Genomic DNA, 46,707 nt, shown 5'->3' on the forward strand with positions numbered 1-46,707 from the left:
GTGCTCTTTGGGTTGTTCCCTCCCCCCGCCGCTCGTCCGTCTGGCTGGCCCCCCCCCCCCCCCCCCCCCGACGCCCGGTACATCTCGCTGCGCGCCTCGGCGCACGACGACCGGGGCGGCTCGGTGCGCCAGGAGATCATCAGGGCGGTGGGGGTGCGGTAGTGCCGGTCCGGCCATTCCCGTCGTCGGCCGGGACCGGACGGGAACGGTCAGACGGGGCCCGGCCCCTTCGCGCTCACGATGCCGCGGACGACCCCCAGGGCGACCAGGTCCTGGGGGCGTACGCGGAGCTGGCCGGCCGTCGCGCGCACCTGGTCCGGGGGGCGCTTGAGGATCGCGGCGGCCAGTTCCGGGGCGATGACCGAGAAGTAACTGTCGGGCGCCGCCCACGTGTTGCCGGGCGCCGCCAGGGCGAGAGCGCCTCCGGAGCCGCCCTCGCCGACGACGACGGTGGTGACCGGGGTGCGGGCGCCGGCGACCGCGGCGAAGACGTCGGCGATCGCGGCCCCCGCGCCCTGCCGTTCGGCCTCCGCGTCGTTCGCGGCGCCCGGCGTGTCCACCAGCGTCAGGACGGGGATGCCGAGCCGGCCCGCGAGGCGGATCAGCCGGGCGGCGGTGCGGTACCCGGCGGGACGGGTCGCCGTCCCGCACTGGGCGGCGTACGCGACGGTCCGTCCCCCGTGCTCGCCGAACCCGCACCGCATCCCGTCGTCGGTGCCGCCGCACCGGTCGCCGCCGAGCGCCGCGCGCCGGGTGAAATAGGCGTCCAAGTAGGCCTCGGCGCGCGGCCGTTCGGGGGAACGGGCGCGCAGGACGGCGTCCCAGCCGGTGGCGGGGAGTTCGCCGGGTGCGGCCGGGGACGGCGCCGGCGGGGCGGGCTCCTTCGACGGCGAGGTCAGCAGCGAGAGCCACGTGGCCAGCGTCCCGCTCAGGTCCTCGGGCCGTACGACGGCGTCGACCGCGCCCGCCGCCAGCTGGGCCTCGGCCGTGTACGCCGCCGGATCCGCGTCCGGCGGACGCACCCGGGAGCCCGCGAACCCCACCTGGGCGCCGGGCAGCGCGAGGATCACGTCGGCGCCGGCCCCCAGCGTCGCCCAGCCGCCGCCCGTCGTCGGATCCCGTACCACCGCCAGCTGCGGCAGCCCGGCGTCCCGGGTGAGCGCCGACTGCCGTGCCACCCGCTGGAGCTGGGTGAGGGCGAGCATGCCCTCCTGCATCCGGCTGCCGCCGGTCGCGACGAGCGAGACGACCGGAAGACCGTGCGCGCGGGCGTGGACGTGCGCCGCCTCCAGCCGGCCGCCGGTGCGCTCGCCCAGCGAGCCGCCGAGGAACCCGAACTCGAAGGAGACGAACACGGCGTCGGTGCCGCCGACGCTCGCGTGCCCGACGACGACGGACTCCGTCTCGCCGGTGCGCTCGGCGGCCCGGGCGCGTGCGGCGCCGTAACCCTGCCACTCCAGCGGGCCGTCGGGCGCGAACTCCCCCTCGGGGACGTCGAGTTCGGTGAAGGCGGCGCCGCCGGTGGCCAGGGCGAGGGCCTCGCGGGCCGAGGGGCGGTCAGTCACGCGTCAGCGCCCGCTTCATGATCTTGCCCATGTCGTTGCGGGGCAGCGAGTCCAGGAAGCGCACGGCGCGCGGGCGCTTGTGCGGGGCGAGCCGGCCGGCCACGTGGTCCGCCAGCTCGGTTTCCAGGGCGGGCCCCGCGGGCCCTTCGGGCACGACCCAGGCCACGATCCGCTCGCCCAGGTCGGCGTCGGGCTCGCCGGTGACCGCGGCCTCGCGTACGGCCGGGTGTTCCAGCAGCGCGTTCTCGATCTCGCCCGCGCCGATCTTGTAACCGCCGCTCTTGATCAGGTCGGTGGCCTTGCGGCCGACGATGCGGACGTAGCCGTCGGGGTCGCGCACCGCCATGTCGCCGGTGCGGAACCAGCCGTCCTCGGTGAACGCGGCGGCGTGCGCGTCGGGCCGGTTCAGGTACGCGGAGAACAGGTTGGGCCCCCGCACCTGGATCTCGCCGATCCGCTCCCCGTCCGTCGAGCCGACGGGCGTCCCGTCGCTGTCGTAGCCGCCGATGACGGTGCCGTCCTCCTCGACGAGCCGCACGTCGACGCCGGGCAGCGGCACCCCGACCGTGCCCGCCCGGGCCTCTCCGTCCGCCCGCACACTCGTGATCATCAGGGTCTCCGTCATTCCGTACCGCTCGATCACCCGGCGCCCGGTGGCGGCCGCGATGCGTTCGTGGTCGTGCACGGGCAGCGCGGCGGAGCCGGACACCAGCAGCCGGGCCCGGCCGAGCGCCCCGGCGAGCGCGCGGTCGCCGGGAAGCGCCTCCGCGATCCGGTGGTACATCGTCGGCACCCCGAACAGCATCGTCGCGCCGTCACCCAGCTCGCGCGCCACGCCCTCCGTGCTGAAACGGCCCAGGTGGCGCACGGAACCACCGCGGCGCAGCGGACCGAGGACGCCCAGGACCAGCCCGTGCACATGGAAGAGCGGCAGCCCGTGCACCAGTACGTCGTCGCCGGTCCACTTCCAGGCGTCGGCCAGCGCGTCCAGCGTCGAGGCGACCGCGCGGCGCGGGATCACGGCGCCCTTGGGCGGGCCGGTGGTGCCCGAGGTGTAGACGACGAGGGCGGGCGCCGCGGGATCCGCGTCCACGGGCGGCCCGGCCGCGCCGGTGCCCGACACGCCGACGTCCACCCGCGCCAGGGCGCCCAGCGCGGGCGGCAGCCGGTCGCCGCCGGCGGCCAGCACCGCCGACGGGGCGCTGTCGGCCAGGATGTGCCCCAGCTCGCCCTCCCCGGACTTCGGGTTGAGCGGCACGACGGGCACACCGGCCTGGAGGGCGGCCACGACGGCGACCGCGGTCTCCAGGGCCGGCGTCGCCCACACGGCGACCCGGCCGGCGTCACGGATCCGCGGGGCCAGGGCGCCCGCCGCGGCGGCGAGCTGCGCGTACGTCAGGGCACGGTCGCCGAAGCGCAGCGCGGGCCGTGCGGCGGCCGAGCCGCCCGTCAGGGCCGGAAAGAGGGAGGACACGCGGCGTACTCCTAGGTCGCAGGGGCTCGTCTTCGTGCTCGTTCCTACACCAGGGCCAGCGAGATCCGCCGCAGTACCAGGTTGATGCCGACGATCTCGACGCTGAGTTCGTCGCCCGCGCGGGGCGGTCCGGGCAGGCCGGCGAGCGCGTCGTTGTGCACCAGTCCGCGCAGGCCGTCGGCGACCTCGACGAACACCCCGAACGGGGCGACCTGGGTGACGGTCCCGCGCACCACCCGCCCGAGCCCGTCCCGGCCGAGCGCGGCCATCGGGTCCGGCTGGAGCGCCTTGAGGGAGAGCTGCACCTGCTGCCGCTCCGCGTCGATGTCCAGCACCTGGGCGGTCACCTCCTGCCCGACCCGGACCACCTCGTCGACGGAGTCGATGTGCCGCCAGGTCAGTTCGGGGATGCGGACGAACCCCTCGATGCCGTCGAGGTCGACGAACACGCCGAAGCGGGGGGTGTGCGTGACGACGCCCCGGCAGATCTGGCCGCGTTCCAGCGCGTGCAGCCGGTCGGCGGCCGGCGGTCTGCGGGTGCCGATTACCGTGCACAGGTCCTCGGCCAGCCGGACCTCCGTGGCGTGCAGCAGCGGGTGGTTCAGCCAGTGCAGCCGGGCCCGGTCGAGGACGCCGTGGTGCAGGGGCGGCCAGCTGGTGGCCGGTGTGAAGTCGTCGACGACGATCGTGCCGCCGGGGGACAGGAGGGGGAACAGGCCCGCCGTGCCGTCGTCGTGCTTCTTGCCGTGCCCGCCGCCGTCCAGGACCAGCAGGTCGTACGGGCCGTGCTCACCGATCCGCTGCCACCGGCCGTGGACGATCCGCACCTCGGGCCGGCCGGCGAAGACCTCGGCGGCGACCCGGGCCCGCTGGGCGTCCCGTTCCACGCTGAACAGCTCGACCCCCGCCCGCGCCCCCGACGCCAGCCACGCCATGCCCACCCCGCAGCCCGTGCCCGTCTCCCCGATGCGGCTCCGGGCGCCGCTCGCCAGCAGCTGGAGCAGCCGCCCCTGTTCGGGCCGGCAGGAGTGCGTGAAGCCATGGCGCCGCGCGGCGGCGACGGCCCGCCCGACGAGCGGGGGCAGGGGCTCAGCGAAGTGGTCGTACGCGTCCGTTCCTGAGATCGCCATGGAGACGATCGTGCCCCTTCGGAGGCCGTCCCGCCTCGCCCGGGAGAGCGATCGCGCCACCCGCCGAGGACCGTCCCGGCCCCTTTCACCGCGGTGGGCCGCCGGAGACCGGGTGCGTCCGCCGGGGCGGCACGTGCCCGTTCCGGCCATGTCCGGCACGTGATCGTCCCGGGAAACGTGGCGCGGGCCGGACGGTGCCCGTAGTCTCGGCGTTCAACGACACTTGACGGGTCAACTGCCGGGAGCCCATGAGTGAGTGAGTCCCTGCCGTCCCCTCCCGGGACGCCGGAGCGCCACGGCGTGCCCGGACGGGCGGCCGTCCCCGGGCCCGACGGGACGCCGAGCCGTGAGGTGGGGGCGACGGTGAGACTCCCCCGCGGGCGAAGGGAGTTCGCCGCCCGGGTCCGCAGGGCGGCGGGCGCGGTCACCGCGCTGTTCCCGCCCAGGGCCGACTCCGAGATGCGCGCCCTGGCGGCGGAGCTCACCCGTGCGCTGCGCGGCCGGCTCCAACCGCCGGTCGACGTGCGGGAGCTGGCCCGCGCCCTGTGCGCGGAGATGAGCCGGCGGCGGGACGGGCGCCCCGTCGAGCTGCGCTTCGAGCGTTTTCCGGACGAGATCGAGGTCACCGGACTCTGGCTGCAGTTCCAGGACTTCGACCTCGTGATCGTCGAGGAGCGCGCCGAGACGGTGCAGCAACTGGTGATTTTGGGCCATGAGTTGTGGCATCTGAAGGAGGGGCACCACGACCACCACGTGGTCGGCGCCGCCGCCGCGGCACGTGCCCTGTCCGGCGAACCCGGCCGGATCGTATCCCCCGGGACGCCCGGCCGTCCCGACGGGCCCGCGTCGCCCGGCCGTTCCGGCGAACCCGCGTCGCCCGGCCGTTCCGGGGGACCCGCGTCGCCCGGGGCCGACGGCACCCCCCGCGTGCGGGCCGTGCCAGGCACCCCCGGCTGGCCGGGGATCGCCCTCACCGTCGCCGCCCGCAACGGCTCCCACGAGGCCGAGGAGGCGGAGGCCGAGGAGTTCGGTCTGCACCTGGCCAGCGCCTTCCGGTCCTGGGTGACCCGCCCCGGCACCACAGGACCCGCGGCCGGCAGCCCCATCCAGGCGTCCCTGGGCTACCGCGACCCGAGGACCGAGCAGCGATGAACCCGGCCGGCTTCTTCGACGGGATGTACATCTCGTTCTGGATCCCGCTGGCCGTCCTGGCCGTCACGCTCGCCATCAGGCTGCCCAGCATCATCAAGCTCTGGCAGGACCCGCTGCTGCGGGCCGTCGGCGGCCTGCTCCTGCTCGCCTGCGCGGTCTTCGTCTTCGCCGCGCCGCCGACCATCGCCTGGACCAACCGCGTCACCGGCGTACCGAACATCTCGGCGCCCCTGGTCTACACCCTGCTCACCGCGTTCTGCGGCTCCTGCCTGCTGCTGACCCTGGCCTGGCGCAACGGCCTGTCCGGGCACTCACCGACGACCCGGCGGACCACCGGACGCGTCGTCAGCGTCTACACGGCCGTGATCGTCGCGCTGTGGGCGCTGTTCGCGCTCGCCGACGTCCCCGTCGAGCGGGTGCGGGACCTCGACACCTACTACGCCACCACGGCCTTCATGCGCGAGGAGATCCTGCTCTACCTGCTCGCGCACACCGCCGCCTGCCTCATCACCTACCGGGTGATCCGGAACTGGATCCGCGCCGGCGGACTCGACGGATGGCTGCGCGCCGGCCTGCGGTTCATGGGCGTCGGCTACGCCATGAACCTGCTCTACGACGGCGCGAAGCTGTCCGCCGTGCTCGCCCGGTGGACCGGCCGCGACCTGGACTGGCTGAGCACGGACCTGGCACCCCCCGTCGCCTGCGTCTCCGCGGTCCTGATCGCGGCGGGCTTCGTGCTGCCCCACAGCGGCCAGTACCTCCAGCGCCGCACGCGCACCCGGCTCAGCCACTGGCGCCTGCGGCCCCTGTACCGGCTGCTGCGGACCGTCACCGGCGGGCGCGTCGCGTTCAAGCTGCGGGCGACGCCCGAGCTGCGCCTGACGCGCCGCGAGACGTTCATCCGGGACGCGCTGCTCCACCTCGCCCGGTACCTGGACGAGGACCTGCGCCGCCGCGCCCACGACGCGGCTCTCGACCAGGGGTTCGGGGCGGCCGAGGCGCGGCTGCTCGCCCATGTCGTGACGGTCCAGGACGCCGTCGGGGCCAGAAGGAGCGCGCGTGCCGACGACGTCGGGCGCTCCCTCGGCAGCCCCGACGTCGAGGACCTGCTGGCGGAGATCGAGGCCGTGTCCCGGACCCTGCGCAGGACGGACGACGTCCGGGCGGTCCGCGAGCGCGCGAACGGCGCGACGGCGGGTGTGCCGGCCTCCTGACCGGAGGGCACCCGGGGGTGGCTTCCTGAGCGCAGGGCCCAGGGGTGGCTTCCTGACCGGAGGGCACCCGGTGGCGGAGCGACAACCGCCGGTTTCCGCTGGCGGGGACCTTGTTAGCCTGCGGCTCGACCGCCGGAACCCTCGAGGATGGAGCCGCCGTGGCCCGCACCACAGTCCGTGCCCGTGTCGCACTCGTCACCTACCGGCTCGGCGAGGTGGCCATCGTCGACCGGGACCTGCCCGCGCTCCAGGAGGCCCTGGAGGACGCCGGGGCGCAGGCCGTCGTCGCGTACTGGGACGACCCGGAGGTCGACTGGGCCGCCTTCGACCTCGTCCTGATCCGGTCCACCTGGGACTACAGCCGGCGCGTGGCGGAGTTCGTGGCGTGGGCCGAGCTGTGCGGGAAGCTGACGCGGCTCGCCAACCCGGCGGACGTCGTGCGCTGGAACACCGACAAGCGCTACCTCGGGGACCTGGCCGCGGCCGGCGTCCCGGTGGTCCCGACCCGCTACGTCGCCCCCGGCGACACCGTCGAACTCCCCGGCGACCACGAGTTCGTGGTGAAGCCCACCACCGGCGCGGGCGCCCGCCTCGCCGCCCGCTACACCCCCGGCGAGCGGGAGACGGCCGAGCGGCAGCTCGCCCGGATGCACGCGGAGGGGCTGACCGCGATGGTGCAGCCCTACCTGCGCAACGTCGACGTCACCGGGGAGCGGGCGCTGCAGTTCTTCGGGGGGCGCTTCCTGCACGCCAGCCGCAAGGGCGCCGTCCTCGAACCCGGGGCGCCGTACGACGGAACAAAGGTGTCGCACCCCCGGCTCCAGGACTGGGAGGTGACCCCCGCCGAACTCGTCGTGGCCGAGCGGGCGCTGGCCGCCGTCCCGGACGCGGTGGCGGCGGCGGGCGGCTCCGGCGACCCCGGCCTGCTGTACGCCCGGGTCGACCTCGTCGACGGCGACGACGGAGAGCCGCGCGTCATGGAACTGGAACTGGTCGAGCCCAACCTGTTCCTCTGGCTGCACCCGCAGTCGCTGCACGTGGTCGCCGAGGCGGTCATCCGGGCCGCTCGCTGACGGCCACCCGCTGGAGCAGCCCCCAGGTGAACTCGGCGGCGCACGGCCGCGGTACGCCCGATCCGTCCGGGGCGGTGAACGCGAGCCCCCAGCGGGTCGGCGCGCTGCCCTCCAGCGGGCGGGCCGGGGCGAAGGCGCGGACCGCCTCGTCGACCGTGCAGGACCAGGGGCGCAGGTCGTCCAGCGTGCGCAGCTCGGGACCGGCGGCGCCGGGCGCCCGGACCAGCCACTCGTTCCAGGCCACGCCTTTCGGGGCGAGCAGCACCTCGAAACGCAGGTCCGGCCAGAGCGGGACGGGCCACAGCAGGGCCTCGCAGTCGAGGTCGCCGATCCGGCGCTCCTCGATGGACTCCGGGGCACCGAGGACGGAGCGGTACCGGGCGGCGGCGCCCCGGGAGCGCGGGGAGCGCAGCATCGCCTGCCAGCGGCGGTTCGCCTCGCGCAGGTCGGCGGGGGAGGCGCCCAGCTCGTGCCGGGCGTCCTCGACCAGGTCAGGGTTGTGGTCGGCCATGCGGCGCAGCAGGACCAGCTGGAAGTCGACGGGGGTGAACGGGGTCACGGGGCGGTTGGCCGGCATGCGGTCCATCGTCGCGTACGCGGTCGCCGTCCGGACGCCGGCCGTCGGGGAGGAACAGCACCGAGTTGACGTATCGGGGCCCGCGCCACGGCAGCACCCGGCGCAGCAGGCCGTGGGAGACCACGTGCGCGGTGCGGGCCTGGTGCTCCTCCAGCGGGAAGCCGGCGAGCGGGCGCCAGGTGTCACCGGGCAGCACCCAGCCCTCGTACCCCCGCTCGGCGAGGTGGGCGACGACCGGGGCGACCGGCTGGATGCGGGCCTCCAGCTCGACGAAGAGGGCCGGCCGGTCGCGGGCCAGCAGTGTGTCCGCGCCCCGCAGCACCGCCAGTTCGCTGCCGTCCACGTCGATCTTCACGAAGCCGACGCCGCGCAGCTCCAGGCTGTCCAGGGTGACGCAGGGGACCTCCACGGCGCGGGCGTGGATGTCCCTGCGGACCAGCGAGGACACGCCCCGGTCGCCGGCGTCGCCCGCGGGCAGCCACAGCCGGGCGGTGCCCGGCCGGTCGGCGGCGGCGGCCGTGATCACGCGGACGTTCCGGTAGCCGGCCGCGGACACCAGCCTGGCCAGGTGCGGGACCGGCTCCACGGTCACCACCCGGCGGGCCCGGCGGGACAGCCGCCGGGTCCAGGGCCCGTACCAGCCGCCGACGTCCACCGCCGTGTCGCAGTCCGCAGGACACAGCTCGGCCAGACGGGCCAGCTCGGGCTCGAAGCGGGGATAGACCAGCCGGGCGGCCGCGGCGACCAGCCGCACCGGCAGGAACGGAGCGAGCCGGGCGGCGAGCGTGGTCATCGGACCATCCGCTTGAGGAGATCCTCGTGCTCGTCCTCCGTGACCTGCTCCCCGGAGGACGGAAGCAGTTGCGGGATGCCGTCGACGATCGGGTAGCGGCGGCGCAGACGCGGGTTGTAGAGCGCCTCGTCCGTCGCCGGGGCCGCCGACTCGTCCGCGGCGAGCAGATGCAGCGGGCCCTTGTCGAGCGGGCACGCCAGGATCCTCAGCAGCGGGTCGTCCGGGTTCATGGGGTCAACTCCTGGGCGTCGGATACGGGTTGGGGAGCGGTGTCGTGCTTGGGCATGACCAGCAGGACGCAGACCGCGAGCGCCGTGCCCGCCAGCCGCAGCGCGAGCCGCACCGGTTCGTGCGGCAGCGCCTCGCCGAACGCCAGCGTGCCGAGCACCGCGGTGAACAGGCTGGTCACGGTCGTGCACACCGGCACGATCAGCGAGGCGCGGCAGCGCTGGAGCGCCGCCTGCGACATGATCAGGCCGAACACGCCGGTGAACAGCAGGAGATAGGGGTACGGCGAGCGCAGCAGGCCCAGGGCCGCCGAGCCGAGCCCGCGCGTGGTCAGGTAGTTCGACACGCCCTTGATCGCGAGCGAGCTGACGCCGTACAGCAGGCCGACCGCGACGCCGTACTCGACCCCGGTGCTCGGCATCCGGTGCCGGTGGCGGCTGCGCCGTTCGGCGGCGCCGTACAGCCAGATCCCCGCGGCCAGCGACGGCACGCAGACCAGCAGGATCAGCGGGGCCGGCGCGCTGCGGCCGACGGTGTCCGAGTCCTCGCTCAGCGACAGCACGACCATCAGCAGCGCGGCGAGGATCGCGCCGAGCGCGTACCGCTCCCGGCCGGTCGTCTCCTCCCCGAGCAGCCGGGCCGAGAGCAGCACCAGCAGCACGAGACCGGAGACGAAGATGCCCTGCGCGGCGGCGATCGGCAGCGTGCGGTAGACGGCCAGCTGCGCGCCGAACCCGGCGGCCAGGGACAGCGAGCCGCCGATCCACAGCGGGCTGCCGACGACCAGGCGCAGCAGGCGGGCGGGGCGGCGGACGTTCACCTCCGGCAGGGCCGCCAGTGCCCGTTTCTCCAGGACGAATCCGGTGCTGTAGAGGACGTTCGCCAGCAGGGCCGCGGCCACTCCCCACCACATCGGCTATGTCCTTCGTGCGTGCAGCAGGAGGATCGAGGACGCCGAGGGGACCGCGCAGGCGAGCCGGTCAAGCGGCCGCAGCGGACGGGGTACGCCGTGGAAGGGCGCACCCCGCAGCGCCACGACGTCGAAGCCCGACGCGGCCACGAACTCCCGCAGCGCCCGCGCCGTGTACAGCCGCAGATGGCCGACGACCTCCCGGCCGGGGCGGCCGTGGACCGCCCGCAGGCTCACCTCCGAGAACACGGGCTGCACGCCCGCCAGGAGCAGGGCGCGGTTGTACCAGGCGGCGAGGTTCGGGGTGGAGAGCATCAGGTGTCCGCCGGGGCGCAGCACCCGGCGGATCTCGTCGAGCGCGGCGTCCGGGTCGACGAGGTGCTCGATCACCTCGCTGAACAGGACCGCGTCGGCCGACCCGGCGGCGAACGGCAGCCCCCCGTCGGTGAGTTCGCCGCGCACGGCGTACGGCAGCCGGGCGTGGGCGCGCCGGAGGGCGTCCTGGGACCAGTCGACGCCGACGAGCCGGTGGCCGGCGAGGAGGGGCGCGGCGGTGGCCGCGGCGGTGCCGTCGCCGCAGCCGATGTCGAGGACGGTGCGCGCGCCCCCGGTGGCCGGCCCGAGCGCGGCGGCCAGCATGCGGGCCTGGCGCAGGCTGCGGGGGGTGCCGGAGGCGACGGGGACGGCCGGGTCCTCGTAGAAGTCCCGCAGGCCGCCGCGGGCGGGGGCGGTGGTCGTCATGTGCCCTCCTGCGTCGCGTGCAGGTAGTGCTCGAAGAGGTCGCGCAGGTGGGCGCCGTCGTCGTGGCCGAGCAGGGAGCGGGACCAGCGCAGGGCGACGTGGAGGCGGCCCGTGGTGGACGCGGTCGTGACGGTCAGGCCGCGGGGCATCCGGGCCGGCGCCGAGAACCACACGGCGTGGGCTCGGCCGGCCTCCTCCCCGAAGTCCAGGGAGTACGGGATGCGGCCGATGTTGCTCAGGAGGGTGGTCGACGTCCAGGGGGCGGCCGCCCTGCGCAGCCCCCGGGTGACGGCGGCCCGCCAGGCGACGGGCACCACGGGAGCGGTCAGCAGGGCGGCGCCGTGGCCGAGTTGGGGGCGGGGGAGGGACTTGAGGGCGCGGGTGCGGTCCGCGGTGCGGCCGAGCAGCTCGCGCATCCGGCCCGGGTCCAGCTCCTGCGGCGCGAACGGCACCTCCACCAGCCGGGTGCCGTTCCCGATCGGCATGTCCGTGCCGCGCGGGCGGTCGTCGACCGGCATGGTGAGGCGCATCGGGCGGGGGCGGGCGCCGTGCTCCCGGTTCCAGTGGGCGATCATCAGGGCGGTGGCGGCCATCAGCTGGTCGTTCACCGTGTAGGCGGCGCCCCGGGGCCGGCGCGGGACGCCGAGTTCGGTGACGAGCAGGCCGTTGCCGGGCTCGGGCTCGGGGGAGCCGGGGGCGACCCTGGCGGGCGGGGCCCAGCCGGAGGGAGCCTCCTGGCGGCCGGCGGGCGAGGCGTCGGGAGCGCGCACCGGCGGCGCGGCGGGGGCGTTGTCCCGGCCGCCGTACAGCTCCGCCGCGGTGGCGAGGATGCGCAGGCAGGCGGGGCCGTCCAGTGCCGTGTGGTTGATGGTGAGGAAGAGAACGGTGCCGGTGCCGGTGCCGGTGCTCGCGGTGCCGTCGTTCACCTCGACGGCCTCGAGGCGGACGGGGGGAGAGGCCGACAGGGGCGGGGCGCTGCCGAGGGCCCGGTCGCGGGCGCGCGTGAGGGCGTTCCGGTCCGGCGGCGGGAAGGCCACCGCCTCGACGTCCGGGTCGGCGGTCAGCTCCCACTCGTAGCGGCGCCGGTACCAGGGGCCCGCCGCCTCGCGCATCAGGCTCCGCGGGTGCCGGCGCAGGGCCTCGGTGAACGCCGCCGTGAGACGGGCCCTTTCGAGCCGGCCGGGGAGGTGGACCTCGATGTGGACGGTCTCCGGCTCCTCCTCCTGATGGCAGTGCCGGGCGACCTCGTCCACCACCGGGAAGGGCACGCGTACGGGAGGCCGCCGCGGGCCGTTCGTGCCGTCCCGTGCCGGATGCTCCACGGCTGTCATGTGGCCTCGCCCTTCCCCGGGTCGTCCTGGCGGCCCGCGTCCTCGGCCGGCGTGTCCCGCGACCGCGGCTTGCGGAACCCGACGGGCGCGGTGGGCGGATCGGACTCCGCCTGCCCGGGTCCCCGCGCGGAATCGGCCTGCCCGGGTCCCCGCGCGGAATCGGCCTGCCCGGGTCCCCGCGCGGAGTCGGCCGCCCCGGGTCCCCGCGCTGACACGGTCGGCCCGGCTACCGGCGGGTCGGCCGGGGCCCACGGTGCGGGCGGCGGCGGCGGGTCACCGTCGGTGCGCCGGGCCCCGGGGTCCCTTCCCGGGCCGGCGTTCTCGCCCTTCCGGCGTCGGGGGAGCGGTGCCGTGGGGGCCTCCGACGCCGGTGGCGCCTCCCCGTGCAGGGCCGGCCCCGCAGCCCCCGGCGTGGACTCCCGCACGCTCACCAGCGCCGCGAACAGGCCTATCAGCGCCAGCAGTTGGGCCACGGGATGGAACGCGCCCCCGTCCGCACCGGGCGGCGCCCCGGCATCCGTGGCCGCGGTGATCCCGGCCCCCGCGAGGGCGAGGAAGGCGACCGGCACGAGCAGGGCGCGCCGCTTCACCGCGAGCAGCGCCAGCAGCGGGACCAGGAGTGCGAAGAACCCGGCGATCACGATGCCCACCAGCGTGAGCGCCACCAGGCCCAGCCAGGGCCCCGGGTTCGGCGGCACGGGCTGCGGCTCGTCCGGGTTGGGTGCGCTCCGGCGCCACAGGACGAGCCCGGCGAGCAGCGCCACGGCGGCCCCGCCGCCGATCAGCCCGGCCTCGTAGACCGTCGAGGGCCCGTACGACAGCTGGACGGTGCCGCCCGCGCCGGACGGGATCCGCCAGCCCTGCTGCCAGCCGTCGAGCCGTACCGGCGTGAGTTCCCGGCCGTCCAGCGTCGCCTTCCAGCCGTCGTTGAAGTTCTCGTACGTCGTCAGGTACGAGGCCGCGCCGGAGCCGACGCGCACCTCGCGGCGGTCGCCGAGCCAGTCGCTGACACGCAGCCGGCGGCCGGCGGTGGACGCCTCCGCGACCGTCCCGTGGGTCAGCGTCACGTCCGTCACGGTGAGCGGCCCGGCGTCCCCGGCCTCCACCCGGTGGGCGCCGCCGCCCAGTCGCAGCGCCGGATCCGCGTCACCCTCCCGGCAGAGCGTCAGCTCGACCGGGCGGCGCTCGGTCAGATCCCGTACCGTGCCCTTCGCGCCCGTCTCGTACAGCTTGCCGTCGACCGCGAGCACCGGCCCCTTCCCGCAGGGGAGCGAGAACGTCCGGGACGGTGCGGGCTGCCGGGTGCGGTACCGGTCGAGCGCCGGGACGTACGCCTCCGTGAGGCCGACCGGCAGTTGCAGGTCGTCGTCCGCGACCGGGTTGTGGACGGTGAGCGGCGCGGTCTCCGTGACGGTGATGTCGAGCCGGTCGGTGGTGATCGGGTCGAAGCGGGCCCAGCCGTTCTCGTCGACGCCGACCGTCGCCGCGCCGTCCGGCGAGCTGATGCTGATCTTCGTGGGCCGGGTGGACAGACCGCCGGCCGGGGCCAGCACGATCGAGCCGACCGCCTGCTTCCCGGGCCAGCTCAGGTGGATGACGGGGCGCTCGCCCGCGATCCACGCCGTCGTCAGGTCGCCGTCGGTCAGGTTGCGCGCCGACAGGCCCGCACCGAGCCGGGCCGTCGAGTCCGCCGTGGCGGTGATCCGGCTCCGCTGCCCGGGTGCCACCTCGTAGAGCAGCCTGTCGAGTTCCTCGCCGGGCACCGGGACCGCGCTCGCCCGTACCTCGTACGTGCCCGCGGCCGAGGTCGTGAAGCGCCGGTGCAGGCCCGCCTCGGTGCCCGTCGGGGACAGCCCGGCCGGGTCGGACGTGCGGTGCAGCGAGACGATCCCGGCGGCGGCGTCCGAGCCGGCCGCGTCCGTCGGGAGCCGCAGCAGCCGGGTCACCTGCACCTCGGGCAGGTCGATCTCGGAGAAGCCGGCGCCGGTGAGCCCGGAGTGCCGCCGGGTGGAGTCGACGATCGTGATCTTCAGCCAGCGCGTGGCCCCGGCGCGGGCCCTGACGCGCTGGGTGGTGCCGTCGGGTTCGAGGAAACTGGTGCGTGACCCCTGCTCCGTCTCCACCCGCACCCGGGTCGCCGCCGACCGCACCCCGTCCTGCGGCAGCGGGGTCACCCCGAAGGACGACGGCACGTCGACGGAGCCGGTGAAGCCGATCCGCAGCCACTGCCCGTCGGCCGAGCCCGCCGCTCCCTCCGCCCAGGCGGTGTCCGGATTGCCGTCGAAGGCGTTGACGGGGTCGTACTGGGGGAGGTGGAACAGCCAGTTGCCGCTCGACGAGGCGGTCACCGAGCGGGCGCCGCGCAGTTCGGCCACCGTCTGGTGGTCCAGGCCCCGCGTCGGCAGGATCTGGTGCGGTTCCTCACCCGCGTCCTGCGCGCTGTCGCTGTCGTTGCGCTGGTCGCGGGTGTACGTGTACGAGGTGTTGGAGCCGACCAGGCCGAACCGGGTGTCGGCCCGCCGCAGCCCGTCGCCGGTGACCTGCACCGGCGGGGTGCCGAGACCGGGGTGGTTGTCACCGGTCAGCACGGTGGCCCGGTTGCGCATCGCGGGGTCGGCGGACAGCGGCAGCAGCGCCTCGGGGCCGCCGGAGACGACGGCGGTGTCGGCGACCGCCCTGAGTCCGGCCTGCCCGGGCCGCGGCACGTCCCGGTCGGCCGGCTCGTAGATCTCCACGGCGCGCTGGCGCGGATACAGGCCCTCGACCTGCAACGGGGTGTTCTCCGCGATCCGGCCGCCGGTCATCACGGGTCCCAGCCCGGTGACCTTCCGGTACCCGGACTGCTCCAGGGTCCGCTTGACCGTCGCGGTGGGGACGTAGCCGAGCTGGTCGGGGTCGAGGTCGTTGCGGACGACGACGTAGTGCAGCCCGGCCCGGCTCAGGAAGTCGGCGAGGCCCGGGACTTCGGCGCCCGTCGCCAGGGACTGCTCGACCGCGTCCATGGCGCGCCGGTTGCCCGGGGTGCCGAAGGGGACGTAGTCCCGCTGCGCCCAGCGGGAGCCGGCGAGGACGTCGAGCGGCTGGTCGATGGGGGAGCCCCAGGTGTAGATGCCGTGCGCGGTGGCCGGGACGACGAGGGCGCGGGAGTCCGGGGAGTACTTCTCCAGCCAGTCGGCGGTGCTCTGCCAGTACCGGGGCAGTTCCCGGAACGAACCCGGGTTCAGGATCGACCCGTTGAGATACGGCAGGACGAGCCCCGGCAGCACCAGGACCGCCGCGGCCAGCGGGGCGAGACGGCGTCCGCGCACCCGCCGGGCCCCGTGTTCCGAGGAGGCGACGCCCGCCAGATGGGCCAGCCCGAGGACGAGCGCGAGCGCGAGCCCCGTCTGGAACTTGTAGATGTTGCGGAAGGGGACGAGCCCGCCGTTCAGCCAGTCCTGGACGACGCCGTGGAAGGGCGCGCCGAACGAACCGCCGTACCCGGCCAGCGTGATGAGGGCGACCGTCAGCACGGTCAGCACCAGCCACCGGCGCTCGGGCATGTCCCGTCGCGCGAGTCCGGCGAGGCCGAGACCCGCCGCGAGGGCCGAGCAGAGCACCACGAGCACCGAGGAGACGACACTCCAGCCGGCCGGCAGCCAGGCCTCGCCGAAGTGCAGATAGGCGACCCAGTTCCCGGCGCCGCGCAGGGTCTCGGTCGCGGACATGGTGGCGGTCGTGGTCTGCGAAGTCTCCACGTAGGGGAGGAAGTTCTCGCCGTAGAGGCCGAGCAGCAGCAGCGGCACCACCCACCAGGCCGTCGCCAGGAGCACCCCCGGCACCCACCAGGCGATCAGCCCGCGCCGCCGCGGCCCGCGCGGGCGCGAGAGGAGATACAGGCCGACGGGCAGCAGGGAGGCGAGCGTCGCCGCCGCGTTCACCCCGCCCATGAACGGGATGACCAGCGCCGAGCGCAGAGCGGCGACCCGGGCCGCGTACCGCTCGTCGGCCAGCGGCAGCAGCACCCACGGCAGGAAGGCGCCGGGGAGCGCGGCGGCCGAGGTGGAGCCGACGACGATGGTGAAGACCGGCCACAGCGCGTACGCCGTCGCGGCGAGCAGCCGGGACGCGGGCGTGCCGACGCGCAGCCGCTCGGCGAGGCGCAGCGCGCCCCAGAACGCGACGGACACCACGACGGACAGCCACAGCCGCTCGGCCAGCCACACCGGGAGGTGGACCAGTTCGCACAGGCCGTAGAACGGCAGCATCGGCCAGGCGTAGCCGACGTACTGGTCCTGGAGGCCGCCGAAGCCGCCCCGGTCGTGCCACAGCTGACCCAGGTCGGAGAGGAACTGCCAGGGGTCGAGTGCGACTCCGAGCTTGGTGTCGAAGGTCGTCCGGCCGGGGTGCACGGCCAGGAACAGCACGAACACCACGGCCCAGAACCCCAGCAGCCACCGCCGCGACCGCGGGCCCCGCGGGGGGCCCGCCGCGGTGGTGGCGGGGCGGACGTCCGCCGGGGGTGGAGCCTGGACCGTGCTCGTCATGGTGGACACCGCCGGAGGATGAGGAGAAGGTTCCAGGTGGCGAACTCACGCAGTCCCGGCGCCTTCGCGACGGCGGACGCGAGGAACGGCCAGTAGCGGGAGCGCGCCGAGACGACGGTGACGTCGTCGCGGGCGCGGACCTGCCGCAGGGTGGATCCGATGTGCACGGCGAAGAGGTTCTCGCCGAGGGTGTGCTTGGGCGCCTTCCCGGTACGGCGGCGGTAGCGGGCACGCGCCCGTTCGGCGCCGAGGTAGTGCCAGGGCGCCCACTCGTGACCGCCCCACGGGGAGTACCAGTTGGTGAAGGACACGTAGATCAGCCCGCCGGGCCGGGTGACCCGCACCAGCTCGCTGAGGAAGGTCTGCGGGTCGGCCACGTGCTCCAGGACGTTGGACGAGAAGCAGACGTCGGCGATCCCGTCGGCCAGCGGCAGCAGATACCCGTCGGCGACGACGGCGCCCTCCGGCGGCTTCTCGCCCAGTTCCGCGGCGTCGGGCTCGAAGAGGTACGCCTGGGCGCCGCGCCGCCGGAACTCCGCGGTGAAGTAGCCGCCCCCGCCGCCGACGTCCACGACGGTACGGCCCTGGAGGGCGCCGTACGCCTCGACCTGGTCGGCGGCGTCGCGGGCGAGCAGCGAGTAGCAGGCGGCGGGGTCGTCCTGCTCGTGCAGGAAGGCCCGGAAGAGGGCGAGGGAGCGGCGTACGGAGGGGTCCTTGAGGCCTGTACCGCTGCGGGTGCCGGTGCCGGTGCCGGTGCCGGTACCTGTACCGCTGCCGGCGCCGGCGCCGGTGCCAGTGCCCGTACCGCTGCCGGCGCCGACGCCGGTGCCAGTGCCAGTGCCCGTACCGCTGCCGGCGCCGACGCCGGTGCCAGTGCCAGTACCGCTGCCAGTGCCCGTACCGTTGCCGCTGCCGGTACCGGTGCTCCGTCCGCCGGTACGGCGCGCTGCTCCGCCGGAGGCTCTCATGGCGTCCAGCCCCTCACCGCCTCCGCGGCCACCGCTCCGAACCGGCGCACCGTGTGGTTCCAGCGGTACCGGGCGGCGTGGTCGCGGGCGGCCCCGCCCATCAGGGCGCGCCGGTCGCCGCTGAGCGCGAGCGTGCACCAGGCGGCGGCGAAGGAGGACTCGCCGCGGGCCAGCACGCCCGTCTCGCCGTCCACCACGGAGTCGCGCAGACCCGGTACGTCGAAGGCGATCGCCGGGGTCTGCCGGGTCGCCGCCTCGGTGACCACCAGGCCCCAGCCCTCGACCGCGGAGGGGTGCAGCAGCAGCCACGCCGCGCACAGCAGCCGGTGCTTCTCGGCCTCGGAGACCCGCCCGGCGAACTCGACGCCCGGCCCGGCGAGCCGTTCCAGCCCCTCCCGCTCCGGGCCCTCGCCGACGATCACCAGCCGGCCGCCGGTGACCGGGCGCACCCGTTCCCACAGCCGCAGCAGCAGGTCGATGCGCTTGTACTCGACGAGGCGGCCCATCGCCAGGAACAGCGGCTCGGGCGAGCGGGGGGCCGGCGGTCCCGGCTCCTCGACCCCGTTGTGCACGACCCGGATCCGGGCCCGCTCGACGCCGATCGCACGCAGCGCCTGTGCCGTCGACGGGGAGACGGCGACCACCAGGTTGCGGCGCTGCGCGCCGGTCAGCGCCCAGTGCTCGAGTCGTCGGCCGAGCCGTGCGGCCGGTGCCAGCGCCCCGCCGAACCGCATCCGCCACAGATCGGTGTGGACGTGGTTGACGAGGCACAGCGTGGGGCCGCGGTGCCACAGCGGGGCCAGGTACGGCATTCCGTTGCACACCTCCACCAGCAGGTCGCAGTCACCGACCTGACGCCGGAAGGCGGAGCGGGCGTGCAGATAGTGGCCGAGGTCGCCGCCCGCCGAGACGACCCGGTAGCCGCGGTAGGGGACCCCACCCGCTCGGGCGGAGCCGGGAGCGGGGGAGGCGGGGCCTCCGCACAGCAGCGTGACCTGGTGGCCGAGCCGGGTGAGTCCCTCGGCCAGCCGGTCGACGAGGAGTTCGGAGCCGCCGGCCGCGGGATTCCCGAGGTCGCGATGGGCGAGGAAGACGATGCGGCGCGGGTGTGGGGGGAGCGCCGGAGGGTACTGCGCGGAACGCGGGAACGCGTCGCGCAGCGAGGAAGGTACGTGCTGGGGCATGGGTGCTCCAACTCGTCTCAGGGTGCGGAACTCAGCGTGGGGGGAGCTGGGTGGAGCGGGTGCCTGTCTCGGTTCTGCGGGTCGGGCTCTGGCGTTCGGCCGGGTTCGTGGGGGATTGCGGGGGCGGTCCGTGGTGGGGTGTGAGCGGGCTGTGTTCGGGTGGGGTGGACAGTTTTCGCCTGACGGTTCGATGCTGCTACTCACCGACGTGACAATTTCCGGGGTTTGTGGAGCCGGCGGCACATCACTTCGTGAGGGTCGAAGGGGAGGAGCCGGGCGAATCGGGACGTGCTCGCCCGCGCAGCACCAAAACGGCACCCGTGGCGGCGAGCAGGAGGCCCAGTACCGCGGAACCCGCCGGCAGCGTCCGCCCCAGCATGCGCAGTTGGCCGCTCTCGTCCTTCGCCTGCCGCACCTGCTCCCGCTGGGTCCTCGGGGTGAACGCGAGCTTCTCGCTGTCCAGGAGCACCGCCGCGTCCTTCGCGGCGCCGGGGGCGCGCAGCGTCTTGCGCGGGCCGACCTGCGCGTAGAGCACGCGGCCGGTGCTCTGGTCCACGACGAGTTCGACGAGGTGGTTGGCGTACCACTCCTCGGCGAGGACCTGGCTGCGCCCGGGCAGGCCCACGACGGCGCCCGGCACGAGGCGGGTCCCGGTCCGGGTCGCGGGCACGGTGCCGGTGAAGCGGTAACCCTCGTACCCCTGGACCTTCCTGGTGTCCCGGTAGTGCAGGGTGACGGTCCCGCCGAGCGAGTTGTCCCACCAGCGGTAGTCGCGTTTCTGCACGTCGAAGGGGAACTTGAGGTAGGCCTCGCCCTCGATGCGCGGCTTCTCCCGGCAGCAGTGCACGGGCGTGTTGGTCCTGCGGTCGGTGACCCACCGGTGCGGCATGAACTCCAGCGCGTCGTGCGGGTCGGCCGCGGGCAGCGACTGGTCCGTGTCGACCGTCGTCGTCACGTCCCAGACCGCCCTGCCGCTGCGCTCGCTGTCGGCGACGTCGCCGCGCACCCGCTGGGTGACGGTGATCCGCCGGCCCGGTACGGTCCTGACCTTCTCGACGTCGAAGACTCTGCCGGTGCCGGTGTAGATCGCGGTGGTGTCGATGTCGACGGGGTTGACGGCGGCGCGCGGCTGCACGTACCAGGCGAGCATCGGGGCCAGTACCAGCAGGAAGGTGCCGAGGCCCAGCAGGATCAGGGAGACGGCGACCGGCGGGTGCGGCCCGAAGAACCTCCTTGAGGGGTGGCGGTCGGCAGACGGGCGGGCGGTCCGGCGCATCCGGGCACTCCAGTGGCTCGGGTTCGGCTCGGCACACGCGTGGTTCGGGGTGATACGCGCTGATACGCGTGCGTCGACACCGGGAGGGAAAGTGCACGTGCGGTATGGGCCGGGAACCGTAGGCGCACCCTTGACGAAGTGTCAATGCATTGTCGAGACTGGGCACTTGCCGGACGGGGCCGGCGTGGGGCAGGACCGCACGGCCTGGCCGGTGCGGGCGACCGGGGTGGGGACGACCTCCGACAGAGAGGCTGACCCTGCGATGTCCAGACTGCTCGCCGCCGCGCTGACCGTCGTGGCCGCCGCCGCCCTCGCCGTGGGCGCCGCCCTCGGCATCGTGGCGCTGCTCGACGCGACCCCGGACCAGCCGAACAGCCCGCTGATCACGTACGAGCATGCCGCCCGGGAGCACTGACCGTGACCTCCCGCCCAGGAACGGGAACGGTCACCGCGCGCTCGGCCTGGCGTGACGTTCCGCGCCTGAAGGTACGGCAGTTCGCCGCCCTGGCGTTGGCGGAGGCGCCGGTGCTCGCCGAGGAGATCCTGCGCGAGATCCGCCGGGAGTACCCGCAGCTGCCCGTCGTCCTGGACGACTCCGGCGAACCGATGGCGCTGATCGGCATCCGCCGCGCGATCGAGGTCTTCGTCCAGCACCTGGAGACCGCCGAGGGCCGCCCGCGCGTCCACCCCGAGGTCTTCCAGGAGTTCGGCCGCGGGGAGGGCCTGAACGGCCGCAGCCTCGACTCCCTCCAGGCGATCTACCGGCTCGGGGTGCGCCTCGCCTGGCGCCGGTTCGCCGAGATCGGGCAGCGGGTCGAGATCCCGCCGCCGGCGATGTACGAGCTGGTCGACGCGGGCTACGAGTACCTCGACGGGCTGGTCGACCAGTCCGTCCGCGGGTACGCCGAGGCCGCCGCCCGCCAGGCGGGGGAGCGCCTGCGGCTCCAGCGCCGGCTGATGGAGCTGCTCCTCGCCGAGCACAGCCGGGGGGACCCCACCGACGCGCTCGCCGAGCGCGCCGCCCGGATCGGCTGGCCGCTGCCCGCCAGGGTGGCCGTCGGGGTGCTGGTGCGCCCGGCCCGCGAGGCCGTCGCCCCCGCCGTGGGCCAGGGTGTCCTCCTCGACATGGAGTACGAGCAGCCCCGCATGGTCGTGCCCGAGCCCGACGCGGCGGGCCGGCCGGAGCTGCTGCACCGCGCGCTCACCGGCTGGGCGGGCGCGATCGGGCCGCCGGTGCCGCTGGTGGACGCGGCGAAGTCGCTGCGCTGGGCGGAGGCGGCGGTACGGCTGATGGAGCGGGGGCTGCTGCCGGGCGGCGAGGTGCTGCACTGCACGGAGCACACCGAGGCGCTGGTTCTCCTCCAGCCCGAGGAGCTCATCGACGACCTCGCGCTGCGCTGCCTGGCTCCCCTCGCGCACTGCGGTCCGACGCACGGCCGCCGCCTCGCGGAGACGATGCTGGCGTGGCTGGAGACCCGCGGCGGCGCCCCCGAGGTCGCCGCCCGGCTCGGGGTCCATCCGCAGACCGTCCGCTACCGCCTCCGCCAGATCAGGGAACTGTGGGGCGACGAGGTCGACGACCCGGACCGCCGGTTCGAACTGGAACTCGTCCTGCGGGCCCAGCGGTTACGGGGCGAGGTGGGGGCACCGCGAGACAGACGGTGACGGTCCCGACCGGCCCGGGCCTCCGCCCGGGCCCCGTCCCCCACCCCGCCCATTGCCCGGCCCACCCCATTATGACTAGCCTGTGTTCGTCATCCCGATCGTCTGTTGAAATATCGAACACAAGGGAGGGGCCGCTCGTGGGACGCCTCGTACCTGCCGTGACCCGCGCTCTCGACATACTCGAGCTCTTCCTGGACGGAGACGGCACGCTCTCCGCGCCCGACATCGTGCGCAGACTCCAGCTGCCGCGCACCACCGTGCACGAGCTGGTCACCACGCTCGCCGCACGCTCGTACATCGTGCAGGTGCCGGGCCAGCCCGGACGCTACCGGCTCGGGGTGCGGCCGTACCAGCTCGGCAGCCGGTACGCCGAGCAGCTGGACCTCGCGGCCGAGGGCCAGCAGGTCGCCCGCTCCGTCGCCGAGACCTGCGACGAGACCGTGCACGTGGCGATCCTGGAGGGCACCGACGTCATCTACATCGCGAAGGTGGACTCCACGCACGCCGTGCGCATGGTCTCCGCCGCCGGACGCCGGCTGCCCGCGCACTGCACCTCCGTCGGCAAGATGCTGCTCGCCTCGCTCCCCGATTCCGAACTGAGCTCGCGCGTCCCGGGCGACTCGGCGCTGCCCGCGATGACGCCGAACAGCATCACCGATCCCGCCGTCCTGCGCGAGGCCCTCGCCGAGATCCGCCGGCGCGGTGTCGCCGTGGAGAACCGGGAGTCCAACCCGGACGTCAGCTGTGTCGCGGCCCCGGTGCGGGACCGCACGGGGCAGGTCGTCGCCGCGCTCTCCATCTCCGTCCCGATGATCCGCTGGAGCGACGACCGTCTCGGCGAGCTGGAGCAGCTGGCCGCGAAGGGCGCCGCCGAGCTGTCCGAGCGGCTCGGCCACCGGAGCGTGGGATGAGCGCCGAGGTCGCCGTCCGCGCGTACGCGGCCCTCGGTGAGGGGCCGACGTGGGACACCGCCGCGCGGCGGCTGGTCTGGGTCGACATCCTCGGCTCCCGGGTCCACACGTACGACCCGGTGACCGGCCGTGCCACGGTCATGGTCACCGAGCAGCACGTGGGCGCCGCCAAGCCGCGGGCGGGCGGCGGTCTGGTGGTCAACCTCCGCGACGGCGTGGCGCTGTACGGGCCGCCGGGCACCGGGGAGGGCTTCCGCTGGCTGCACCGCGAGCCCGTCCCCGGCCGCCGCGGCAACGACGCCGCCGTCGCTCCCGACGGCTCGCTGTGGACCGGCACCATGCGCTACGACGAGGCACCGGGCGGCGGCACGCTGTCCCGGATCGCCCCCGACGGCACCGTGCGGACCGTCCTCGACGACGTCGCCGTCAGCAACGGCACCGGGTGGAGCCCCGACGGCCGGCTGATGTACTACGTGGACTCGCCGACCCGCAGGATCGACGTCTTCGACCTGGACGGCGGGCAACTGCCCGGCGGCAGGAGGCCGTTCGCGGTGATCGAGGAGGGCGCAGGCTTCCCCGACGGGCTCACCGTCGACGCCGACGGCTGTGTGTGGGTGGCCCTGTGGGACGGCGGTGCGGTGCGCCGCTACACGCCGTCCGGCGAGCTGGACCGGGTCGTGCACCTGCCGGTTCCGCGTCCCACCGCCTGCGCGTTCGGCGGGGAGGGCCTGACCGACCTGTACATCACCACGGCCCGTACGGGACTTCGGGCGCCGCACCCGCTGTGCGGTTCGGTGCTGGTGGTCCCCGGCGCCGGGAAGGGGCTGCCGCAGCCCGCGTTCGCCGGCTAGTCCGGCCGGTCCGACTGCCCCGAAGCCCCCGCCCGGCACCGTCCGGACGGGGGTTTCGGCATGCCCGGTGTGCCCGCCCGGCGTCCGCCCCGCCGCACCCGCTCCGCGCCCGCCCCGCCGTGGCCCAACGTCCGGTATCCCGCACGTTGTTCGGAAGTTCTGCGCAAAGCATTGACGCGCACGCGCTTCGAATTTACGGTCCCGTTCGAAGTTACGAGCACCTGACGAAATCTCGAACAGTAAGGGCAGGGCATGGGACGACCTGGCCTGAATCGCAGGCACATCCTGACGGGACTGGGCGGACTGACGGTCGCGGGAAGCCTCGGCTTCGCCGCGCTCGGCACCGGCGCGGACGCACTCGCCTCCGATGCGAGCACACGCGTCCGCTACTGGAACCTCTTCAGCGGCGGCGACGGGTACAACATGATCGCGATGCTGGACGCCTTCCGTAAGGCGAATCCGGCCATCGACGTGAAGGACTCCACCCTCCAGTGGGGCAATCCCTACTACACCAAACTCGCCATGGCGGCCTCCGGGAGCCGCGCACCCGACCTCAGCGTCATGCACCTGGGACGCGTCGCCGGCTTCGCACCGGGCCGGCTCCTGGACCCCTGGGACACGGAGCTGCTCGCCAGGTACGGCATCCGCGAGGAGGACTTCAGCCCGGCGCTGTGGAAACGCGCCGTCGTCGACGGAAAGCTCTACGCGCTCCCGCTCGACATCCACGCCCAGCTGACCTTCTACCGCAAGGACGTCCTGAAGAAGGCGGGCCTCCTCGGCGACGACGGCCGGATCGTGCCGATCACCTCCACGAAGGAGTGGTTCGACGCGCTCAGGACGGCGAAGAAGGCCACCAGGCGGGGCCTGCAGACCATCGGCATCCACGCCAACGACCAGAACTTCGCCTGGTGGTTCTTCGTCACCTTCTACGCCCAGCTCGGCGGGAGCTACTTCGATCCGGCGATGACGGACGTCGTCTTCGACGAGGGCCGGGCGACCGAGGTCCTGGAGTTCCTGCGCCGGCACGTCACCGACGGGTACGCCGTCGCCGGGGCGGCCGACGCCGAGCAGTTCATGAACGGCTCGCCGTTCGTCTGGGAGGGCAACTGGTCCGTGCCCGTCTACTCCGGCGCGAAGATCGAGTACGGCGCGAGCCCGCTGCCCGCCGTCTTCGGCAGGCAGGCCACCCACGCCGAGTCGCACGCCTTCGTCCTGCCGCACCAGTCGGCCCGGGGCGGCTCCGCGAACGAGGCCGCGCACGAGCTGGCCGCCTACATCGTCAAGAACGCCGTCGCCTGGGCGGCGGGCGGCCACATCCCCGCCTACACCCCGACCCTCGAATCGGCCGCCTACCGCAAGCTCACCCCGCAGAGCGAGTACGTCTCGGCCATGGACCACCAGGCCACCGAGCCGAAGGCGTGGTTCGCGGGCTCCACCGGCACGCTCGCCGCCCGCATCGGGCCCGTCGTCGCCTCCTCCAACCTCGGCTCCACGAAACCGGCCGCGGCCGCGCACCGCATGAGGAACGTGCTCGAACAGCTGCTGGCCATGAAGAACCCGATGGACGGCCGGACCGCCGCGCAGGGAGGGACCGCATGACGACGACCAGTGCCGGGGCCGCGCTCGCCCCCGCCCCGCAGTCGGTACGTTCCGCCGACACCGGGGACACGGACAGCGTCCGGGCCCGCTTCGGCCGGGGACTCCAGCACGGCGGCTGGTTCGTCGCGCCGTTCCTCGCGCTGTTCGCCCTGTTCGTGATCTGGCCGGTCCTGCGGGGCGTCTACCTGAGTTTCACCGACGCCAACGTCTCGGGCGTCGGGGCGGGTTTCGTCGGCTGGGACAACTACCGCGAGGCCTTCGGCGACCCGCTGGTGTGGGACTCCCTCGGCCACAGCGCCTACTTCACCCTGCTGGTGGTGCCCTGCATCACCGTCCTCGCCTTCGTGATGGCGATGCTCGCCCACCACATCGAGCGCGCCAAGTGGCTGTGGCGGCTGTGCTTCTTCGCCCCGTTCCTGCTGCCGTCCACGGTCGCGGGGAACCTCTGGCAGTGGCTGTTCAACCCCGGCACCGGCATGGTCAACCACGTCCTCGGCACCGACACCCCCTGGCTCACCGAGAAGTCCACGGCGATGCTCGCCGTCGTCATCACCACCCTCTGGTGGACCGTCGGCTTCAGTTTCCTGCTCTACCTCGCCGCCCTCCAGGGCATCCCCGCGCACCTCTACGAAGCGGCGAAGCTGGACGGCGCGAACGCCTGGCACCGCATGGTGCACATCACCCTGCCGATGCTGCGCAACATCACCGGACTCGTCGTCGCCCTCCAGATCCTCGCCTCGCTCCAGGTCTTCGACCAGGCCGTCGTGATCTACGACTTCGGCCCCGGGCCCGAGGAAAGCACCCGCACCTTCGTCCAGTACACCCTCGAAGAGGGCTTCACCAGCTACCGCGTGGGCTACGCCTCCGCGATCTCCATCATCTTCTTCGTGATCATCGCGTCCGTCGCCGTCGGCCGGATGTGGCTGCTGCGCAAGCGTGAGGAGGGCGTGCGATGACCGCAACGCAGATACGGGCCGGGGCCAACTCCCGGATCAGGAAACCCTGGACCGCAAGTCAGATCGTCCTGACCCTGCTCGGGGTCGCCCTGTCCGCGGTGTGGACGGCCCCCCTGGCCTGGGCCCTGTTCACCTCGCTCAAGTCGGAGACCGAGGCCGTCGAGGTGCCGCCGCACTGGCTGCCGGAGGTGTGGACGACCCAGGCGTGGTCGGCGATCTTCGAGACCGGGAACATCACCAACTGGTTCGTGAACTCGCTCGTCGTGTCCGTCTGCGTCACGGCCGTCGTGCTGCTGGTCAGCGCGCTCGCCGGCTACGGCTTCGCGCGCACCGAGTTCCGCTTCAAGGGCCCGCTGCTGGGGCTCGTCATGATGGGCCTCATGGTGTCGCCCGCCGTTCTCGGCGTGCCGCTGTTCACCACCGTCCAGCAGATGGGGATGGTCGACACCTACTGGGGCATGATCCTGCCGCAGTGCGCGCCGGCCGCGATGGTCTACATCCTCTACAAGTTCTTCCAGGGCATCCCGCGCGAGCTGGAGGAAGCGGCGTTCATCGACGGGGCGGGCCGCTGGCGGGTCTTCTTCACCATCATCGTGCCGCTGTCGCGCCCGTCCCTCTCCGCGGTCGGCATCTTCACCTTCATCGCGTCCTGGAACAACTTCCTGTGGCCGTACATGGTGACCAACAACCCCGACCTGATGACCATGCCGAACGGCATCGCGACCGTCATGAACTCCTACGGCATCCAGTGGGCCCAGCTCATGGCCGGCGGTCTGATGGCCGGACTCCCGCTCGTCCTCGTCTTCGTCTTCTTCCAGCGCCAGATCGTCGCGGGCGTCGCCCACACGGGACTGGCGGGCCAGTGAGCATCCGCACCGCGCTGACCGCCGTACTGACGGCGGCGGCCCTCGCCCTCCTGCCGGGCACGGCGCAGGCCGCCGCCAACTACCCCGACCCGCTGCCCCTGGACGGCCAGGAGATCATCCACGATCCGACCGTCGCGCGGCTGAAGTCCGGCCAGTACGTGGCGTACTCGACCGGCGGCGTCATCGGCGCCCGCCTCTCGAAGGACCGGGTGCACTGGACGGACGAGGGCAACGCCTTCGCCGAGCCGCCGGGCTGGTGGTACGAGTACAACGACACGGGTGACCCGTGGGCCCCCGACCTCTCCTACCGGGCCGGCCGCTACTGGCTCTACTACGCCGTCTCCTCCTGGGGCACCAACCACTCGGCGATCGGCGTGGCCACCTCCCGCTCCGGCCTCCCCGGCACCTGGACCGACCACGGCAAGGTGTTCGCCTCGGAGACGACCGACTCCTGGAACGCCATCGACCCCGCGGTCGTGCGGTCCCGCGGCCGGCTGTGGATGACGTTCGGCTCGTACTGGACGGGCATCCGCATGGTCGAGCTGAACCCGCGCACGGGCAAGGCGGTACCCGGCGCCACGGTCCGCCACCTGGCGACCCGCCCCGACGCCCCGTACGCCGTGGAAGGCCCCGACATCGTCCGGCACGGCCGCTACTACTACCTCTTCGCCTCCTACGACACCTGCTGCGCGGGCGTGAACTCCACGTACAGGATCCGCGTCGGCAGATCGACGAGCGTCACCGGCCCGTACCTGGACAGCGAGGGCACCCCGCTCCTGGAAGGCGGCGGCGACCTGGTGCTGGAGGGCCACGGCAGATACGTCGGCACGGGCGGCCAGTCCGTCTTCCGCGACCGGGGACAGGACTGGCTGGCGTACCACTACTACGACGCGGAGGACGCCGGCACTCCCAAGCTCGGCCTCAACCGCCTGCGCTGGGCCGGAGACGGCTGGCCCCGCGTCACCTAGCAGCAGGGGGGCCGTACCAAGGTGCGGCCCCGGCGCGCTCAGCCACGGCGCACCCGCACCCGCCGACGAAACAAGAACACCCGTCCCGAAAGGCGACCATGCACGACACGGCACGCTTCACGCTCGACCCCGCCTTCACCGTCGGTGAGGTGAACCCCCGGATCTTCGGCTCGTTCGTGGAACATCTCGGCCGCTGCGTCTACACCGGCATCCACGAGCCCGGGCACCCCACCGCCGACGAGGCGGGCCTCCGCCAGGACGTCCTCGACCTGGTGCGGGAACTCGGCGTCACCGCCATCCGCTACCCCGGCGGCAACTTCGTCTCCGGCTACAAGTGGGAGGACTCGGTGGGCCCCGTCGAGGACCGGCCCCGCCGGCTCGACCTCGCCTGGCGCTCCACCGAGACCAACCGCTTCGGCCTGTCCGAGTACATCGCCTTCCTCAAGAAGATCGGCCCGCAGGCCGAACCGATGATGGCCGTCAACCTCGGCACACGCGGCGTCGCCGAGGCACTCGAACTCCAGGAGTACGCCAACCACCCGGCGGGCACCGCGCTGTCCGACCTGCGGGCGGCGCACGGCGACAAGGACCCGTTCGGCATCCGGATGTGGTGCCTCGGCAACGAGATGGACGGGCCCTGGCAGACCGGGCACAAGACCGCCGAGGAGTACGGACGCCTCGCCGCCGAGACGGCCCGCGCGATGCGGCAGATCGACAAGGACGTGGAACTGGTCGCCTGCGGCTCCTCGGGCCAGAGCATGGAGACGTTCGCCGCGTGGGAGGCGACCGTGCTCCAGGAGACGTACGACCTGGTCGACTACATATCCCTGCACGCCTACTACGAGGAACTCGACGGCGACCGCGACTCGTTCCTCGCGTCGGCCGTCGACATGGAGTCCTTCATCGACAACGTGGTGGCGACCTGCGACCACGTCGGCGCCCGCCTGAAGTCGAAGAAGAGGATCAACCTCTCCTTCGACGAGTGGAACGTCTGGTACCTCTCCCGGGCGGACGCCGAGGTCAGCCGGGCCGACTGGGCCGAGGCGCCGCGCCTGCTGGAGGACCGGTACACCGTCACGGACGCCGTGGTCTTCGGCTCCCTGCTCATCGCGCTGCTGCGGCACGCGGACCGGGTGACCGTCGCCTGCCTCGCCCAGCTCGTCAACGTCATCGCGCCGATCATGACGGAGCCGGGCGGGCCGGCCTGGCGGCAGACCACGTTCTTCCCCTTCGCCCAGGCCTCGAAGTACGGCCGCGGCCGGGTCCTCGACGTCCGGGTCGACTCGCCGGTGTACGAGACGAGCAAGTACGGCGAGGCCGACCTGCTGCACGCCACCGCGGTGCGCGCCGAGGACGGCTCCGTCACCGTCTTCGCGGTGAACCGCAGCCAGCGCGAACCACTGCCCCTCGAAGTCGCCCTGCACGGACTGCGGTTGACCTCGGTTGTCGAGCACAGCGCGCTGGCGGACGCCGACCCGGAGGCCAGGAACACCCTCGCCGACCCGGAGCGGGTGGCGCCGCACCCCGTCGAGGGCACGACCCTTCGGGACGGCACGCTGCACGCCGTGCTGGAGCCGCTGTCCTGGAACGTGATCCGGCTGGCCTGACCCCCGGACACCGGCCGGCGGAGCCCGCCAACGTCAGGCGGACTCCGCCGGCCGCGACACGAAGGCGGCCCAGGCGGCCGGGGAGAGCGCGAGCCGGGCCCCCTGCGGGTCCTTGGAGTCACGGACGTGGACGGTGGCGGGGGTGAGGGCGACCTCTACGCAGTCGCCGTCGCCGCTGCTGCTGTACGTCGACTTGCGCCATGCGATGGCGACCTCGACGCAATCCCCCGAACCACTGCTGCTGTAGCTGGACTTGAACCAGGTCGGTTCGCTGGTGCTCATAAGGCTCCTCGCATCCGCTGTAACAGGCTCACGGAGTCTTCGAAGGTGAGAGCTTGCGAACGCATCCTGGCATACCTCCTCTGGAGGACGCTGACCTCTTTCGAGTCGGTGAAGAGCAGGCCGCCGCGCTGGCCCTCGTTATAGGCGTACCACCTGGCGTCCGGCGTCTCCAGCAGCTGGATGGGTCCCGCCAAACCCGCATGCGACTCCCGCAGTATGGGCATGACCTGGATCTCGATGTTCCGCAGGCCCGCCATCTCCAGGACATGGAAGAGCAGTTCGCGGGTGCATTCCACTCCACCGGTGCGCCGGAGGAACAACTGCTCCTCCAGGATGAAGCTGAACGTCGTGTTCGGCCGTTCGAGGAGCAGCCGTTGACGGTTCGCGCGTGCCGCCCACTGCACATCGATCTGCTCGTTGTGCAGGGGTGGCAGCTGATCGTCGAACAGCTGCCGTGCGTACGCCTCCGTCTGCAACAACCCGGGGATCAACCGGCACTCGTAGGTACACAGTGTGATTGCCACGGCCTCCAGTCGTGCCCACTGCCGGAACCACGCCGCCAGTCCCGGCTGGCGTGCCAGGTGGCCCGCCGCCTTCCGTAACGCGCCCGTGTTGCCCAGTACCGCCTCCGCGCGGTCGACCAGCGCCGGGTCCGGCATCCGGCGGCCCAACTCCACCGACGCCACCGTGTGTTTGGAGAACCGGACCAGGTCCGCGAACTCCTCCCGGCTCAGTCCCGCATGCTCGCGCAACGCCTGGACGACCGCTCCGAACGTCCGCAGACTGTCGGACGACTCCGGCTCGCTCCCGCCCGCACCCACCGCTCCATCGACCACCACCGGTCACCTCCCGCGCCTATGGTCACGGGCAGTCACCGGTACTGTCCAGCCCGTGACCGCGTACGCTCGCGCGGCGTACGCGGCGCGGACCTGGTGAAGCGGGCCCCGGGCCCGCCAGATTGGGCGCATGAACGCACCGCCCACGCGCCCAGGCCCGGTCACCGTACGTATGTTCACCCAGCGGCTAAGCGCCACGCCCCGGGGTGCCCGGCTGGCCAGGTACCTCGCCCTGAACCAACTCCACGCCTGGGGTGTCCCGTACGGCGGCGACACCTCGGACGCCGTGGCCGTGATCGTCGCGGAGCTGGCCGCCAACGCGGTGACGCACGGACGCGTGCCGGGCCGGGACTTCGAGCTGCGGCTCTCGCTCGTCCCCGGCAGCGTCCGCGTCGAGGTCACCGACACGTGTACGGGCCCGCGTCCGCCCGGCCCCGGCGACGTACGGGCGCCGGGGCCGCTCGACGAGGCGGGGCGCGGTCTGCTGCTCGTCGGCGCGCTCGCCGACCGGTGGGAGGTGGTGGACCGGGAACCGCCGCCCGGCAAGACGGTACGGGCCGAGGTCGACCTGCCGGGCGGCGGGCGGCGCGTCAGCTCCGCTCGACGCCCAGCGTGAGCGTGCCGGTGTAACCGGCGGAGGCGGAGCTGCCCAGGGCGGTGAGGGTCAGGAGGCCGGACGAGGCGCCTCCGTCGTCGTAGACGGAGTCCTGGGCGAGGGTGGTGCGAGTGACCGTGTTGGTCGAGTACGGCGAGACCCTGGCGACCTTCGCGGTGGTCGTCTCGCTGAAGAACAGCTGACCGGTGTGGAGTTCCTGACCTCCGGTGAACGAGCCGTCCGAGGTGAGCATGACGTTCGTGTGCACCTTGACGTGGATGTGCACGCAGCGGCCCCGGTACCAGCCGGGGTAGATCGTGGTGATGTTCGCGACGCCGGCGGAGTTCGTCAGTACGCCGCCGCGCAGGAAGGTGCCGTCGTCCGGTTCGTCGTGGCCGTTGTTGCCGACGAAACCGGAATACTCGCCGAGGGCGTCGCTGTGCCAGATCTCGACCAGCGCGTTGCCGAGCGGGACGCAGGTGTCGTCGTCGACGACGGTGAGCGCCAGCTTGAGCGGGACGCCCGCCTTGCCCTCGGTGACGTCGGCGCGGACGAGCTGTCCGTCGAGGTAGTAGGGGCCTTCGGTCATCTCCTTCGTGAGGGTGCAGACGGCCGCGGCGGCCGCGGGAGCCGCATCGGCCGTGGGGGTTCGGGGCGCGGCGGCGCCCACGGTCAGGGCGGCGGCCGTGGCGCCGGTGGCGATCAGTACGGTCCGGCGCCCGATCGGGCTGGTGCTCGAAGTGTCTGTCATGAACACGGCACCGTAGAAGCGGAAGCTGTCCGCGGGCTGTCAGTTCGGCAAAGTGACGCTTCGTCAAGTGCGTTGCAGGACAGGCAAGTTGAAGTCGTTGACGTTCGTTGCTGCGTGAACCATTGACGCGCAAGGGGTTCGATTCTACGTTCCGTCCGAAGTCACGATCGCCGTTCGAAATAGCGAACGGATAGCCGTGTCCCCCACCTCAAGGAGCGTCAGCGTGAGCCGCACCTCCCGCACCTCCCGCAGGACCGCACTCCTCTCCCTCCCCGCCGCGGTCCTGCTCGCCCTCGTCCCGAGTACGGCCTCGGCCTACCCCAACCCCGGCACGGTCACCGGCAGTGTCGTCGTGCACGACCCGACGATGGTCCGCACCTCTGCCGGCCGCTACCTGCTCTACGCCACCGGAGGCGGGCTCGGCTTCCGGAGCTCCACCGACCGCGTCGCGTTCAGCTCGGGATCCGACGCCTTCACCACCAAACCCGGCTGGTGGTCGTCCTACGCCACCGAGGCCTGGGCGCCCGACATCTCCTACCACGGCGGCAAGTACCTGATGTACTACGCCGTCTCGACCTTCGGGTCGAACAGGTCGGCCATCGGCCTCGCCGCCTCGACGACCGGGCTGCCGGGCTCCTGGACCGACTACGGGACCGTCTACACCTCCACCACCGCCAGCGACTACAACGCCATCGACCCGAACCTCTTCGTCGACGACGACGGCAAGTGGTGGCTCTCGTTCGGCAGTTGGTGGACCGGCCTCAAGATGATCCGGATCGACCCGGCGACCGGCAAGCAGCTGGCAGGCAGCACGACCCGCTACTCGATCGCGTCCCGCCCCACCGGCACGAAGGCCGTCGAGGCGCCCTTCGTCGTCAAACGCAACGGCTACTACTACCTGTTCGCCTCGTACGACACGTGCTGCAACGGCACCGGCTCCACGTACAAGGTCAAGGTCGGCCGGGCCACCAGTGTCACAGGTCCCTACTACGACAAGAACGGCGTCGCCCTGACGAACAACGGCGGCACCCCCGTCCTGGAGTCGCACGGCCGGTACATCGGCCCCGGCGGCCAGTCGGTCATGGCGGACTCGGACGGCGACCTGATCGTCTACCACTACTACGACGGCAACGACAACGGGACGCCCAAGCTCGGCGTCAACCTCCTGAACTGGAGCAGCGGATGGCCCGTCGCCTACTGACCCTGCTGGCGGCGCTCCTGCTCGCCCTGTCCCTCGGGCAGTCCCCGGCGAGCGCCGCCACGTTCACCAACCCCGTCAAGGCGGTCAAGGGGGCCGACCCCTGGATCACGTACCACGACGGCAACTACTACCTGGTGACGACGAGCTGGAGCAGCGTCATCACCATGCGCAGGTCGGCGACGCTGGCCGGGCTCGCGACCGCGCCGAGCGTGCAGGTCTGGCAGGGCGACGCCGCCTCGCGGTGCTGCAACATCTGGGCACCGGAGCTCCACTACTCCGGCGGCCACTGGTACCTGTACTACGTCGCGGGACAGAACGTCTCCGACTACGTGCCGACCCAGCGCACCCACGTCCTGGAGAGCGCGGGCGCCGACCCCATGGGCCCGTACACCTACAAGAACCGGCTGAACAGCGCCTGGATGCTCGACCCCACGGTGGCGAGCGTCAACGGCGGTCTGTATCTGTTCGGCAGCGCGAACGGCGGCGGGACCCAGAACATCGTCGCGGCCCGGATGTCCAACCCGTACACGGTCAGCGGCTCCTTCTCCACCATCTCCACGCCGGTCCACTCCTGGGAGAAGTCGGGCGGCCCGGTGAACGAGGGGCCGGAGATCCTCCAGCGCAACGGCAGGACGTACCTCGTCTACTCGGCGAGCGGCTGCTGGACCGCCGACTACAAGCTCGGTCAGCTCGCGCTCACCGGCCCGGACCCGCTCGCCGCCTCGTCCTGGACGAAGAAGACGACCCCGCTCTTCCAGCGCAACGACGCGGCCGGCGTGTACGGCCCGGGGCACAACGGCTTCTTCACCTCACCCGACGGCACCGAGAGCTGGATCGTCTACCACGCCAACGACTCCGCCTCCGAGGGCTGCGACAACGGGCGCACGACCCGGGCGCAGAAGTTCACCTGGAACGCCGACGGCTCGCCGGACCTCGGTACGCCGGTGGCGCTCGGCGCGGCCCTGACGGGACCCTCCGGGGAACCGTCGTCCGCCGCGACGGCCTACACCCTCACCAACCGCAACAGCGGCAAGTGCCTCGGGGTGGAGGGGAGTTCGACCGCGGACGGCGCCGACGTCCGGCAGTACACGTGCGGCGGCGGCAACAACCTGAAGTGGCGCGTCCAGGACCAGGGGGACGACACCAGCCGGCTGGTCAACGTCGCCTCCGGGAAGGTGCTCGACACCGCCGACTGTTCGAGCGCCGACGGAGCCGACCTGCGCCAGTGGTCCTGGCTCGACAACACCTGCCAGCGCTTCCGGTTCGTCGTCACGGACGGCGGCTTCGTGCGGGTCGTGAACCAGGCCGGCGGCAAGGTCGCCGACGTCGCCGACTGCTCCACGGCCGACGCCGCCGACGTACGGCAGTGGTCGTGGCTGGGGAACACCTGCCAGCAGTGGAGACTCACCCCGGCTTAGCGTGCGCGGGAGGAAGGCGGTGGTCGCCTCCCGCCCCGTCGCTAGGGCCTGTCGTTTGGATCATGCCGGCGTCGCGGGGTCTGGCACGCACATCTGCGGCGTTGTCGTCGGTCGCCGACGCTCCGCGTCGACTCCCTCCTCCGCCTTGCAGCTGTACGCGCCAGACCCCGCTCGGGTCGGTCAGGACGAACCGTCGGTCATAGCCAGCCTGATCCAAACGACAGGCCCTAGCCGACCTGGTGGTACACGGGGCCGGCCGCCGGCCAGCCGGCGGGCTGGGGCTGGGCCTGCGGCGGCTGGGCGGGCGGCGGCTGGGTGTAGCCCCTGACCTGGGCGGCGGTCAGTCCTCCCGCGGCGCCCAGCCCCGTCGCCCTGCCACCGTACGAGGTGTCCGCGCCGCCGTACGAGGTGTCCGTGCCGCCGTACTGCGGAGCCTGCGCGGCGGCGGCCGGGCCGGGCATGCCGGTCTGGGCGACGGCCGTCAGACCCCCGGCGGGCGCCGGTGCCATCGCGGGCATCGCCGCCGCCGGGGCCGGCATCACCGCGGCCGGTGCCGGGGCCGGTGCGAGGCCCGGCATGGCGCCGGGAGCCTGTCCGGGCCAGGCGTCGGCCTGCGCCGCAAGGCCCTGCGTGCCCGCCCCGTTCGTGGCGCCGACCAGCCGGTCCACCGCCGCCGTGCCCGAGCTGTAGCTGATGCCCTGCTCGGGCACGGCGGCTCCCCTCCTGGTCCCGTAGAGCACCTGTTCCAGGCCGGACACCAGGCGACGCACGTCCACCTGGGGGCGCACCACGAGCCGCAGGAAGCGGCTGGACGAGCCGATCTTGTTGCCGCACTCGCGGACCAGGATGCGGTGCTCGGTGAGCAGCCGGTCCCGGACCACGGTGCCCTCCGCGCCCACCGGCAGCCGCACGAAGAGGAAGTTGCCCTGCGACGGGTAGACCGTCAGGCCGGGCAGGGCGGAGAGGTGGCGGGCCATGTCGAGCCGGTCCCGGCGGACCATGTGCAGGCTCTCCAGGTACTCGGCGCCGTGCTCCTTGAGCATGAACACCACCGTCTCCGCGAAGGAGTTCAGGTTCCACTTGGGCAGCATGGTGCGGACCTTGCCGGCGAGCGCCGGGTTCGCGACCAGGTAGCCGAAGCGGATGCCGTGCAGGCCGAAGTTCTTGCCGAGGCTGCGCAGCACGATGACGTTGGGCCGCATCACGGCGTCCTCGACCACGCTGGGCTCGGACTCGGCGTCGGCGAACTCCAGGAACGACTCGTCGATGATGACCAGGTCCAGGTCGGCCATCGCGTCCATGAACTGCACGACCGAATGCCGCGGCAGGAAGCCGCCGTCGGGATTGTTCGGGTTGCAGATGACGGCGACGCGCGAGCCGCGGGCGCGGATGAACTCCGCGTACTGGGCGAGGTCGAGGGCGAAGCCGCTGGACTCCTGCAACGGGAACATGTCGACGCGCTTGCCGGTCTCCATCGGCTGGTCGGTCCACCGGCCGAAGGTGGGGACGGGAATGGCGAGCGACTCCCGCACCAGCAGATGGTCGATCCAGGTGATGAGCTCCGTCGAACCGTTGCCCATCGCCACGCACTGCGGCGGCAGCCTGAGCAGGCTGCACAGCTCGGCCGTGATGGTGTCCGCGCTGCTCGGGTAGTACGTGATGATCTCGCGCAGCCGCCCGGCCAGCTCGTCGAACATGGCCGGTGTGGGGAAGTACGGGTTGCACGGGATGCAGAAGTCCACCGGGCCGGCCCCGTCGCCCTCACGCGTCAGCGCGGCCATCGAGGGGCTGTGCGCCGCCGTGCTGCGGAACAGCGAGGTGACGTTGTCGGCCATGGAACCTCCGTAGGGGGCGGGCCCGGTGGGGAGGTCCGGCCCGCCGTCTTGGGCGGCCCGTGCGGGGGAGCACGGGCCGCCCTCTCATACGGACACGGAGGTGGCGCTGTTCAACTCGTGTGTGTTCGGTGAGAGTCCGGCACCCGGGGCAACCGAAGGGCCTCGAGAGGCGTCAGGTGCCCGGGAGCCGTCGTGGTGCGGTGCGTCGCGGGGACCGTCAGGCCCCGAACGAGTGCACCGTCGTCGTCCGGTACGTCTGACCGGGCCGCAGCACCGTGGACGGGAACGACGGCTGGTTCGGCGAGTCCGGGAAGTGCTGCGTCTCCAGGCACAGCGCGTCGCCCTGCCGGTAGATGCGGCCCCCGGTGCCGACGAGCGTGCCGTCCAGGAAGTTGCCGGAGTAGAACTGGAGCCCCGGCTCCGTCGTCGCGATCTTCAGGGTGCGGCCGGAGGACGGGTCCCGCAGGGCGGCGACCTGCACGGGCCTGGCCGTGCTGCCCTTGTCCAGCACCCAGTTGTGGTCGATGCCCTTGCCGTACAGCAGCTGCTGGTCGGCCTCCCGGATGTCCTCGCCGACGGTCTTGGTCCGGCGGAAGTCGAAGGGGGTGCCGGCGACCTTCGCCAGCTCGCCGGTGGGGATCAGACCCGAGTCGACGGGGGTGTAGCGGGAGGCGGCGATGCTCAGCTCGTGGTCGTAGACCGAGCCGCTGCCCTCGCCCGCCAGGTTCCAGTACACGTGGTTGGTGAGGTTGACGACGGTGGCCTTGTCGGTGGTGGCCGCGTAGTCGATCCGCCAGTCGCCGTGCCGGGTCAGGGTGTAGGTGACCTTGACGCGGAGCGTGCCGGGGTAGCCCATCTCGCCGTCGACGCTCGTGTGGTGCAGCACCAGTCCCACGTCGGAGCCGGAGGTGAAGCCCTCGACGTCCCAGACCCGCTTGTCGAAGCCCTTGGCCCCGCCGTGCAGGCTGTTCTCCCCGTCGTTGACGGACAGCTGGTACGCCTTGCCGTCGAGCGTGAACCTGCCCTTGGCTATGCGGTTGCCGTACCGGCCGATGAGCGCGCCGAAGTACGGACTGGAGGCGACGTAGTCCTCGATGTTGTCGAAGCCGAGGGACACGTTCTTGTGGCGGCCGTGCCGGTCGGGAATCTCCAGGGACTGGACGATGCCGCCGTACGACAGGACCTTCAGCCGCGTGCCGCCGTTCTCCAGCGACCAGCGGTGGACCTTCGTGCCGTCGGCGAGCTTGCCGAAGAGTTCCTTCACCGGCTTCCGGCCGGCCGCGCCGTGGGCCGTGCCGGCCGTGGCGGCGGTGAGTCCCGCGGCGGCGGCCGCCGCGATGACGGTGCGTCTGCTTGCTTCCATGTGCGGCTCCCTCTGGTTGCGGCTCGGTTCGCCTCCGGGGCGCCCCGGCCGGTGCCGGGCCGACGACCGTGCTCGGCCCTGCGGGCCTTCGCGCGTTCGCCGTCCCGGCACCGACGCGCCCCTTCGGCTCTCTCGCCTGCTTACGAACCGACCTTGCGCTTGTTCCACACGTCGAAGCCGACCGCGGCCAGCAGGACCAGGCCCTTGATGACCTGCTGCCAGTCGCTGCCGACGCCGACGAGGTTCATGCCGTTGTTCAGCACGCCCAGGACGACGCCACCGATGATCGCGCCGAGGACCGTGCCCACACCGCCGCTCATCGACGCACCGCCGATGAACGACGCGGCGATCGCTTCGAGTTCGAAGTTCACGCCCGCCTTGGGAGAGGCCGCGTTGAAGCGGGCCGCGAAGACCAGGCCCGCCAGGGCCGCGAGCATGCCCATGTTGAGGAAGACCAGGAAGGTGACCTTCTTGTCCCGCACACCGGACAGCTTGGCCGCGGGAAGGTTGCCGCCGATCGCGTACACGTGGCGTCCGATGACGGCGTTGCGCATCACGTAGCCGAAGCCGACGACGAGGACGCCGAGGATGATCAGCACCACGGGGGCGCCCTTGTAGCTGGCCAGCATCATCGTGACCGTGAGGACCGCCGCGACCAGCGCGACGAGCTTCAGCAGGAAGAGCTTGGCGGGCGGCACGTCGAGCGCGAACTCCTGCTGCCGCCTGCGGTCACGGACCTCCTGGATCACCACGAAGGCGATCACGGCGAAGCCGAGCAGCAGCGTGAGGTTGTGGTAGTTGGTGTCCGGGCCGACCTCGGGCAGGAAGCCGTTGGCGACCTTCTGGAGGCCGTCGGGGAACGGGCCGAGCGTCTGGCCCTCCAGGAAGATCTCCGTCAGACCGCGGAACAGCAGCATCCCGGCGAGGGTGACGATGAACGACGGTATGCCGAGATACGCGATGAAGAACCCTTGCACCGCCCCGGCGACCGCGCCCAGCGCCAGGCACAGCACCACGGCGACCGGCCAGGCCACGTCGTGCTCGACCATCAGCACCGCCGCCACCGCGCCCACGAACGCCGTGAGCGAGCCGACCGACAGGTCGATGTGGCCGGCGATGATGACGAGCATCATGCCGATCGCGAGGATCAGGATGTAGCTGTTCTGCAGGACCAGGTTGGAGACGTTGCGCGGCAGCAGCAGGTCTCCGTCGGTCCACACCGCGAACAGGACGACGATCAGTCCGAGAGCGATCAGCATCCCGTACTGCCGCATGTTGCGGCGCATGCCGTCCATGATCAGCTGCAGCAGGCCGTCGCCCTCCGCCGGTCCGCCCTTGCCGGCGGGAGCCGGCGCGGGGCTCTTGGCGGTCACATTCGTGCTCATCCCTCTTACCTCTTGTCCTTCGTCATCTGGCGCATCAGCACTTCCTGCGTGGCCTCGGCCCGCGACACCTCACCGGTCAGCCGGCCCGCCGCCATCGTGTAGATGCGGTCGCACATGCCGAGCAGCTCAGGCAGCTCGGAGGAGATGAAGACGACCGCCTTGCCCTCGGCGGCCAGCTTGTCGATGACCGTGTAGATCTCGAACTTGGCGCCCACGTCGATCCCGCGGGTCGGCTCGTCGAGGATCAGCACGTCCGGGCCCGCGAAGATCCACTTGCTGAGGACGACCTTCTGCTGGTTGCCGCCCGACAGCTTGCCCACCGGTTCGAAGACGGTGGGCGCCTTGATGTTCATGGACTTGCGGAAGCCCTCGGAGACCTGACGCTCCTCGTGCTCGTCCACGATGCCGCGCCGGGAGACCTTCCCGAGGGCGCTGAGCGAGATGTTGCGGTTGATCGTGTCGATGAGGTTGAGGCCGTAGTGCTTGCGGTCCTCGGTCACGTACGCGATGCCGTGCTTCACCGCCTCGGGCACGCTCTTCGTACGGATCTCCGCGCCGTCCTTGAGGACCGTGCCGCCCGCGTACCGGCCGTAGGTGCGCCCGAAGACGCTCATCGCCAGCTCGGTGCGCCCGGCGCCCATCAGTCCCGCGATCCCGACGATCTCCCCGCGCCGCACGGAGATCGACACGTCGTCGACCACCTTGCGCTGCTGGTCGATCGGGTGGTGCACGGTCCAGTTGCGGATCTCCAGGGCCGGTGCCGCGCCCGCCTCGGGCCGGTGCGGGGTGCGCTCCGGGAAGCGGTGGTCGAGGTCGCGGCCGACCATGCCGCTGATGATCCGGTCCTCGGTGGTCTCCGGCGCCTTCACGTCGAGCGTCTCGATGGACCGCCCGTCGCGCAGGATCGTCACCGAGTCCGCGACCCGCTCGATCTCGTTGAGCTTGTGCGAGATGATGATCGAGGTGATGCCCTCGTCCTTGAGACCCAGGATGAGGTCGAGCAGCTTGCCGCTGTCCTCGTCGTTCAGAGCCGCCGTCGGCTCGTCGAGGATCAGCAGCTTCACCTTCTTGGAGAGCGCCTTGGCGATCTCGACGAGCTGCTGCTTGCCCACACCGATGTCGGCGACGCGCGTGTCGGGGTGTTCGGCCAGCCCGACCCGCCGCAGCAGTTCGCTCGCGTGCTTCAGCGTCTCGCTCCAGCTGATGAACCCGCGCGTGGCGTGTTCGTTGCCGAGGAAGATGTTCTCCGCGATGGAGAGATACGGCACCAGCGCAAGCTCCTGGTGGATGATCACGATGCCCTGCTGCTCGCTCGCCCGGATGTCCTTGAACCGGCAGGTCTCCCCTTCGAAGAGGACCTCCCCGTCGTAGGTCCCGTGCGGGTGGACGCCGGAGAGGACCTTCATCAGGGTCGACTTGCCGGCGCCGTTCTCCCCGCAGATGGCGTGGACCTCGCCCGGGCGGACGCTCAGAGAGACGTCCGACAGCGCCTTGACGCCGGGAAAGGTCTTGACGATCGAGCGCATTTCCAGGACGGGTCCCGCCATGGTCGTGCCTACCAATCCTTGAGTACGCGGCGGTTAGTTGAGGTCGCTTTCCTTGATGTAGCCGGAGTCGACGACGGTCTCCTTGTAGTTGGACTTGTCGACGTTCACCGGGTCGAGGAGGTAGGCGGGCACGACCTTCGCGCCGTTGTCGTAGGTCTTGGTGTCGTTGACCTCGGGCTTCTTGTCGTTGAGCACCGCGTCCACCATCTGCGCGGCCACCTCCGCGAGCTTGCGGGTGTCCTTGTAGACGGTCTGCGTCTGCTCACCGGCGATGATCGACTTCACCGAGGCGACCTCGGCGTCCTGGCCCGTGACGATCGGCAGCGGCTTGCTCTTGCTGCCGTAGTCGTCCGACTTGAGCGCGGACAGGATGCCGATCGAGATGCCGTCGTAGGGCGAGAGCACCGCGTCCACGCGGCCGTTCTTGTACGCCGAGGTCAGCAGGTCGTCCATGCGCTTCTGCGCGGTGCCGCCGTCCCAGCGCAGCGTGGTGACCTGGTTGAGCTTCGTCTGGCCGGACTTGACGACCAGCTGCTTCTTGTCGATGTACGGCTGGAGGGCGTTCATGGCGCCCTGGAAGAAGTACTTGGTGTTGTTGTCGTCGTTCGAGCCCGCGAACAGCTCGACGTTGAACGGGCCCTTCTTGCTGCCGTCCTTCAGGCCCAGCTTGTCGACGATGTAGCCGCCCTGGAGCTCGCCGACCTTCTCGTTGTCGAACGAGGCGTAGTAGTCGACGTTCTTGGTGCCGAGGATGAGGCGGTCGTAGGAGATCACCGGGATGTCCGCGTCGGCCGCCTGCTGGAGCACGTTGTCCAGCGACTTGTTGTCGATCGCCGCGACGATCAGGGCCGAGACGCCCTGCGTGATCATGTTCTCGATCTGCGAGACCTGGGTGTCGGGGTCGTCCTCGCCGTAGACCAGCTTCGTCTTGTAGCCGGCCGACTTCAGGTTCTTCTCGACGTTCGCGCCGTCGGCTATCCACCGCTCGGAGGACTTGGTCGGCATCGCGATGCCGACGGTGGAGCCCTTGGCGCTCTTGTCCTTGGACTCGCTGCCGCCCTCGCTGTCCTGCCCGCAGGCCGAGAGGGTGAGGGCGAGGGAGGCGGCGGTGGCTACGGAGGCGAGCACTGCTCTGCGATTGCGCATGATCATCTTCCTTGATGTCCGGGCGGGGCTCGGTCGGGCGGTACGGGGGCGGTGCGAGGAGCGACCGAGACGAGGTGTGTGGGATTGTGTGCGGCTGCGTGGTCTTTTGTGAAGGGCTGAGTTCAGAACGTTACGACGGAGTTGCGAACCGCCTGAGCGGGCCGGGCAGCCGGGACCCGAGCGGCGCCATGTCGCCGTCCGCGCCGTGCCGCGCGAGCAGGTCCAGGGCCAGCCGGCCGCGCCGCACCCGCTCCCGGGCGGTGTCCAGCGTCACGTCCCGCAGGTGGGCGCCGTAGGGGTAGATCGCCGGCGCCTTGGACAGGCCGAACTTGAGGTAGAGCGGGGCGCCGCGCCGGATCAGCTCGGCGACCTCGTACATGCGCACATAGCCGCCGAGATCGTCCGGGGCCTCTATGTACATGTCCATCGGGGCGGCGGACGCCCGGCGGATCTCGGTGAGGTGGTCGAGCGTCAGGTCGCTGGGCACATTGACGGAGTCCGCGCCGAGCTGCTCGTACACGGCGTACGCGGCCGGGTTGACCGGGCCGATCAGCGCCGAGACCTTCAGGGTGGTGTCCGCCGGGATGAGGCCGGCCCCGCGGGCCCGGTGCAGCGTCCACAGCACACCCTCGTCGGCGACGAGCAGGCACGTGACGCCCAGCTCCGTCGCCCGGACGGCGTCCTCGACGCAGCCGGCCACCGCGTCGTGACCCCGGGCGCGCAGCCCGCCGCCGCGGGAGTCCGTGCGCACGGAGCCCCCGATGTCCCAGGTGCCGCGCGGGCCGGTGAACAGGCACAGTTCGATGTCGCGTTCACCGGTGGACTCGACCATCTCGGTGATCTCGGCGTCGGTCAGCATCCACACGCCGCTGCCCTGGCTGATCCGGTGGATCGGCACGTCGAGCCGCGAGGACTCCTTGAGGACCACCGCGAGCGCCTCGGGCCCTTCGACGGAGGGAACCTCGGTGCGCCAGCGGCCGCCGCCCGGGAAGGTGTGCGGAGAGGCGTCGGCGGGGGAGAGGGCGGGCGCGGCCATGCCGAGTGCGGTGAGCGCCTGCTCGCCGGGTCGACGGGGCGCCGCAGGGGGAGCGTCGGTCACAAGCTGTCCTTCAGGTTCGATATTTCGGACGAAGTTCGTGGCATTGGGTGTACGCCGGTACGAAGCGTCAGGGTCTTTCGTACCGGCGTACGGCTCAGGGACGCAGCAGGACCTTGCCGACCTCCGGGTCGCCGGACCCCACCAGCTCGATGGCCCGGGGGAACTCGGCGAGCGGCAGCTCGTGCGTGACCAGGGGCAGCGGGTCGAGCAGTCCGGCGCCGAAGACCCGCACCGTGTGCGCCCAGGCGTCCGGCGGCGCCCCGAACACGGTGTGCACCTCCAGCTGCCGTACGACGAGATCGGTGGGGTCGAGGCCCTCGGCGCCCGGGGCCGGGATGCCGGTGAGGACCAGGCGTCCGCCGCGCCGCAGCAGGGAGGCGGCGGTGCGCGCGGCGGACGCCGACCCGGCGGTCTCGATCACGACGTCGAAGTCGCCGGGCAGTTCCTCGTCCCGGGTGCGGAAGCCGGTGGCGCCGAAGTCCCGCGAAAGCCCCTCCCGGTCCCGGCGGGTGCCGACCACGAGCAGCTCCGCGGGCGAACCCGCGTGCAGGAACTGCACCGCGAACATCCCGAGGGTGCCGGTGCCGACCACGGCCACCCGCTCGCCGGGCCGCGCGTTCGCCTTCAGCGCCGCCGCCGCGATGCAGGCGGCCGGCTCCAGGAGCGCGGCGGCCGTCAGGTCGGCGTCCTCGGGCAGGACGTGGAGCAGCCGGGCCGGTAGGGTCAGCGTCGACGCCATCGCGCCGGGCTGGGTGAAGCCGGTCTCCTCGTAACCCGCCGTGCACAGGGTGGTCTCGCCCGCGTGGCAGCGGTCGCACACCTGGCAGTTGCGGAAGCCCTCGCCGACCACCTTGCGGCCGACGAGCTCCGGCGGGACGCCCGCCCCGACCGCCTCCACGGTCCCGGACCACTCGTGGCCCGGCGTGAGGGGGTAACGGACGTAGCCCTCGGGCCGGTTGCCCTGGTAGACCTCGCGGTCGCTGCCGCAGATGCCGACCGCGTGGACGCGGACCAGCGCCTCACCGGACGCCGGCCGCACCGGTTCGTGCGCGGTCAGCCGGTGCTCGCCCGGCGCGTCGACGACGACCGCGCCGCTCACTGCGTGCCCTTCGGCCTGCGCTGCTCCCAGCCTTCCGCCCACAGGTCGAACCGGGCCTGCTGCTGCGGGAACTCCGCCGCCGCGTCCACGTCCAGCTCGACGCCGAGACCGGGCGCGTGGGACAGCTCGAAGTAGCCGTCGACGACCTGCGGGGCCCCCTTCACGACCTTCTTGATCTCCGCGTCCGCGAAGTCGTTGAAGTGCTCCAGGATCTTGAAGTTCGGTGAGGTGAAGCCGACCTGGAGGCTCGCGGCGGTCAGCACCGGGCCGCCCACGTTGTGCGGGGCGACCAGCATGTAGTGGGTCTCGGCGGTCGCCGCCAGCTTCCGGGTCTCCCAGATGCCGCCGATGTGGCCGACGTCGGGCTGGATGATGTCGACGGCCTGGCTCTCGAAGAGCTCGCGGAACTCGATGCGGTCGTGGATGCGCTCACCCGTGGCCACCGGGATGTCGACCTTGGCGGCCACCTTCTCCAGCGCCTTCAGGTTCTCCGGCGGGACCGGCTCCTCCAGCCAGGCCGGCTTGAAGGGCGCGAGGTCGCGGGCCAGGCGGACGGCGGTGGCGGGGGAGAAGCGGCCGTGCATCTCCAGCATCAGCTCGGCGTCCGGGCCGATCGCGTCGCGTACGGCCTCGATGAGCGAGACCGCGTACAGGCTCTGCTCGTGGTCGAGCTCGAAGTGGCCGGTCCCGAACGGGTCGATCTTCAGCGCCCGGTAACCGCGCGCCATGACCTCCTGCGCCGCCTTGTGGTACGCCTCCGGGGTGCGCTCGGTGGTGTACCAGCCGTTGGCGTACGCCTTCACCCTGTCGGTGACCTTGCCGCCCAGCAGCTGCCACACCGGCACGCCGAGCGCCTTGCCCTTGATGTCCCAGCAGGCCATCTCGATCACCGCGATGCCGGACATCACGATCTCGCCGGCCCGCCCGTAGTCGCCGAACTTCATGCGGCGCACGAGGTCCTCGAGGGCGAACGGGTCGGAACCGAGGATGTGGTTGACCTCGGCCTCCCGCAGGTAGCCGAGCAGCGCGTCGGTGTGCCCCAGCATCCGGGTCTCGCCGACTCCCGTGAGTCCTTCGTCGGTGTGCACCTGGACGTAGGTCAGGTTCCGCCACGGCGTCCCGACCACGTGCGTGCTGATTCCCGTGATGCGCACGGCATTTACTCCCTTGTGCTCTGAGTCTGTTCGAAATTTCGTCACACGTTCGAAATGCTGGCGTGACAGTAAGGACGCGGCCCCGGAGGTGTCAATGGGTCGAACGCAACCGGCGACGACGTATTTCGGCGGTATGCCGCGCTCGTGCCGCCCGCGACACCGCACGGCGCCGGTCCGGCGGGCCGGAATCCGGGGTTCCCCACACAACTTTCACGACTGGGACTATGAACGTGACCTGAGAGGAACCTAGTCTTCCGGCGTCATGGACTACTGCCAGCCGTGCCGAAGGCACCTCAACGGCGCCCTCGCCTGCCCCGGGTGCGGCACCCCGGCCGAAGCGTGCCGGGCCCACGCCGACGCGCCCGAGGGGCCCGCGGCGACGGACGCCGCCGCAGAGCCGTACGGGGACGGCGCCGAGCGTCCCGGCCGCGCCGCCGCCCGCCGGCAGGGACGCGGCGGCGGGACCCGCGGCGAAAGCGCGGGGCGGGCGGGACGGCGTGACCGCAGGGCCGCCGCGCACCGGCGCCGGCGGCGCACGGCCCTGCTGGCGGGTGCCGGACTGCTGCTCGCGGCCGGCGGGCTGAGCCTCGCCGAACTCGGCATAGAGGTCCCGGGCTCCGCGCCGAGCACCGCGGCGGCCGGCGACGAGACGGCCGACGGCGGCTCGAAGTCCATCGAGGAAACCTCCGCACCGGGGGGCGGCGGCACGGGCGGCGGGGACGGTGCCCGTCCCTCCGGTTCGCCGGACGACTCCGCGTCCCCTTCGGCCTCCGAGTCCGCCGGGGACAAGAAGAAGGACGCGGACAAGGAGAAGGTGAAGGACGAGCCGGAGCAGTCGCCGTCCACGGACCCGCTCACCGGCACCTCGCCCTCGAACTCCGCCGTGACCGCGCCCCCCGAGACCTCAGCGCCCCCGACCGCGCAGCCCACATCGGCGGAACCCACCCCGGCACCGAGCCCCACCAGGACGTGCGACCGCTTCCTGTGGTGGTGCGCCTGACGCGCCCCGCCCGGCCGTGATGCGCCTGACGCGGGCTGCCCAGGTGGCGGTGTGCCTGAGGCCACCCGCCCCCGTGCGCCGTCGCCGGCCGCACGGCCCCCGTGCACCCGGCACATCTCGCCGTACCTGACCGAGCACATCAACCGGTTCAGCGAGTACAGCACCCACGAACCCGGCATCCAGCCCGACGCGTACGACCCGAAACTCGACGTCGACTTCACACCGCTGCGCGAACAGGACCCGACCGCCGCCGGACTCGGTCAGGCCGCTTGACGACCACGAGCCTCCCCGTGTGCGCACGGGGCCTGCAGTCGAAGCGGGGGGGGGGGGGGGGGGGGGTAGGGGGGGGGGGGGGGGGGGGTGTTTGTTTGTTGTTTTTTCTCTCATCGGGGTGTTGGTGCCTCCCGAGTCTCTGCCGGCAGGTTTCGTAC

Annotated in this window: 41 protein-coding genes; 17 read left to right on the forward strand and 24 right to left on the reverse strand. The window is 72.5% G+C overall.

All coding sequences use genetic code 11. The features are described 5' to 3' along the window. Positions 1-209: 209 nt before the first annotated feature. Genes AC069T_RS29075 through AC069T_RS29085 form a run of 3 tightly spaced genes read right to left on the reverse strand, consistent with a single transcriptional unit; the run spans position 210 to position 4,169 of the window. The gene (locus AC069T_RS29075; RefSeq protein ID WP_478785577.1) at positions 210-1,565 is read right to left on the reverse strand and encodes a carboxyl transferase domain-containing protein; all 1,356 of its coding nucleotides are present in this window, start codon (positions 1,563-1,565) and stop codon (positions 210-212) included. Then, the gene (locus AC069T_RS29080; protein WP_478785578.1) at positions 1,558-3,039 is read right to left on the reverse strand and encodes an acyl-CoA synthetase; all 1,482 of its coding nucleotides are present in this window, start codon (positions 3,037-3,039) and stop codon (positions 1,558-1,560) included. Before AC069T_RS29080 ends, AC069T_RS29075 begins: the two co-directional genes overlap by 8 nt. A 44-nt stretch (positions 3,040-3,083) precedes the next feature. Continuing rightward, positions 3,084-4,169 carry an O-methyltransferase gene (locus tag AC069T_RS29085; RefSeq protein WP_478785579.1) on the reverse strand — a complete coding sequence of 362 codons (1,086 nt, stop codon included), beginning with the start codon at positions 4,167-4,169 and terminating at the stop codon, positions 3,084-3,086. Between the two features lie 363 nt (positions 4,170-4,532). On the opposite strand from AC069T_RS29085, the gene AC069T_RS29090 reads away from it, so the two are divergent. From AC069T_RS29090 to AC069T_RS29100, 3 genes are all read left to right on the forward strand, one after another. After that, positions 4,533-5,321: a collagen-like triple helix repeat-containing protein gene (locus tag AC069T_RS29090; RefSeq protein WP_478785580.1), complete on the forward strand. Its 789-nt coding sequence runs from the start codon at positions 4,533-4,535 to the stop codon at positions 5,319-5,321. Beyond that, positions 5,318-6,535 carry an MAB_1171c family putative transporter gene (locus AC069T_RS29095; RefSeq protein ID WP_478785581.1) on the forward strand — a complete coding sequence of 406 codons (1,218 nt, stop codon included), beginning with the start codon at positions 5,318-5,320 and terminating at the stop codon, positions 6,533-6,535. Before AC069T_RS29090 ends, AC069T_RS29095 begins: the two co-directional genes overlap by 4 nt. A gap of 158 nt (positions 6,536-6,693) precedes the next feature. After that, on the forward strand, positions 6,694-7,608 hold the full coding sequence (locus AC069T_RS29100; RefSeq protein WP_478785582.1) for an ATP-grasp domain-containing protein: 915 nt from the start codon (positions 6,694-6,696) through the stop codon (positions 7,606-7,608). Here AC069T_RS29100 and AC069T_RS29105 read toward each other — a convergent pair. From AC069T_RS29105 to pgfA, 10 genes are all read right to left on the reverse strand, one after another. After that, positions 7,589-8,194 carry a hypothetical protein gene (locus tag AC069T_RS29105; RefSeq protein ID WP_478785583.1) on the reverse strand — a complete coding sequence of 202 codons (606 nt, stop codon included), beginning with the start codon at positions 8,192-8,194 and terminating at the stop codon, positions 7,589-7,591. The genes AC069T_RS29100 and AC069T_RS29105 overlap by 20 nt on opposite strands. Further along, on the reverse strand, positions 8,100-8,978 hold the full coding sequence (locus tag AC069T_RS29110; protein WP_478785584.1) for an FkbM family methyltransferase: 879 nt from the start codon (positions 8,976-8,978) through the stop codon (positions 8,100-8,102). The genes AC069T_RS29105 and AC069T_RS29110 overlap by 95 nt, the downstream gene beginning before the upstream one ends. Next, positions 8,975-9,208 (reverse strand): Trm112 family protein, encoded by a 234-nt coding sequence (locus AC069T_RS29115; RefSeq protein ID WP_478785585.1) that lies wholly within the window; start codon positions 9,206-9,208, stop codon positions 8,975-8,977. Before AC069T_RS29115 ends, AC069T_RS29110 begins: the two co-directional genes overlap by 4 nt. Further along, positions 9,205-10,107 carry a hypothetical protein gene (locus AC069T_RS29120; protein WP_478785637.1) on the reverse strand — a complete coding sequence of 301 codons (903 nt, stop codon included), beginning with the start codon at positions 10,105-10,107 and terminating at the stop codon, positions 9,205-9,207. The genes AC069T_RS29115 and AC069T_RS29120 overlap by 4 nt, the downstream gene beginning before the upstream one ends. Positions 10,108-10,122: 15 nt before the next feature. Further along, complete coding sequence (locus AC069T_RS29125) at positions 10,123-10,857, reverse strand: class I SAM-dependent methyltransferase (protein ID WP_478785586.1); 735 nt, start codon at positions 10,855-10,857, stop codon at positions 10,123-10,125. After that, complete coding sequence (locus tag AC069T_RS29130; protein WP_478785587.1) at positions 10,854-12,188, reverse strand: condensation protein; 1,335 nt, start codon at positions 12,186-12,188, stop codon at positions 10,854-10,856. The genes AC069T_RS29125 and AC069T_RS29130 overlap by 4 nt, the downstream gene beginning before the upstream one ends. Next, positions 12,185-16,714 (reverse strand): alpha-(1->3)-arabinofuranosyltransferase domain-containing protein, encoded by a 4,530-nt coding sequence (locus AC069T_RS29135; protein WP_478785638.1) that lies wholly within the window; start codon positions 16,712-16,714, stop codon positions 12,185-12,187. The genes AC069T_RS29130 and AC069T_RS29135 overlap by 4 nt, the downstream gene beginning before the upstream one ends. Then, positions 16,711-17,385: a class I SAM-dependent methyltransferase gene (locus tag AC069T_RS29140; RefSeq protein ID WP_478785639.1), complete on the reverse strand. Its 675-nt coding sequence runs from the start codon at positions 17,383-17,385 to the stop codon at positions 16,711-16,713. Before AC069T_RS29140 ends, AC069T_RS29135 begins: the two co-directional genes overlap by 4 nt. A gap of 293 nt (positions 17,386-17,678) precedes the next feature. Then, the gene (locus AC069T_RS29145; RefSeq protein ID WP_478785588.1) at positions 17,679-18,866 is read right to left on the reverse strand and encodes a glycosyltransferase family 4 protein; all 1,188 of its coding nucleotides are present in this window, start codon (positions 18,864-18,866) and stop codon (positions 17,679-17,681) included. Between the two features lie 244 nt (positions 18,867-19,110). Next, on the reverse strand, positions 19,111-20,142 hold the full coding sequence (pgfA, locus tag AC069T_RS29150) for a cell envelope lipid trafficking protein PgfA (protein WP_478785589.1): 1,032 nt from the start codon (positions 20,140-20,142) through the stop codon (positions 19,111-19,113). Between the two features lie 262 nt (positions 20,143-20,404). Between pgfA and AC069T_RS29155 the strand changes: the two genes are divergently transcribed. The 9 genes from AC069T_RS29155 to arfA all read left to right on the forward strand — a co-directional run bounded on the left by AC069T_RS29155 (position 20,405) and on the right by arfA (position 29,565). Further along, positions 20,405-20,557 carry a hypothetical protein gene (locus tag AC069T_RS29155; RefSeq protein WP_478785590.1) on the forward strand — a complete coding sequence of 51 codons (153 nt, stop codon included), beginning with the start codon at positions 20,405-20,407 and terminating at the stop codon, positions 20,555-20,557. A 2-nt stretch (positions 20,558-20,559) separates the two neighbouring features. Next, positions 20,560-21,807: a PucR-like N-terminal domain-containing protein gene (locus AC069T_RS29160; protein WP_478785591.1), complete on the forward strand. Its 1,248-nt coding sequence runs from the start codon at positions 20,560-20,562 to the stop codon at positions 21,805-21,807. A 137-nt stretch (positions 21,808-21,944) separates the two neighbouring features. After that, positions 21,945-22,718: an IclR family transcriptional regulator gene (locus tag AC069T_RS29165; RefSeq protein WP_478785592.1), complete on the forward strand. Its 774-nt coding sequence runs from the start codon at positions 21,945-21,947 to the stop codon at positions 22,716-22,718. Next, entirely contained in the window at positions 22,715-23,569 is an 855-nt protein-coding gene (locus tag AC069T_RS29170; protein ID WP_478785593.1) for an SMP-30/gluconolactonase/LRE family protein, read from the forward strand. The genes AC069T_RS29165 and AC069T_RS29170 overlap by 4 nt, the downstream gene beginning before the upstream one ends. A 252-nt stretch (positions 23,570-23,821) precedes the next feature. Beyond that, complete coding sequence (locus AC069T_RS29175) at positions 23,822-25,168, forward strand: extracellular solute-binding protein (protein ID WP_478785594.1); 1,347 nt, start codon at positions 23,822-23,824, stop codon at positions 25,166-25,168. After that, entirely contained in the window at positions 25,165-26,124 is a 960-nt protein-coding gene (locus AC069T_RS29180) for a carbohydrate ABC transporter permease (RefSeq protein WP_478785595.1), read from the forward strand. The genes AC069T_RS29175 and AC069T_RS29180 overlap by 4 nt, the downstream gene beginning before the upstream one ends. Continuing rightward, complete coding sequence (locus AC069T_RS29185) at positions 26,121-26,990, forward strand: carbohydrate ABC transporter permease (protein WP_478785596.1); 870 nt, start codon at positions 26,121-26,123, stop codon at positions 26,988-26,990. Before AC069T_RS29180 ends, AC069T_RS29185 begins: the two co-directional genes overlap by 4 nt. Further along, positions 26,987-27,958, forward strand: coding sequence for an arabinan endo-1,5-alpha-L-arabinosidase (locus AC069T_RS29190; protein WP_478785597.1), 972 nt, complete (start codon positions 26,987-26,989; stop codon positions 27,956-27,958). The genes AC069T_RS29185 and AC069T_RS29190 overlap by 4 nt, the downstream gene beginning before the upstream one ends. 98 nt (positions 27,959-28,056) lie before the next feature. Beyond that, positions 28,057-29,565, forward strand: coding sequence for an arabinosylfuranosidase ArfA (arfA, locus tag AC069T_RS29195; RefSeq protein ID WP_478785598.1), 1,509 nt, complete (start codon positions 28,057-28,059; stop codon positions 29,563-29,565). A 33-nt stretch (positions 29,566-29,598) separates the two neighbouring features. Here the strand turns inward: arfA and AC069T_RS29200 are convergent, their stop codons facing one another. After that, positions 29,599-29,847 (reverse strand): DUF397 domain-containing protein, encoded by a 249-nt coding sequence (locus AC069T_RS29200; protein ID WP_478785599.1) that lies wholly within the window; start codon positions 29,845-29,847, stop codon positions 29,599-29,601. Further along, positions 29,844-30,683 carry a helix-turn-helix domain-containing protein gene (locus AC069T_RS29205; RefSeq protein WP_478785640.1) on the reverse strand — a complete coding sequence of 280 codons (840 nt, stop codon included), beginning with the start codon at positions 30,681-30,683 and terminating at the stop codon, positions 29,844-29,846. Before AC069T_RS29205 ends, AC069T_RS29200 begins: the two co-directional genes overlap by 4 nt. 130 nt (positions 30,684-30,813) lie before the next feature. On the opposite strand from AC069T_RS29205, the gene AC069T_RS29210 reads away from it, so the two are divergent. After that, the gene (locus AC069T_RS29210) at positions 30,814-31,299 is read left to right on the forward strand and encodes an ATP-binding protein (protein WP_478785600.1); all 486 of its coding nucleotides are present in this window, start codon (positions 30,814-30,816) and stop codon (positions 31,297-31,299) included. On the opposite strand, the gene AC069T_RS29215 is transcribed toward AC069T_RS29210, so the two are convergent. Further along, a complete protein-coding gene (locus AC069T_RS29215; RefSeq protein ID WP_478785601.1) occupies positions 31,274-32,029 on the reverse strand; it encodes an intradiol ring-cleavage dioxygenase in 756 nt (251 codons plus the stop codon). The two genes, AC069T_RS29210 and AC069T_RS29215, sit on opposite strands and share 26 nt — an antisense overlap. A 223-nt stretch (positions 32,030-32,252) precedes the next feature. On the opposite strand from AC069T_RS29215, the gene AC069T_RS29220 reads away from it, so the two are divergent. Beyond that, positions 32,253-33,230 (forward strand): arabinan endo-1,5-alpha-L-arabinosidase, encoded by a 978-nt coding sequence (locus tag AC069T_RS29220; RefSeq protein ID WP_478785602.1) that lies wholly within the window; start codon positions 32,253-32,255, stop codon positions 33,228-33,230. After that, on the forward strand, positions 33,212-34,648 hold the full coding sequence (locus tag AC069T_RS29225; RefSeq protein WP_478785603.1) for a family 43 glycosylhydrolase: 1,437 nt from the start codon (positions 33,212-33,214) through the stop codon (positions 34,646-34,648). The genes AC069T_RS29220 and AC069T_RS29225 overlap by 19 nt, the downstream gene beginning before the upstream one ends. A gap of 227 nt (positions 34,649-34,875) precedes the next feature. On the opposite strand, the gene AC069T_RS29230 is transcribed toward AC069T_RS29225, so the two are convergent. From AC069T_RS29230 to AC069T_RS29265, 8 genes are all read right to left on the reverse strand, one after another. Then, positions 34,876-36,483, reverse strand: coding sequence for a pyridoxal phosphate-dependent aminotransferase (locus AC069T_RS29230; protein WP_478785604.1), 1,608 nt, complete (start codon positions 36,481-36,483; stop codon positions 34,876-34,878). A 217-nt stretch (positions 36,484-36,700) separates the two neighbouring features. Next, positions 36,701-37,846 carry an aldose epimerase family protein gene (locus AC069T_RS29235; protein WP_478785605.1) on the reverse strand — a complete coding sequence of 382 codons (1,146 nt, stop codon included), beginning with the start codon at positions 37,844-37,846 and terminating at the stop codon, positions 36,701-36,703. A 140-nt stretch (positions 37,847-37,986) separates the two neighbouring features. Then, the gene (gene mmsB / locus AC069T_RS29240; RefSeq protein ID WP_478785606.1) at positions 37,987-39,231 is read right to left on the reverse strand and encodes a multiple monosaccharide ABC transporter permease; all 1,245 of its coding nucleotides are present in this window, start codon (positions 39,229-39,231) and stop codon (positions 37,987-37,989) included. Positions 39,232-39,236: 5 nt separating this feature from the next. After that, positions 39,237-40,778 (reverse strand): multiple monosaccharide ABC transporter ATP-binding protein, encoded by a 1,542-nt coding sequence (gene mmsA, locus AC069T_RS29245; protein WP_358856008.1) that lies wholly within the window; start codon positions 40,776-40,778, stop codon positions 39,237-39,239. 33 nt (positions 40,779-40,811) lie between these two features. Beyond that, positions 40,812-41,924: a multiple monosaccharide ABC transporter substrate-binding protein gene (chvE, locus tag AC069T_RS29250; protein ID WP_478785607.1), complete on the reverse strand. Its 1,113-nt coding sequence runs from the start codon at positions 41,922-41,924 to the stop codon at positions 40,812-40,814. Between the two features lie 130 nt (positions 41,925-42,054). Then, complete coding sequence (locus tag AC069T_RS29255; protein ID WP_478785608.1) at positions 42,055-43,023, reverse strand: hypothetical protein; 969 nt, start codon at positions 43,021-43,023, stop codon at positions 42,055-42,057. Between the two features lie 94 nt (positions 43,024-43,117). Next, the gene (locus AC069T_RS29260) at positions 43,118-44,122 is read right to left on the reverse strand and encodes a zinc-dependent alcohol dehydrogenase (RefSeq protein WP_478785609.1); all 1,005 of its coding nucleotides are present in this window, start codon (positions 44,120-44,122) and stop codon (positions 43,118-43,120) included. Beyond that, positions 44,119-45,276, reverse strand: coding sequence for a mandelate racemase/muconate lactonizing enzyme family protein (locus tag AC069T_RS29265; RefSeq protein WP_478785610.1), 1,158 nt, complete (start codon positions 45,274-45,276; stop codon positions 44,119-44,121). Before AC069T_RS29265 ends, AC069T_RS29260 begins: the two co-directional genes overlap by 4 nt. Positions 45,277-45,538: 262 nt before the next feature. On the opposite strand from AC069T_RS29265, the gene AC069T_RS29270 reads away from it, so the two are divergent. Both AC069T_RS29270 and AC069T_RS29275 read left to right on the forward strand, forming a co-directional pair. Next, the gene (locus tag AC069T_RS29270; protein ID WP_478785611.1) at positions 45,539-46,276 is read left to right on the forward strand and encodes an SCO2400 family protein; all 738 of its coding nucleotides are present in this window, start codon (positions 45,539-45,541) and stop codon (positions 46,274-46,276) included. 51 nt (positions 46,277-46,327) lie between these two features. Next, the gene (locus AC069T_RS29275; protein WP_478785612.1) at positions 46,328-46,549 is read left to right on the forward strand and encodes a hypothetical protein; all 222 of its coding nucleotides are present in this window, start codon (positions 46,328-46,330) and stop codon (positions 46,547-46,549) included. The last annotated feature ends 158 nt before the right edge of the window (positions 46,550-46,707 follow it).

The organism is Streptomyces sp. NPDC043867 (genome assembly GCF_056435845.1).

Bases quoted from the DNA above. Each gene is read 5' to 3' on its own strand.
- AC069T_RS29085 (WP_478785579.1), bottom strand. From the start codon at position 4,169: ATGGCGATCTCAGGAACGGACGCGTACGACCACTTCGCTGAGCCCCTG.
- AC069T_RS29095 (WP_478785581.1), top strand. From the start codon at position 5,318: ATGAACCCGGCCGGCTTCTTCGACGGGATGTACATCTCGTTCTGGATC.
- AC069T_RS29105 (WP_478785583.1), bottom strand. From the start codon at position 8,194: ATGGACCGCATGCCGGCCAACCGCCCCGTGACCCCGTTCACCCCCGTC.
- AC069T_RS29110 (WP_478785584.1), bottom strand. From the start codon at position 8,978: ATGACCACGCTCGCCGCCCGGCTCGCTCCGTTCCTGCCGGTGCGGCTG.
- AC069T_RS29115 (WP_478785585.1), bottom strand. From the start codon at position 9,208: ATGAACCCGGACGACCCGCTGCTGAGGATCCTGGCGTGCCCGCTCGAC.
- AC069T_RS29125 (WP_478785586.1), bottom strand. From the start codon at position 10,857: ATGACGACCACCGCCCCCGCCCGCGGCGGCCTGCGGGACTTCTACGAG.
- AC069T_RS29130 (WP_478785587.1), bottom strand. From the start codon at position 12,188: ATGACAGCCGTGGAGCATCCGGCACGGGACGGCACGAACGGCCCGCGG.
- AC069T_RS29135 (WP_478785638.1), bottom strand. From the start codon at position 16,714: ATGACGAGCACGGTCCAGGCTCCACCCCCGGCGGACGTCCGCCCCGCC.
- AC069T_RS29145 (WP_478785588.1), bottom strand. From the start codon at position 18,866: ATGCCCCAGCACGTACCTTCCTCGCTGCGCGACGCGTTCCCGCGTTCC.
- pgfA (WP_478785589.1), bottom strand. From the start codon at position 20,142: ATGCGCCGGACCGCCCGCCCGTCTGCCGACCGCCACCCCTCAAGGAGG.
- AC069T_RS29155 (WP_478785590.1), top strand. From the start codon at position 20,405: ATGTCCAGACTGCTCGCCGCCGCGCTGACCGTCGTGGCCGCCGCCGCC.
- AC069T_RS29170 (WP_478785593.1), top strand. From the start codon at position 22,715: ATGAGCGCCGAGGTCGCCGTCCGCGCGTACGCGGCCCTCGGTGAGGGG.
- AC069T_RS29175 (WP_478785594.1), top strand. From the start codon at position 23,822: ATGGGACGACCTGGCCTGAATCGCAGGCACATCCTGACGGGACTGGGC.
- AC069T_RS29180 (WP_478785595.1), top strand. From the start codon at position 25,165: ATGACGACGACCAGTGCCGGGGCCGCGCTCGCCCCCGCCCCGCAGTCG.
- AC069T_RS29185 (WP_478785596.1), top strand. From the start codon at position 26,121: ATGACCGCAACGCAGATACGGGCCGGGGCCAACTCCCGGATCAGGAAA.
- arfA (WP_478785598.1), top strand. From the start codon at position 28,057: ATGCACGACACGGCACGCTTCACGCTCGACCCCGCCTTCACCGTCGGT.
- AC069T_RS29200 (WP_478785599.1), bottom strand. From the start codon at position 29,847: ATGAGCACCAGCGAACCGACCTGGTTCAAGTCCAGCTACAGCAGCAGT.
- AC069T_RS29210 (WP_478785600.1), top strand. From the start codon at position 30,814: ATGAACGCACCGCCCACGCGCCCAGGCCCGGTCACCGTACGTATGTTC.
- AC069T_RS29215 (WP_478785601.1), bottom strand. From the start codon at position 32,029: ATGACAGACACTTCGAGCACCAGCCCGATCGGGCGCCGGACCGTACTG.
- AC069T_RS29225 (WP_478785603.1), top strand. From the start codon at position 33,212: ATGGCCCGTCGCCTACTGACCCTGCTGGCGGCGCTCCTGCTCGCCCTG.
- AC069T_RS29230 (WP_478785604.1), bottom strand. From the start codon at position 36,483: ATGGCCGACAACGTCACCTCGCTGTTCCGCAGCACGGCGGCGCACAGC.
- AC069T_RS29235 (WP_478785605.1), bottom strand. From the start codon at position 37,846: ATGGAAGCAAGCAGACGCACCGTCATCGCGGCGGCCGCCGCCGCGGGA.
- mmsB (WP_478785606.1), bottom strand. From the start codon at position 39,231: ATGAGCACGAATGTGACCGCCAAGAGCCCCGCGCCGGCTCCCGCCGGC.
- mmsA (WP_358856008.1), bottom strand. From the start codon at position 40,778: ATGGCGGGACCCGTCCTGGAAATGCGCTCGATCGTCAAGACCTTTCCC.
- chvE (WP_478785607.1), bottom strand. From the start codon at position 41,924: ATGCGCAATCGCAGAGCAGTGCTCGCCTCCGTAGCCACCGCCGCCTCC.
- AC069T_RS29270 (WP_478785611.1), top strand. From the start codon at position 45,539: ATGGACTACTGCCAGCCGTGCCGAAGGCACCTCAACGGCGCCCTCGCC.